Annotated in this window: 50 protein-coding genes (2 of these 50 cut by a window edge); 29 read left to right on the forward strand and 21 right to left on the reverse strand. The window is 57.9% G+C overall.

The window, feature by feature from the left end:
• Both FO268_RS07715 and FO268_RS07720 read left to right on the forward strand, forming a co-directional pair.
• A protein-coding gene (locus FO268_RS07715; protein ID WP_150991343.1) for an ATP-grasp domain-containing protein crosses the window boundary here: on the forward strand, positions 1 to 447 show its 3' portion. Its footprint begins 372 nt before the window's first position; 447 of the gene's 819 nt are visible here — the last part of the coding sequence; its start codon lies off the left edge, out of view; the stop codon is at positions 445 to 447.
• Positions 448 to 613: 166 nt separating this feature from the next.
• Positions 614 to 1,789, forward strand: a complete 1,176-nt coding sequence (locus FO268_RS07720) for a type III PLP-dependent enzyme (RefSeq protein WP_150991346.1) — start codon at positions 614 to 616, stop codon at positions 1,787 to 1,789.
• Positions 1,790 to 1,924: 135 nt separating this feature from the next.
• Here the strand turns inward: FO268_RS07720 and FO268_RS07725 are convergent, their stop codons facing one another.
• Genes FO268_RS07725 through FO268_RS07740 form a run of 4 tightly spaced genes read right to left on the reverse strand, consistent with a single transcriptional unit; the run spans position 1,925 to position 6,421 of the window.
• Complete coding sequence (locus tag FO268_RS07725; protein ID WP_150991349.1) at positions 1,925 to 3,127, reverse strand: MFS transporter; 1,203 nt, start codon at positions 3,125 to 3,127, stop codon at positions 1,925 to 1,927.
• An 11-nt stretch (positions 3,128 to 3,138) separates the two neighbouring features.
• Entirely contained in the window at positions 3,139 to 3,534 is a 396-nt protein-coding gene (locus tag FO268_RS07730) for an ectoine synthase (RefSeq protein WP_150991352.1), read from the reverse strand.
• A gap of 50 nt (positions 3,535 to 3,584) precedes the next feature.
• Complete coding sequence (locus FO268_RS07735) at positions 3,585 to 5,015, reverse strand: GTPase/DUF3482 domain-containing protein (protein WP_150991355.1); 1,431 nt, start codon at positions 5,013 to 5,015, stop codon at positions 3,585 to 3,587.
• Positions 5,012 to 6,421, reverse strand: coding sequence for a DUF2868 domain-containing protein (locus tag FO268_RS07740; RefSeq protein ID WP_150991359.1), 1,410 nt, complete (start codon positions 6,419 to 6,421; stop codon positions 5,012 to 5,014). Before FO268_RS07740 ends, FO268_RS07735 begins: the two co-directional genes overlap by 4 nt.
• Before the next feature lie 83 nt (positions 6,422 to 6,504).
• Between FO268_RS07740 and FO268_RS07745 the strand changes: the two genes are divergently transcribed.
• Positions 6,505 to 6,864 (forward strand): DUF6164 family protein, encoded by a 360-nt coding sequence (locus FO268_RS07745; protein WP_150991362.1) that lies wholly within the window; start codon positions 6,505 to 6,507, stop codon positions 6,862 to 6,864.
• Between the two features lie 12 nt (positions 6,865 to 6,876).
• On the opposite strand, the gene FO268_RS07750 is transcribed toward FO268_RS07745, so the two are convergent.
• A complete protein-coding gene (locus FO268_RS07750; protein ID WP_150991364.1) occupies positions 6,877 to 7,782 on the reverse strand; it encodes an alpha/beta hydrolase in 906 nt (301 codons plus the stop codon).
• Between the two features lie 357 nt (positions 7,783 to 8,139).
• Here FO268_RS07750 and FO268_RS07755 point away from each other — a divergent pair, with 357 nt between their 5' ends.
• The 8 genes from FO268_RS07755 to FO268_RS07790 all read left to right on the forward strand — a co-directional run bounded on the left by FO268_RS07755 (position 8,140) and on the right by FO268_RS07790 (position 20,795).
• Positions 8,140 to 10,248 carry a 3-hydroxybutyrate oligomer hydrolase family protein gene (locus FO268_RS07755; protein WP_150991367.1) on the forward strand — a complete coding sequence of 703 codons (2,109 nt, stop codon included), beginning with the start codon at positions 8,140 to 8,142 and terminating at the stop codon, positions 10,246 to 10,248.
• A gap of 147 nt (positions 10,249 to 10,395) precedes the next feature.
• A complete protein-coding gene (locus tag FO268_RS07760) occupies positions 10,396 to 11,808 on the forward strand; it encodes a sigma-54 interaction domain-containing protein (protein ID WP_150991790.1) in 1,413 nt (470 codons plus the stop codon).
• A 328-nt stretch (positions 11,809 to 12,136) separates the two neighbouring features.
• On the forward strand, positions 12,137 to 13,189 hold the full coding sequence (locus FO268_RS07765; RefSeq protein WP_150991370.1) for a TRAP transporter substrate-binding protein: 1,053 nt from the start codon (positions 12,137 to 12,139) through the stop codon (positions 13,187 to 13,189).
• Between the two features lie 117 nt (positions 13,190 to 13,306).
• Positions 13,307 to 13,945, forward strand: coding sequence for a TRAP transporter small permease subunit (locus FO268_RS07770; protein ID WP_150991373.1), 639 nt, complete (start codon positions 13,307 to 13,309; stop codon positions 13,943 to 13,945).
• Entirely contained in the window at positions 13,945 to 15,309 is a 1,365-nt protein-coding gene (locus FO268_RS07775; protein WP_150991376.1) for a TRAP transporter large permease, read from the forward strand. The genes FO268_RS07770 and FO268_RS07775 overlap by 1 nt, the downstream gene beginning before the upstream one ends.
• A 13-nt stretch (positions 15,310 to 15,322) precedes the next feature.
• A complete protein-coding gene (locus FO268_RS07780) occupies positions 15,323 to 16,102 on the forward strand; it encodes a 3-hydroxybutyrate dehydrogenase (RefSeq protein WP_150991379.1) in 780 nt (259 codons plus the stop codon).
• A 16-nt stretch (positions 16,103 to 16,118) separates the two neighbouring features.
• Positions 16,119 to 18,110, forward strand: coding sequence for an acetoacetate--CoA ligase (locus tag FO268_RS07785; RefSeq protein ID WP_150991382.1), 1,992 nt, complete (start codon positions 16,119 to 16,121; stop codon positions 18,108 to 18,110).
• Between the two features lie 441 nt (positions 18,111 to 18,551).
• Positions 18,552 to 20,795 (forward strand): NADP-dependent isocitrate dehydrogenase, encoded by a 2,244-nt coding sequence (locus FO268_RS07790; protein WP_150991384.1) that lies wholly within the window; start codon positions 18,552 to 18,554, stop codon positions 20,793 to 20,795.
• A 99-nt stretch (positions 20,796 to 20,894) separates the two neighbouring features.
• Here the strand turns inward: FO268_RS07790 and FO268_RS07795 are convergent, their stop codons facing one another.
• On the reverse strand, positions 20,895 to 22,961 hold the full coding sequence (locus FO268_RS07795) for a putative bifunctional diguanylate cyclase/phosphodiesterase (protein ID WP_150991387.1): 2,067 nt from the start codon (positions 22,959 to 22,961) through the stop codon (positions 20,895 to 20,897).
• 242 nt (positions 22,962 to 23,203) lie between these two features.
• Here FO268_RS07795 and FO268_RS07800 point away from each other — a divergent pair, with 242 nt between their 5' ends.
• Both FO268_RS07800 and FO268_RS07805 read left to right on the forward strand, forming a co-directional pair.
• Entirely contained in the window at positions 23,204 to 24,778 is a 1,575-nt protein-coding gene (locus tag FO268_RS07800) for a sensor domain-containing diguanylate cyclase (protein ID WP_150991390.1), read from the forward strand.
• A 27-nt stretch (positions 24,779 to 24,805) separates the two neighbouring features.
• The gene (locus FO268_RS07805) at positions 24,806 to 26,092 is read left to right on the forward strand and encodes a serine hydrolase domain-containing protein (RefSeq protein WP_150991393.1); all 1,287 of its coding nucleotides are present in this window, start codon (positions 24,806 to 24,808) and stop codon (positions 26,090 to 26,092) included.
• A 6-nt stretch (positions 26,093 to 26,098) separates the two neighbouring features.
• On the opposite strand, the gene FO268_RS07810 is transcribed toward FO268_RS07805, so the two are convergent.
• Positions 26,099 to 26,443: a hypothetical protein gene (locus FO268_RS07810; RefSeq protein WP_150991395.1), complete on the reverse strand. Its 345-nt coding sequence runs from the start codon at positions 26,441 to 26,443 to the stop codon at positions 26,099 to 26,101.
• A 335-nt stretch (positions 26,444 to 26,778) separates the two neighbouring features.
• Here FO268_RS07810 and FO268_RS07815 point away from each other — a divergent pair, with 335 nt between their 5' ends.
• The gene (locus tag FO268_RS07815) at positions 26,779 to 27,033 is read left to right on the forward strand and encodes a hypothetical protein (protein WP_150991398.1); all 255 of its coding nucleotides are present in this window, start codon (positions 26,779 to 26,781) and stop codon (positions 27,031 to 27,033) included.
• Here FO268_RS07815 and FO268_RS07820 read toward each other — a convergent pair.
• Positions 27,027 to 28,037 (reverse strand): hypothetical protein, encoded by a 1,011-nt coding sequence (locus FO268_RS07820; RefSeq protein ID WP_150991401.1) that lies wholly within the window; start codon positions 28,035 to 28,037, stop codon positions 27,027 to 27,029. The genes FO268_RS07815 and FO268_RS07820 overlap by 7 nt on opposite strands.
• Before the next feature lie 185 nt (positions 28,038 to 28,222).
• Here FO268_RS07820 and FO268_RS07825 point away from each other — a divergent pair, with 185 nt between their 5' ends.
• Genes FO268_RS07825 through FO268_RS07835 form a run of 3 tightly spaced genes read left to right on the forward strand, consistent with a single transcriptional unit; the run spans position 28,223 to position 32,746 of the window.
• Positions 28,223 to 31,696 (forward strand): response regulator, encoded by a 3,474-nt coding sequence (locus FO268_RS07825; RefSeq protein ID WP_404802901.1) that lies wholly within the window; start codon positions 28,223 to 28,225, stop codon positions 31,694 to 31,696.
• Between the two features lie 40 nt (positions 31,697 to 31,736).
• Positions 31,737 to 32,285 carry a hypothetical protein gene (locus FO268_RS07830; protein WP_150991407.1) on the forward strand — a complete coding sequence of 183 codons (549 nt, stop codon included), beginning with the start codon at positions 31,737 to 31,739 and terminating at the stop codon, positions 32,283 to 32,285.
• A gap of 47 nt (positions 32,286 to 32,332) precedes the next feature.
• Positions 32,333 to 32,746, forward strand: coding sequence for a response regulator (locus tag FO268_RS07835; RefSeq protein WP_150991410.1), 414 nt, complete (start codon positions 32,333 to 32,335; stop codon positions 32,744 to 32,746).
• 23 nt (positions 32,747 to 32,769) lie between these two features.
• Here the strand turns inward: FO268_RS07835 and FO268_RS07840 are convergent, their stop codons facing one another.
• The gene (locus tag FO268_RS07840) at positions 32,770 to 33,039 is read right to left on the reverse strand and encodes a hypothetical protein (RefSeq protein WP_150991413.1); all 270 of its coding nucleotides are present in this window, start codon (positions 33,037 to 33,039) and stop codon (positions 32,770 to 32,772) included.
• Between the two features lie 621 nt (positions 33,040 to 33,660).
• On the opposite strand from FO268_RS07840, the gene FO268_RS07845 reads away from it, so the two are divergent.
• On the forward strand, positions 33,661 to 33,900 hold the full coding sequence (locus FO268_RS07845; RefSeq protein WP_150991416.1) for a hypothetical protein: 240 nt from the start codon (positions 33,661 to 33,663) through the stop codon (positions 33,898 to 33,900).
• Here the strand turns inward: FO268_RS07845 and FO268_RS07850 are convergent.
• On the reverse strand, positions 33,889 to 34,401 hold the full coding sequence (locus tag FO268_RS07850) for a 3'-5' exonuclease (RefSeq protein WP_150991793.1): 513 nt from the start codon (positions 34,399 to 34,401) through the stop codon (positions 33,889 to 33,891). The two genes, FO268_RS07845 and FO268_RS07850, sit on opposite strands and share 12 nt — an antisense overlap.
• 171 nt (positions 34,402 to 34,572) lie before the next feature.
• On the opposite strand from FO268_RS07850, the gene queC reads away from it, so the two are divergent.
• Together queC and queE are read left to right on the forward strand one after the other, a co-directional pair.
• Complete coding sequence (gene queC, locus FO268_RS07855; RefSeq protein ID WP_150991419.1) at positions 34,573 to 35,238, forward strand: 7-cyano-7-deazaguanine synthase QueC; 666 nt, start codon at positions 34,573 to 34,575, stop codon at positions 35,236 to 35,238.
• The gene (gene queE / locus FO268_RS07860; RefSeq protein WP_150991422.1) at positions 35,238 to 35,894 is read left to right on the forward strand and encodes a 7-carboxy-7-deazaguanine synthase; all 657 of its coding nucleotides are present in this window, start codon (positions 35,238 to 35,240) and stop codon (positions 35,892 to 35,894) included. The genes queC and queE overlap by 1 nt, the downstream gene beginning before the upstream one ends.
• Before the next feature lie 5 nt (positions 35,895 to 35,899).
• Here queE and FO268_RS07865 read toward each other — a convergent pair whose 3' ends face one another.
• The 4 genes from FO268_RS07865 to FO268_RS07880 form a co-directional block, all read right to left on the reverse strand.
• Positions 35,900 to 36,973 (reverse strand): AraC family transcriptional regulator, encoded by a 1,074-nt coding sequence (locus FO268_RS07865; protein WP_150991425.1) that lies wholly within the window; start codon positions 36,971 to 36,973, stop codon positions 35,900 to 35,902.
• 139 nt (positions 36,974 to 37,112) lie between these two features.
• Complete coding sequence (locus FO268_RS07870) at positions 37,113 to 38,009, reverse strand: alpha/beta fold hydrolase (RefSeq protein WP_265103231.1); 897 nt, start codon at positions 38,007 to 38,009, stop codon at positions 37,113 to 37,115.
• Positions 38,010 to 38,128: 119 nt separating this feature from the next.
• A complete protein-coding gene (locus FO268_RS07875; RefSeq protein WP_225316527.1) occupies positions 38,129 to 39,898 on the reverse strand; it encodes an ExeM/NucH family extracellular endonuclease in 1,770 nt (589 codons plus the stop codon).
• Positions 39,899 to 39,907: 9 nt separating this feature from the next.
• Positions 39,908 to 40,813: a WYL domain-containing protein gene (locus FO268_RS07880; protein WP_150991431.1), complete on the reverse strand. Its 906-nt coding sequence runs from the start codon at positions 40,811 to 40,813 to the stop codon at positions 39,908 to 39,910.
• A 307-nt stretch (positions 40,814 to 41,120) separates the two neighbouring features.
• Between FO268_RS07880 and FO268_RS07885 the strand changes: the two genes are divergently transcribed.
• The 8 genes from FO268_RS07885 to FO268_RS07920 all read left to right on the forward strand — a co-directional run bounded on the left by FO268_RS07885 (position 41,121) and on the right by FO268_RS07920 (position 49,412).
• A complete protein-coding gene (locus tag FO268_RS07885; RefSeq protein ID WP_150991436.1) occupies positions 41,121 to 42,407 on the forward strand; it encodes an MFS transporter in 1,287 nt (428 codons plus the stop codon).
• Positions 42,408 to 42,571: 164 nt separating this feature from the next.
• Positions 42,572 to 42,997 carry a MarR family transcriptional regulator gene (locus FO268_RS07890; RefSeq protein WP_150991439.1) on the forward strand — a complete coding sequence of 142 codons (426 nt, stop codon included), beginning with the start codon at positions 42,572 to 42,574 and terminating at the stop codon, positions 42,995 to 42,997.
• Positions 42,998 to 43,027: 30 nt separating this feature from the next.
• Positions 43,028 to 44,419: an MDR family MFS transporter gene (locus FO268_RS07895; RefSeq protein ID WP_150991442.1), complete on the forward strand. Its 1,392-nt coding sequence runs from the start codon at positions 43,028 to 43,030 to the stop codon at positions 44,417 to 44,419.
• 231 nt (positions 44,420 to 44,650) lie between these two features.
• The gene (locus FO268_RS07900) at positions 44,651 to 45,220 is read left to right on the forward strand and encodes a TMEM165/GDT1 family protein (protein ID WP_150991445.1); all 570 of its coding nucleotides are present in this window, start codon (positions 44,651 to 44,653) and stop codon (positions 45,218 to 45,220) included.
• 47 nt (positions 45,221 to 45,267) lie between these two features.
• The gene (locus FO268_RS07905; RefSeq protein WP_150991447.1) at positions 45,268 to 46,335 is read left to right on the forward strand and encodes a L,D-transpeptidase family protein; all 1,068 of its coding nucleotides are present in this window, start codon (positions 45,268 to 45,270) and stop codon (positions 46,333 to 46,335) included.
• Between the two features lie 28 nt (positions 46,336 to 46,363).
• Positions 46,364 to 47,116, forward strand: coding sequence for an SDR family oxidoreductase (locus FO268_RS07910; protein WP_150991450.1), 753 nt, complete (start codon positions 46,364 to 46,366; stop codon positions 47,114 to 47,116).
• Between the two features lie 26 nt (positions 47,117 to 47,142).
• Positions 47,143 to 48,624, forward strand: coding sequence for an NfeD family protein (locus FO268_RS07915; RefSeq protein WP_150991453.1), 1,482 nt, complete (start codon positions 47,143 to 47,145; stop codon positions 48,622 to 48,624).
• Positions 48,621 to 49,412 (forward strand): slipin family protein, encoded by a 792-nt coding sequence (locus FO268_RS07920; RefSeq protein ID WP_150991456.1) that lies wholly within the window; start codon positions 48,621 to 48,623, stop codon positions 49,410 to 49,412. The genes FO268_RS07915 and FO268_RS07920 overlap by 4 nt, the downstream gene beginning before the upstream one ends.
• 60 nt (positions 49,413 to 49,472) lie before the next feature.
• On the opposite strand, the gene FO268_RS07925 is transcribed toward FO268_RS07920, so the two are convergent.
• From FO268_RS07925 to FO268_RS07945, 5 genes are all read right to left on the reverse strand, one after another.
• Entirely contained in the window at positions 49,473 to 49,754 is a 282-nt protein-coding gene (locus FO268_RS07925) for an Lpp/OprI family alanine-zipper lipoprotein (RefSeq protein WP_150991459.1), read from the reverse strand.
• A 230-nt stretch (positions 49,755 to 49,984) separates the two neighbouring features.
• Complete coding sequence (locus tag FO268_RS07930; protein ID WP_225316528.1) at positions 49,985 to 50,572, reverse strand: L,D-transpeptidase family protein; 588 nt, start codon at positions 50,570 to 50,572, stop codon at positions 49,985 to 49,987.
• A gap of 75 nt (positions 50,573 to 50,647) precedes the next feature.
• Positions 50,648 to 52,363 (reverse strand): potassium/proton antiporter, encoded by a 1,716-nt coding sequence (locus tag FO268_RS07935; RefSeq protein WP_150991462.1) that lies wholly within the window; start codon positions 52,361 to 52,363, stop codon positions 50,648 to 50,650.
• A 51-nt stretch (positions 52,364 to 52,414) separates the two neighbouring features.
• On the reverse strand, positions 52,415 to 53,725 hold the full coding sequence (locus FO268_RS07940; RefSeq protein ID WP_150991465.1) for an NAD(P)/FAD-dependent oxidoreductase: 1,311 nt from the start codon (positions 53,723 to 53,725) through the stop codon (positions 52,415 to 52,417).
• A gap of 29 nt (positions 53,726 to 53,754) precedes the next feature.
• Positions 53,755 to 54,360 carry a TetR/AcrR family transcriptional regulator gene (locus FO268_RS07945; RefSeq protein WP_150991468.1) on the reverse strand — a complete coding sequence of 202 codons (606 nt, stop codon included), beginning with the start codon at positions 54,358 to 54,360 and terminating at the stop codon, positions 53,755 to 53,757.
• A gap of 123 nt (positions 54,361 to 54,483) precedes the next feature.
• Here FO268_RS07945 and FO268_RS07950 point away from each other — a divergent pair, with 123 nt between their 5' ends.
• Positions 54,484 to 55,038, forward strand: coding sequence for a carboxymuconolactone decarboxylase family protein (locus FO268_RS07950; protein ID WP_150991471.1), 555 nt, complete (start codon positions 54,484 to 54,486; stop codon positions 55,036 to 55,038).
• 39 nt (positions 55,039 to 55,077) lie between these two features.
• Here FO268_RS07950 and FO268_RS07955 read toward each other — a convergent pair whose 3' ends face one another.
• Together FO268_RS07955 and FO268_RS07960 are read right to left on the reverse strand one after the other, a co-directional pair.
• Positions 55,078 to 57,180 (reverse strand): NosR/NirI family protein, encoded by a 2,103-nt coding sequence (locus FO268_RS07955; protein ID WP_150991474.1) that lies wholly within the window; start codon positions 57,178 to 57,180, stop codon positions 55,078 to 55,080.
• A gap of 138 nt (positions 57,181 to 57,318) precedes the next feature.
• On the reverse strand, positions 57,319 to 57,671 hold the 3' end of the coding sequence (locus FO268_RS07960; protein WP_150991477.1) for a spermidine synthase. The gene runs 385 nt beyond the window's last position; 353 of the gene's 738 nt are visible here — the last part of the coding sequence; the start codon falls outside the window, past its right edge; it ends in the stop codon at positions 57,319 to 57,321.

Below are 57,671 nucleotides of genomic sequence, written 5' to 3' on the forward strand. Positions count from 1 at the left end.
ATCGAAAACCGGGAAGATTGGCAGCGTTACTGTGCGCGGACCAGTGTGCTGTATGCCCAGGAATACCTGCCGATTGATCGGGACGTGCGGGTGGTCATTGTTGGGGACCGGGTGGTCTCTGCCTACTGGCGGACCCAGGCGGACCAGGGGTTCTACAATAACGTATCACAGGGTGGGCGTATTGATCGTGGCCCGGTGCCGTCCGTGGTAACGGATCTGGCGATGCGGCTGGCAAGGGAGTTGGGCGTGGACCATGCCGGTTTCGACATTGCCCTGGTGGAAGGGTATCCCTACGTCCTGGAGTTCAACCGGTTATTCGGAAATCAGGGGCTGGGGAACGCAAACGAACTGAAGACCGCGATACTGGAATATCTGCAGCAGCACGCCGAACCAGAAGACCCTGATGGCCCCGCAGGGCCCACGCCACTCTGGCCTGTTGCTGTCTGACTCCGAAACGGACATTCGTGTTTGTCGGCAGGCAGACGCCTATGGGTAGATATGCTCATATCCGGGCCTCTGAAAAAGCCCGATGATCGCGCCATTAACGGGTGCTGCAGCGTTGCTGTGGTGCCTTTTTTTATGCCTGTTTGCCCCGTGGAGGGAAACACTATCCATGACCGACTCTGCCAACGCCGTTATCGCTGATTACTACGACGCCGAGACTTTCGCCCGTATCAAGGCATTTGCCGATACAAAGGAAACTCCGTGCGTTGTGATCGACACCGCCACCATCGACCGTCAGTACGATGAACTGGTGGAAGGCTTTCCCTATGCCAACGTCTACTACGCGGTTAAGGCCAACCCGGCCCCACAGGTTCTGACCATGCTGCGTGACAAGGGTGCCAGCTTTGATATTGCGTCTGTGTATGAACTCGAAAAAGTCATGGGCCTGGGTGTAACCGGTGAACGCATCAGTTACGGCAACACCATCAAGAAAGCGAAAGACATTCGCACGTTCTATGAAAAGGGCGTGCGCCTGTTCGCCACTGACTCCGAAGCCGACCTGCGTAACATTGCCAAGGCGGCGCCAGGCTCCAAAGTATATGTGCGGATTCTCACTGAAGGCACCCTGACTGCTGACTGGCCCCTGTCCCGCAAGTTTGGCTGCCAGACTGACATGGCCATGGATCTGCTGATCCTGGCTCGTGACCTGGGCCTGGTGCCTTATGGTGTTTCTTTCCACGTGGGTTCCCAGCAACGGGAAATCGGCGCGTGGGATGCGGCCCTGGGCAAGGTAAAGGTGATTTTCGAGCGCCTGAAGGAAGAAGACGGCATCGAACTGAATATGATCAACATGGGCGGTGGCTTCCCGGCCAACTACATTACCCGCACTAACGATCTGAAAACCTATGCAGAGGAGATCAAGCGTTTCCTTAATGAGGATTTCGGGGATGATTTGCCGGAGATTATTATCGAGCCGGGCCGCTCGTTGATTTCCAACGCTGGTATTCTGGTCAGCGAAGTGGTGTTGATTTCAAGGAAGTCCCGCACTGCCCTGCATCGCTGGGTATTCACCGATGTGGGTAAATTTGGTGGTCTGATCGAAACGCTTGATGAATCCATCAAGTTTCCGATCTACACCGAGAAATCCGGTGAAGGCGAAGACTGCGTGATTGCAGGCCCAACCTGCGACAGCGCCGATATCATGTACGAGCACCACAAGTACCCGCTGCCGCTGAATCTGGCCATTGGCGACCGCATGTACTGGCTGTCTACCGGTGCCTACACTACGACATACAGTGCAATAGAATTTAACGGGTTTCCTCCGCTTAAGGATTACTACATCTGACATTGGGGCGGCCGCGGGGCGGGGGTACTGTTTTCCTTGGAAATGGAACTCGCTTCGCTCAGACACCCATTTCTGGCGGAAAACAGTACCCCCACCCCACGGCTAGCAAGTTGGGAGTGGCGTTCCTTTTGAGGGTCAGCTTTGGGGCTGGCCCTTTTGTCGTTTCAGGTCCAGGGTAAATGTGAGGGGTAGGACCAGAACGCAGTAGGCGATGATGAAACCGACCGCGTATCGGGCGTCGTTGCTCCAATCGGCCAATAAGCCGCCGATCATTGGGACCGAAAACGCCAGGGTATAACCGACCAGGAAGTTTCCCGCTGACAGTCTTCCGGTTTCTTTGGATTCCACGAGTACGGGGGGTAAAGCCACCAGCAGGATCAGCAGAATACCCGCCGTAAAGCTCATGAACGTTGCGCTCGCGATCGACCACCAGCCGGTAAACAATATCGTGCCGATTGTGCCAACAACGCTACAGATTGCTGTCACGATAACCGGAAATTTCCGGCCCACCCAGTATCTGGCCATTTTCAGCATTACCAGTGATGCGATCACCTGAGCGAAGTTGTACCAGAATAACGCATCAGCCAGCATTTCGAAGTTGCCCTGCTGCTCCAGCAGGTTGCCCATGTAGGCGTTGAGGCCGAAGAACAGGGAGCCCGAGAGGCCTAACAGGAGGCCGATTCTCAGGGTAAGCGGGTTTTTCCAGTCAGGTAGCCAGGCGGGTTTTTTTACCGGCCGCGACAATTCTCTTTTGGGCAGGAACAGCGCTGCGGCCACGAGTAAAGCAGGCAGTGACCAGGCTAGCAAGGTGGCTCGCCAGCTGTCGTCCATCAGCGGCATCAATACTGGCAGGGTGATGCCGGCGCCGATGAACTCTCCCATCAGCATGCCGTTCATATAGATGGCGGAACCCATTGCCAGGTGGCGGGGTTCCAGCCATCGGGGCAGCAGTGCGGGCAAAGACGGCTGCATCATGGCGATCCCCAGGCCCATGACGGCGCTGGTGAGTAACAGGGTGACGGTGTCCGGGGAGAGGCCGCGGCCGGCGGAGCCGATAATCATGATCACCATGGCCAGGGCCAGGGTGTTGCGTGGGCCTAACCGTGCGATCGCAAGGGAGCCCGGCATGGAGCCTACGGCCAGCATTAAAATGGGTAGTGTGGTGAGTGCCCCGGTCAGCGCCTGGGAGAGGCCCAGTTCATCACTGATGAAGGGGGCCAGTGGTGGCGCAACCAGTATCGGTATGCGCAGGTATATACCGGCCAGCCAAAGCAACACCGCCACCGGGAGCAGCTTTGCTGCCGGTGGCGGTGTTGGGGTCGTGGAAGCATCAGCCACCGGGGCCGGGCTTAAATGTCGCTGGTGTCCAGAGTGTAAGCGCCGTCCTCGTCGTGAACTTCACGGCCAGTGACTGGCGGGTTGAAGGCACATATCAGGCGCATGTCTTCTGTACCACCGCGGAGGGTATGGGGGTCGTTCTTGTCCAGCGCGTACAGGGTGCCGTCAGAAATTTCGTGGGTTTCGCCAGTCTCCTTGTCGAGAATGGTACCGTTACCCGCGACGCAGTACACCGCCTCCAGGTGGTTTTTGTACCAGAGGTTCAGCTCGGCCCCGGCAGGGATAATGGTCTCGTGAAACGAAAAGCCCATGCCGTCTTTTTTGAGCAGCATGCGTCGGCTGGTCCAGCCCGGTCCTGTTACTTCGCGCTCGGTGCCAATAATGTCCTCAACTCGTACAATTTTCATACTTATCCCTCATGTTTTGGTGGAGCAGCCCTACAGTATACACATCCCGGTCAGGTTCGGTTCAACCGCCAATTGTCGTAGGCGCCCATGGCCTGCTCGATGGCAGAGGCCAATGTCATCCGGGTTTTGTCGTCCAGGGCCCGTTGTTTACGGCAGCGCTCCAGAGCCCGGTGTATGACCTGGCGGTTGGCCCGGTCCAGGTGCTCCAGCCAGTGGTTGTCCGCCGGTGCCAGGTCCAGCAGGTCACGACCGGCGTGATTGCGGTGGCTGATATGCCACCAGTGATTTATTGCCCTTCCCAATACAACATAGCCGAATTGACTGTCCTGTACAGGGCCAAAAGTGGCGGTTCTGAGACCGTTTGTCAGCACCCCGGTATTCAATACCGGTAGCGTGAGGCGGTCGCCGTAGAAATAGCTGCCCGCAGCACCAATCAATCCTCCGACCAGCGCGCCGGCTCCCAATGAGTGCCCAAGGGTCAGCGCATCCACGCCTGCGCCGCCCACGGCACCGGCTCCGAACCCGGCTGTTGCCAGATAACGCCGGTTCACGCCCCAGGCCTTGCGGCTGTCCTCGCTGAACAGGTCGTGCTCACTGTGCCACTCCAGCTCGGCTTCCTGGCGTTCCACGCGGTGATGTTCGTAGAGCTTTTCGATGGCAATTCGCAGGTGCTGTTCCCGTTTCCGTTGGTTGTCATACCAACTGGTTCGCAACTGCCTGGCCAGTTCGTCGTCCGACAGTTCACTGGTCTGGAGGGTGGTCAAAGTGCGCTTCTCACGAAACGACATCATCTCCTCCAGGGTGCGCGCAATCATTGCAGCCGCTTCTGTCCGGCGTTGACGGCGCTGAGCCAGGAGAAAGGCGGTTGCCTGCTCGAGAGGCTGCTCCCAGGCCGGCTCAAGCTGGCCGAATGCCCGTAAAAGGCTGATATGTTGCTCGAACGGTGCGGAAACTGCATCGAACTTGCGGACAACCTGGAAGAACTGGCCCAGCGCTCGAGCCCAGGTGTCGCTGTAATCATCCTCGCCAATGCTGTTGATCAGCGCCAGGCTTGGTCGTCCGGTCCAGCGCAGGATGGTCATCTCGGCTTCGTGCTGGGCGCTGTAGGGCACGGAGCCGTCAACCACGTAAATGATGCCTGCGCCCTCGGTCAGCGGCGCCAGCAACTCACACTCATCGGTGAAACCGCCGTCGTCGCGGTGCTGGATAATAAAGGCATTCACAGTTTCCGCCCGATCCGAGGCGGAGATGCTATGGGCTTCCAGCCATTCCAGTACCCGCCGGGGCCGCTGGAAACCCGGCGTGTCCACCAGGGTGTAGAGGGTCTTGCCATCCACCGTCAGCGGGTATTCCTGACGCTGGCGGGTAGTGCCCGGTTCCAGGGCGATGGCGATGGCATCGTTCTGGGACAAGGTGGCCACGATGCTGGACTTTCCCTTATTGGGGTGGCCAACCACGGCAAATACGGGGGCAGCCATTATTCGTGCTCGTCCTGAAGTGCGCGGTTAATGCGGGCCTCCGGTGACGCCAGGTCCGGGGCGCAGACAACAAGCTGGCTGTCTCCCGACCTGTCAGCAAAGCGTAACCACTGGCTCAGTTGATGGACCGGGGGTGGTTGATCCGGCTCCGCTGCCATGGGCACCAGGGCTATAAGTGTGGTTGCCGGCCAGGATTTGCGGGCCTGGCTCAGAAAGTCGGCCAGTTCACCGGTAGGCGGTTCCCAGCTGCGGGTAACCACCAGGGCGGCAGGGGGGGAGGGAGTGCCGGCAAGCACTTTTCCGGCCGTTTCGAGGACGCCATTATCATGTTCAAGGGATGCATTGCCGCCCGCTGCAAGAATGTCCTGATAACCGCTCGTCAGGGAGTCCGGGAGTTCAGGTTCGCCAGCACCGGCCCAGCGGATGAGGACTTGCCCGCCAGGCAGGGGATGCAGTTGCACCGGGGTGTTGGTATCAGGCTGGTCTGCGGCGTCATTGTGACGATTGCCGGTCTCCAGTGCAGGGGTTTCCATGCGGTATTGCAAGGCGATCATGCCCGGATGCCTGGCCAGTTCCCTGCGGGCCCGGAGGCCCGGGTGGATGGCTGCCAGGGCCAGCAGTACCAGCCGTGGCAGGATGACATAGGTGAGCCAGACCATGGCCACAAAGGGCCACCAGCGCCCCCATAGCGCCGGGTCGGCGGCACCCTGGCTGCCACTGCGGAAGAAGCGCGTAGCGTCCACCAGCTCCCTGTCGGGCACGGCTGCGGGCCAGAGGTTGTGCCAGGGAGTGGCGACGAATGCCAGCAGGTTGTAATAGCTGTCGGCGCCGGTGTCGAGAGTGGTACTCCAGCCAAAAGCAAGATCCTGTATAACCACAAGCACCAGCAGGGTGATCAATCCCGCTATGCCGAACATGAGCCCGCCGGTATGGGCGGCGCGCGCCATCAGCATAGGTTGCAGGGGCTGCAGCGCAGCCAACGGGGGTGCGGTAGAAAACTTGCGTAACAGCCAGCGCCAGGGCTGCCAGCCGGCAAAGGCCTGGACGGTGGTGATCGCAGCCAGCAGGCACTGGAGCAGCACAAATGCCAGAATAACCGTGAGGTTGATTCTCTGGCCTCCGTCATAGAACAACAGTCCCAGCATGGCCATGATACCGGCGATCAGGCCCACCAGTGCAAAGCCGGTGGTCAGGTGTCGCCAACGGCGCAAGGGGTCGGCGGCGGGCAGCGGCGGCCGCAGTTTACGGACATGCTGGAGCCACTGGTCCGGGCCTGGCACCAGGCCCTTGTCGCGACAATCGAGGGCAAAACGGCGATCCCGCCGGTGCAGGAAAGCCGGGCTCTGGTCGCGGTCTCGCTGGACCTGGTCATCGAACTCCAATAATCGTCGAATAGCGCTGTCTGGCATTGATTATCCTGGTGAACTGGGCGGTGAGAACCTTCCCGTGATGCTAGGATAAGGGTATCCCATAACCCGGTGCCAGACATACCATGACCAACCACCTCATGAATCTGCGTCACGTTCCCGAAGACGAGGCCGACGAAATCCGTGAGCTGTTTGAAGCCCACAATGTGCCGTATTACGAAACCCCGCCCAGCCGCTGGGGCATAAGCATGGGTGGTTTCTGGGTCCATGATAACGAGGAGGCCCAACGTGCCAGGGAACTGCTGGAGAATTATCAGAGGGAGCGCTTGCAACATCAGCGCGAGGCCTATGAGCGGGATCTGGTGGAAGGGCGGACCGGCGGGTTCTGGTATCGGTTGCGCCATAAGCCGGTTACCACGGTTGCGGCTTGCATCGCCATCGTGGTTATTCTGGCGCTGACCGTGGCTCCCTTTGTGGCACTCTGACTCCTGGTTCGTTCAGTCTTTCTTCTGACTGACCGACGAAGCCTTACCCGTATGTCGGATCAGAAATTCCGTCGCCTTTTCAACAGCATTACCAGCGGTCAGGAAACTGGTTACATGGCCTCGCAGATACATCAGGTACAGCTCGTTCTCGACGCCATGGTCTGTCAGGCGGGCCCGGAACTCCTTGGCCTGGCTGGCAGGTACCAGCATGTCCTGCGCCCCATGGAACAGAAAGAACGGTGGTGCGCCCGCGGTGATGTGGGTGATGGGTGAAGCAGCCTGGTAGACGCCGGGCATGTTTTCCTGCTCGCCACCCAGGAACTGGCGGAGCAGTTTCCCGGAGCCAAAGGTCCGGAGGTCGCCCGGCAGACCGCCGGCAACAACGGCCACCGGTCTGGCATGCTTGCCTCCGTAAGGCTGGTTTAACGGGTGTCGGGATTCGGCGACCAGTGCCATCAGGCTGACCAGGTGGGCCCCGGAGGAAAATCCGAACGCACTGATGGCGTCACGGTCCAGGTGGTAGTTGTCGGCCTCCTTGTCAAGCCAGTTCATGGCGACCTGCAGGTCATAAAGCTGGGCGGGGAAGGTATGGTCCGGGGCAAAGCGGTAGTCAATGTTCATTACTGCAAAACCCCGGCTGGCTAGGCTCTCGGCAATCCACGCCATATCCGCGCGCGAGCGCCGCTCCCAGCCTCCGCCATGTACCAGCAGCACCGTCGGCAGGGGTTGGCTGCTTTCCGGCAGGTAGAGGTCCGCCTGCAGTGCGTGGGGCCATCCCGCCGGCGAGAAGGTAACGTCTGTCTCGATGGTGAAGCCGGTTTCCGGCACTGATACTGCCTGCTCCGGTTTATTCTGGTGAGACGCGCAAGCGCTCAGTAGCACACTGGCAAGCAGGGGCAGCAGGCGTGAAAGGCGCATCAGTTTTCCGTCCCTTTTTGAGTATCTGGAACTGGTACGGGGGAATCACGCTGGTGGATGTCCTTCCATATTAAGGTTTGGGAAGTGTCCGGAAAACAAGACGGCGTCCGGATTTCGCTACACCCTCCGCAATGTCGCACTGAGCATAGCCAGAACACTCTTTCTCGCCTTTACGCAGACTGTCAACCGTCCGGTTATCCGGAAACGCCTGCCACGGATAGTCGAGATATTTTGAGAATATTCTAAATATCAAAGACTTGGTTTATTGGCACAGGATACGCATGGCCCCACCGGTGGTGCCTGGCCTCTCTCTTGTGCGCCCGGCCCCGGTGTCTAACAAAAACAACAGGGAAAATTATGAAAACACTACTGCAATGCACGTTAATCGGTGCGGTCGCGTTAACCGTGTCTGCCTGCAAAGAAGGTGACTCCCCTTTCAACCAGCTTCCTGATTTCATTCAGGGTGATATTCAGTCGAGCCAGTACGATGGCACCACCAATGACCTGCTGACCGGTGGGCTTGGTGCCAGTGGTCTTGCCAGCGGAACGGCGCCGGCATTTGATGATCCGCTCAATCCCACTTCGGAGGAGCTGAGAACGCTGGCGATCTACAACAATTATCGCGCTCTCGTGGATACGGTGCCCGGCGGTGGTTATGGAGAGTTTTTCGGGCCCCAGGTAGGCAATGCAGGTGAAGGCCTGATTGCGGGAGAAGAGCACCTGGCCTACATGTCGGTGGAGGGTAGTGATGGGCCTGTTACCGTCATGGTCCAGGTGCCAGACAGTTTCAACCCTGATCAGGCCTGCATGATTACCGCGCCATCGTCCGGTTCCAGGGGTATCTACGGTGCCATTGGTACAGCCGGGGAATGGGGGCTGAAGAAAGGTTGTGCGGTGGTCTACACCGACAAGGGTACCGGTACCGGTTCCCACAACCTGACCACCAATGCGGCCCAGCGTATTGATGGCACCCTGACCCGGGCTGATGAACCGGTGCAGTTCCGGGCTGACCTGAGCGACCAGGAACAGGCTGATTTTAATGCGGCATGGCCGGACCGGTTTGCCTATAAGCATGCCCATTCACGGGTTAATCCCGAAGCGGATTGGGGCCGTCATGTTCTCCAGTCCATCGAATTCGGCTTTTATGTACTTAACGAGAAGTTCGGACAGGAAACCGGTAATGATCGTAAGGTGAAAAAGGTGTGGCCGAAGAACACCCTGGTGATCGCCTCCAGTGTGTCCAACGGCGGCGGCGCCTCCGTCCGGGCCGCAGAGCTGGATGACCGCGGTCTGATCGATGGCGTTGCGGTCTCGGAGCCCAACGTCAACCCCCAGGTGGACACCAGTTTCACCATTCGCCAGGGCAGCGGCCCCGAGATTGCTGAACACAGTCGCAGCCTGCTGGATTACACCACGGCGCTGGCGGTGTATCAGGGCTGTGCCAATATCGCGCCGGAAGTCCGTGATGTGGCGCCCCTGAACGCAACGTTCAACAACTTCACTGTTGCAGAGAACATCTGTAACTCCCTTGCCAACAAGGGCCTGGTGACCGGCGCTACTACGGATGAACGGGCAGCCGAGGCGCTGCGAATCCTGGAAGAAGACCTGGGCATTCAGCCTGAGCAGAACCTGCTGGCACCCGTGCACTTCGGACTGGCGGTAGCCCAGAGTATTTCCATGACCTACGCCAACGCTTATGCAAAAGCGGGTGTGGAAGACAGGCTTTGTGACATCAGCCTCGCCGCCACCGACGCCGGGGGAGCAGTCACGCCGCTCAGTGGTGCCCAGGAGGCAGCTCTGTTCTCGGCGAGCAACGGGATTCCGCCGAGCGCCGGGGTAAACCTGGTGTACGACAACGCCGAAGGCCAGCCCACCAACCTTGCGGCCAGTGCCTCGCCCAGTTCCAGCCAACTGGATTATGGTCTGGATGCGTTGCTATGCCTGAGAAGCCTTGCTGTGGGAATCGATGTTACCTCCGGTGCAGCGCTTTCAGGCCCTGCAGCGGAGATGGCAGAGCGTATTGCTGAGGGCATAGAACAGGTTCGTGCCTCCGGGAACCTGCAAGGCAAGCCCGCAGTTTTCGTCACTGGCCGTGCCGATGCCATCCTGCCAATCAATCACACCTCGCGGCCGTATTTCGGTCTCAACCAGCGGGTGGAAGGCAGTGACAGCAGGTTGCGGTACTACGAGATTCTCAACGCCCATCATCTGGATGTGCTTAACGGATTTCCCGGAATTGCGGATCGATATGTGCCCCTGCACCACTACTACTTCCAGGCGCTTGATCTGGTGTGGGCAAGCCTCGCCGACAAGCAGGCATTGCCTCCCAGCCAGGTGGTCAGAACAGTCCCGCGAGGCGATATTGCGACACCGCTGTCCGCTGCCAATCTGACGCCGATTGCAGCCAATCCGGATGCAGACGATCTCATCCTGTTCAGCAATGACCAGGTGCAGATCCCGGACTGATGCAACGTTTGGCCGGCCCCTTCGGATTCGGGGACGGCATTGTTTGCCCCCGTTCGGGGGGCGCCATATACTTCCGTCACTGCACCCGGTTCGCCGGGTGCCATGGGTATTACCATGAATATTATCCAACCCGGTGGTACAGGGTACATGACTGAGCTGTTTTCAGATAACAACAAGAGCGGGCTCACAAGGGACCTGATCGAGGCCCTGTTTCCCATGTTCGAGGAAGCCAGTGCGGGCGCCATTGCCGTTGACCACGAAAGCCGTATAACGTGGATCAACAGCAGTTACTCGCACCTGCTTGGACTGGGGGACCCGACGATGGTCATCGGCAAACTGGTCCGCCAGGTGATTCCGCATACCCGGATGCCAGAGGTGGTGGAAACGGGCAAACCCCTGCTGCTCGACATCATGGAGCATAACCAGCAACAGCTGGTGGTTACCCGCTTGCCTTTTTACGACGACGAGGGCCGGATCATGGGGGCCGTGGCGTTTGTTCTGTATGACGACCTGCAGCCGCTGACGCCGCTGGTAGCCAAGTATCGTCGCCTGCATCAGGACCTGGCGGCTGCCCGCAAGGCCCTGGCCAAAAAGACCCGTGGCACCCGCTACAATCTTGCCGATTTTGTGGGTGCCAGCCCGGCCGCGCTCGAGGTCAAACGACGGGCCCGCCTGGCAGCCGGCCGTGACATGCCGGTACTGCTTCTGGGTGAGACAGGTACCGGCAAGGAAGTGCTGGCTCAGGCGATTCATTCCGTTTCCGCGCGTGCCGAAAAACCGTTTGTGGGCGTGAACGTTGCTGCCATTCCGGACAACCTCCTTGAGGCCGAATTTTTCGGGGTAGCACCTGGTGCCTACACGGGCGCCGATCGCCGTACCCGTGACGGCAAGTTTCAGCTGGCCAACGGCGGCACACTGTTCCTGGACGAAGTCGGTGATATGCCGTTGCCGCTGCAGGCGAAGCTGCTGCGGGCATTGCAGGAAGGTGAAATAGAGCCGCTGGGTTCGAACAAGGTGGCGTCGGTGGATGTGCGTGTCATCGCTGCAACCAGCCGTAATCTGGAGTCAATGATCGCTGAGGGTGAATTTCGGTCGGACCTGTATTACCGGCTGAATGTACTGGAGATCCCCATACCCCCCCTGCGGGACCGCCTGGCGGATCTGGGGGTGTTGTGTGAGGCCCTGCTGGGAGAAATCTGCGATGGTCTTGAAATACGGGGTGAAATTACGGATGCGGGGGTGGCCGCCCTGGGTGGTTATGACTGGCCGGGCAATATACGTGAGCTGCGGAACGTACTGGAACGGGCACTGACGATGGGGGAGGATGGCGGTCTGCTGGATGCGGATGCCATTTTCAAGGTCCTTCCCCGCAGTGGCAACCGGCCGGCTTCTTCGTTGTTGCCGCAGCCGGTCCGCCCCCTTGCCAAAACCCTCGCCGATGCCGAGGCGCAGGCGATTGAAGAAGCCCTGGTAGCAAGCCGTGGCAACCGTACCCGTGCGGCCAAGCTGCTGGGTATCTCCCGCTCAGTGCTGTATGAAAAACTGGCTAAAATGTCCTGAAGTCAGGACAGTTGTCCTGCCATCCGTACAAACCCCTACGACTGATGGCTATATCTGTCCGGAAGTCCGGACTATTTGCAGTCTATTGTCTCCACATAAAATTCTATCTTGCTGATAAATATCATAAAAAAATGATTGGCATAGTGTCTGCTATATCCTGTCTGCAGGACGTCAGAACAACGCAGAAAACAAGACTGGCGCTTTCGTTGGACCCGAAAATATTTACTTGTCTGTCTCGTTTCCTGCGATGTCTGACTACACTTGGATAAGGCCTGTCGGGAAACGTCCTGTTTGGCCGAATACAACAACAATGCTAGGAGACTTGCCAATGAAACTCTTCAAGGCCCTTACCGGTATCGCCGGTGCGATCGCCCTGACCACGGGATCGGCTTTCGCTGATGACCTGCGCTGGAAAATGCCGGTTGCCTTTGCGACCAATCTCCCCGGCCTGGGCTCCCCTGGCGCCTGGGTTGCCGAAAACCTCACCACCGCTTCTGATGGCAGCATCCAGGTTCGCGTCTATGAGCCCGGCAAGCTGGTACCGCCGTTCGATATCCTGCAGTCGGTTTCCGATGGCAAGGTCGAAGCAGGTTACACCTGGATCGGTTATGATCAGGGCAAGGTACCTGCTATTCCCCTCTTTGCGGCTGTTCCCTTCGGCATGAAGCCATGGGCCTATACGGCCTGGTATTACTATGGTGGTGGCCATGAAATGCTGCAGGAAGTCTATGCCAACAAGGGCTTCGATGTGCACGCTCAGCTGTGCGGTATTATCGGGCCTGAAACAGCCGGTTGGTATTCAGATCCCATCGAAACCCTGGAAGACTACAAGGGCCTGAAGATTCGCTTTGCCGGCCTTGGTGGCAAGGTTCTGGAAGAGCTGGGAGCCTCTGTCACCATGATGCCCGGTGGCGAGCTCTACCAGGCCCTGGAGAAAGGCACCATTGATGCAACTGAATTCTCCATGCCTGCCATTGACCAGCTTCTCGGCTTTGACCAGGTGGTCAAGTACAACCTGTTCCCGGGCTGGCACCAGCAGTTTACCGCCCAGTACATGCTGATCAACAAGGACCAGTGGAACAAGACCACTGACGCACAGAAAGCACTGGTTGAGGCTTCCTGTACTGCCGCAACCACCCTTGGCCTGGCCGAAGGCGAGTACAAGAACGGCGCTGTACTGGCGGGTTTCCAGGATAAGGGTGTCCAGGCTGACCAGATCCCCCGCGAAGTTCTGAAAGAGCTGAAAGCGGTTACCGACAAGGTAATGAAGCAGGAAGCTGACAAAGATGCTGACTTCAAACGCGTCTACGAAAGCCAGAATGAGTTCCTTGAAAGCTACAAGGTCTGGGACGAGCGGGCCTATGTTCCGTCCGATCTCTAGGATCCGGGGCCGGTCCTGAGGCACCGGGCAGAGCTCCGGTGTTCTCCCACCAAGTCTGGATGGCCCTTCGGGGCCATCCTTTTTTCGCCATCGGCTTTTTGAGCGAGGAACCGTTGTATGACGGTGTCAGATAAAGGCTCACCGCAGAGTGAGCGGGCATCGGTTTCCGACGCCCAGGAATTTCTTCATCATCACACGGAGTTGCCTACCACCCGGATCAGCCGGGGTGTGGATCTTGTGATTTCCGCGATTGGCAAAACCGCCTCCTGGATGTGGCTGATTGTCACGGGTGTGATCATTTACGCCGTAGTGGGCCGCTATGCTTTTGGCCTCGGGTCGGTAACGCTGGAAGAAGTCCAGTGGCACCTGGCCGGTGCGGGCTGGCTGCTGGGTCTGGGCTATACGCTGGTGACTGATGGTCATGTAAGAGTGGACGTGATCCATGAACGCCTCTCCCTCAGGAGCCAGGCCTGGATCGAGCTTTTCGGCCTGTTGCTTTTGCTGCTGCCCTTTCTGGGGCTGGCGGTCTATGAAATGGTTCCTTATGCCTACAGCTCCTGGCAACAGGGAGAAACCAGCCAGGCACCGGCAGGCCTTTCACATCGCTGGGTTCTCAAGGCAGTGCTGGCATTGTCGTTCGTCCTTCTTATTCTGGCTGCACTATCCCGCCTGCTGAAAGTGACCGCACTGCTTTTCGGTTTTCCGAGGCCAATCCGGGTCGAGTCCGGCAATAACAAGAAAGAGGATGCGTCCTGATGGAGCTTGAAACCCTGTTTGTAATCGGCATGTTCCTGACGTTTGGGGTGCTGCTGATGACCGGCTATCCCGTTGCCTGGGTGCTGGGTGGTACCGCCGTCATCTGGACGGTGATTGGTGTAATCGCCGTCGATAATTTTGGCGCTAATCTCTGGTTCGATTACCCGTCTTCCATGGGGCTTGTTCCTGAGCGGATTTGGGACGTGGTAAACAGCGAGACCCTTGTTGCTCTGCCCATGTTCATATTCATGGGCATCATGCTTGATCAGTCCGGTGTAGCCGAACGACTGATGAACGCCATGGTAAAACTCTTTGGTGCCGTTCGCGGTGGTTATGCGGTCACCGTGATTGTCATTGGTGTCCTGCTGGCAGCCACCACCGGTATCATCGGGGCGTCCGTGGTGCTCCTGGGCATGCTGTCCTTGCCCGTGATGATGCAGCACAAATACGACAAGGGATTTGCCGTAGGCACCGCCTGTGCCACCGGTACCCTGGGTATCCTGATCCCGCCGTCCATCATGCTGGTGCTGATGGCGGACCGGCTGGCAGTTCCGGAAGCGTCGGTGGGTGATCTGTTTATGGGCGCGTTCTTTCCGGGTCTGATGCTGGGCGCCATGTACGTTGCTTACGCCATCATACGTCCCATGCTGCAGCCGCATATTGCGCCGGTGCCTGAGGGTACCGTGAAAGTGACCTGGAGCATTGTGTGGGAGGTGGCCAAGGCAGTGGTGCCTACAGCTGCGCTGATTCTGGGTGTACTGGGCTCCATCTTTGCCGGCATAGCAACACCCACGGAGGCTTCCGGTGTTGGTGCCCTTGGCGCGCTGCTGCTGGCCCTGATGGCGCGGCGTCTGAACCTGAAGGTGCTGAACTCCTCAATGCAGCAGACCACCCGCACGGCGGCTTTCATTTTTGCCATATTCCTCGGCGCAACGGCGTTCTCCGTGGTGCTGCGAGGTCTGGGTGGCGATCAGGTAATCGAGGATGCGCTGCTGGGGCTGCCGTTCGGGCCTTATGGTGTGGTATTGACCATTCTGTTCGCGGTATTCCTGCTGGGCTTCTTCCTGGATTGGGTGGAGATCACCCTGATCATCCTTCCACTGGTGGCACCGGTGGTTCAGACCCTGGGATTTGACCTGGTCTGGTTCACCATTCTGTTTGCCATGTGCCTGCAGACGTCATTCCTGACGCCGCCGGTGGGTTTTGCTCTGTTCTATATCAAGGGTGTTGCGCCGCCGGAAATCACGGTGATGGACATCTACAAGGGCGTCATACCCTTCATCATCATTCAGCTGATCGCCCTGGCGATCGTGTTCCTGGTGCCAGCAATTGCTACATGGCTGCCCAGCGTGGCTTACGTGTAAGGAGATAACACTGATGCGTCTAGAAAACAGGATAGCCCTGATTACCGGGGCGGGGCGGGGTATCGGCCGTGCCATCGCGGAGCATTACGGCCGTGAAGGCGCCCGGGTCGCGGTCGCCGATCTTACGCTGGAGAGCGCCGGAGATACCGTCGAGGCTATCGAACGCGCGGGTGGAACCGCAATGGCCCTGGCTATGGATGTCACGGATGAGAACGCAGTCGATCGTGGCGTAGCCGCTGTCGTGGAAAAATGGGGTGGGCTTGATATTGCTTTGGCCAACGCCGGTGTCCAGCATATCGACCCTGTGCACAAACTGGCTTTTTCCGACTGGAGCAAGGTCATGAGCGTGCACCTGGACGGCGCCTTTCTGGTTACCCGTGCCGCGCTGAAGCAGATGTATGCCAGCGGCGGCGGCACCATGCTCTACATGGGATCGGTCCACTCCTTGGAAGCCTCCCCGCTGAAGGCGCCGTACGTGGCAGCGAAGCATGGCATGCTGGGCCTGTGTCGGGCGGTGGCCAAAGAGGGGGCAGAGCACGGTGTTCGCAGTAACATCATCTGCCCGGGATTTGTCCGCACCCCGCTGGTGGACAAACAGATTCCCGAACAGGCAAAAGAGCTGGGTATTTCCGAGGAGGAAGTGATCAGTAAGGTCATGTTGAAAAACACTGTGGACGGGCAATTCACCACTCTGGAAGATGTATCCGAGCTGGCAGTGCATCTGGCGGCCTTCCCGTCGGCAGCCATGACTGGCCAATCCATCGTGGTCAGCCACGGCTGGCATATGCAGTGAGTAACAGGAGAGACGGATGAGCAATACAGAACAATCACCGGTGGTCTGGTCTCCCTCGGAAGACACACTGAACAATTGCCAGATGGGCCGGTTCAAGGGGTGGCTGGAGCAACAGGGCTTCGGCCCTTTTGCGGATTACCATGCTCTGCATGAGTGGTCGATCGATAACCTGGAGACTTTCTGGCAGAAGGTCTGGGACTACTGCGGCCTGGTATGTGAGACCCCCGCCGAGAAAGTGCTGGGTAAGCGGGAAATGCCAGGAGCGGAATGGTTCCCGGGCATGAAACTCAACTTTGCCGCCAATCTGCTGCGGCTGGCGGATGGTGACCAGGCAGACAGAGAAGCCGTGGTGGCCTACTGCGAAACCCGCCCGGTACTGCGCCGTACATACTCCCAGTTGAAGGCTGATACCGGTGCTCTGGAAGCCTTTCTGCGCAACAAAGGTATTCAGCAGGGTGACCGTGTTGCCGGTGTGGTCACCAATGGCTACGAGGCCCTGGTAGGTATGCTGGCGACCACCAGCCTGGGCGCTATCTGGAGTTCGGCGTCCCCGGATTTCGGCGTTGGCGCCATTCTCGACCGCTTTGGCCAGATCGAGCCGGCGGCACTGATTGTGGTGAACGGTTATGGTTACGGCGGCAAGGTGTTCAACCGCCAGCAGGATTTCGCAGGATTGATCGATGGCCTGCCAAGCCTGAAGTGCGTGGTCAGCATCGAACAACTGCCGGGCGAGCCCGCCATCGCCGGCGACAAGGTCACCCACTGGGACGCTGCGCTTGCTGAAGGACAGGGCCAGGCGCCCTCCTTCACGCCCCTGCCACCGGAGCACCCGGTGTATATCCTTTATTCCTCCGGCACCACCGGCAAACCCAAGTGTATTGTGCACGGCAACGCCGGCCTGTTGGTCAACCACGCCAAGGAACTGATGCTTCATGGCGATGTGGGCCAGGGCGACCGCTTCCTCTACTTCACCACTTGTGGCTGGATGATGTGGAACTGGCAGGCCTCTGCCCTGCTCACCGGCGCAGCCGTGATCACCGTTGACGGTTCCCCTGGCTACCCGGACCTGAACTACCTGTGGCAGGTAGTCGCAGATGAGAAAGTCACCCACTACGGCACCAGCGCCCGCTTTATTGCTGGCTGCCGCAAGGCAGAACTGGCACCGTCGAAAACGTTGGATCTGGATGCCCTGCGGGTGGTTTTCTCCACGGGTTCACCGCTGCTACCGGAAGACTATGACTGGGTCTACAGCGACGGTGCCCCGAACGTACTGCTCGGCTCCATTGCCGGCGGCACCGACATCTGCGGCTGTTTCGTGGGCTCCACCCCCCTGCTGCCAGTGCGCCGGGGCGAAATCCAGTGTCGCTTCCTGGGTGTTGATGCTGTTGCCTATGGCGACGATGGCAAACCTGTCAGTTCCGGCCGTGGCGAACTCGTCTGCCGCCAGCCGTTGCCGTCCATGCCCGTCAGCTTCTGGGACGACCCCGACGACGAGCGCTACAAAGACGCCTACTTCAACACTTTCCCGGGTGTCTGGGCTCATGGTGACTTCATCGAATTCACCGAACACGGAGGCGCCATCATCTACGGCCGCTCCGACGCCACCCTCAACCCTGGCGGCGTCAGAATCGGCACTGCCGAAATCTACCGCCAGGTGGAAACCATCGCTGAGGTGAAAGACAGCCTGGTTGTCGGCCGCCAGATCGACGGTGACGTGGAAGTGGTCCTGCTGGTCGTACCGGCCGAAGGCGAAGCCCTCACCGACGACCTGCAAAAAACTCTCAAAACCCGCATCCGCCAGGGGGCGAGCCCACGCCATGTGCCAAAGCACATTATCGAGGTGCCGGATATTCCGTATACGCGCAGCGGAAAGAAGGTTGAGCTGGCGGTGGCGCGTTTGATCAACGGCTCGTCCAAGGCCGATAACCGGGATGCATTGGCGAATCCGGAGGCGTTGGACCGGATTGGGGATTGTCTGGAAGAGGCGCAATTATTGCCGAAGGGGTGAGTTCGCCGTTGGAGTGGTTGTCGGATTACGCCTGCGGCTAATTCGACCTACGTGCGGGCAGGCCCGCAGAGGGTTTGCTGAGCGCTGGAGGTGGGGGCAGCCAAAACTGTGCGGAGCCATGGATGGCGGAGCTCAAGCGCCACAGGGATGTGCTTGAGCGTGTTTTGGCTGGCCCCACCTCCAGCGCGATACTCCCAATGGCGCCAAACCCGAAATGTCCGAAAGTTTCGTAAAATCCTGCCTTTTCATCGTCCTGTAACGGGTTTTAGCGCATTTTTAGTCGGTTCTTATACTAAGATCGTAACCAGAATTGTCAAAAAAATGCTATCTTAGTAGGCCTATCAAAAGTTCCCGAATCAGTCATTGCTCAGGTCGGGCGTTCACAAGACACCTGACCCTGCCATGACCGTCCTGAACTCACCCATTAGCCTGAGGACGAAAATGACATCATCCAAAGCCAAGATTATCTACACACTGACCGACGAGGCACCCGCCCTCGCCACACGGTCCCTGCTTCCTATCCTGGAAACCTACGCCAAGCCGGCCGGCATCGAATTTGAAACCAGCGATATTTCACTGGCGGCGCGTATTCTGGCGTTGTTTCCCGATTACCTCGAGGAAGACCAGCGGGTCCCTGACGACCTGAAAGAGCTGGGTGATTACACCAAGGACCCGGAAGCCAACATTATCAAGCTTCCCAATATCAGCGCCTCCATTCCCCAGCTGAGGGCCGCCATCAAAGAGCTTAACGAGCAGGGCTACAAGCTTCCCGAGTACAAGGAACATCCCGAAACTGACGAAGAAAAGGAAATTCACGCCCGCTACTCGAAAGTACTGGGCAGCGCCGTTAACCCGGTACTGCGGGAAGGCAACTCCGACCGCCGCGCCCCGACCGCGGTGAAAGCCTTTGCCCGCAAGCATCCCCACACCATGGGCGAGTGGAGCCCGGCATCGCGCACCCACGTGGCCCACATGCGCGGTGGTGACTTCTACTCCAACGAGCAGTCACTGACCCTGGACAAGGCCACCAACGCCCGCATCGTCTTTGAAAACGCCAAGGGTGAGCAGACGGTACTGAAGGGTGAACTGCCGCTGCAGGAAGGCGAAGTGCTGGACGGCATGTTCATGAGCTGCAAAGCCCTGCGCAAGTTCTTCGAAGAGTGCATCGAAGACTGCGAAAAGACTGGCGTGATGTTCTCACTGCACGTCAAGGCCACCATGATGAAAATCTCCCACCCGATCGTGTTCGGTCACGCGGTGAAGATTTTCTACAAGGAATTGTTCGACAAGTACGGCGAGCTGTTCGATGAACTGGGCGTGAACCCCAACAACGGTCTGTCCAGCGTTACCGAGAAGATCAAGCAACTGCCGGAATCCAAGCAGGAACAGATCCTTGAAGACCTGCACGCCTGTTACGAGCACCGCCCGGAAATTGCCATGGTGGATTCGGTAAAGGGTATCACTAACCTGCACGTGCCCAGTGACGTCATCGTTGACGCCTCCATGCCGGCCATGATCCGTAACTCAGGCAAGATGTGGGCGCGGGACAACAAGCTCAAGGACACCAAGGCGGTGATGCCGGAGAGCACCTACGCCACCATCTACCAGGAAGTGATCAACTTCTGTAAGACCCATGGCGCCTTTGACCCCACCACCATGGGTACCGTGCCGAACGTTGGCCTGATGGCGCAGAAGGCCGAAGAATACGGCTCCCACGACAAGACCTTTGAAATCAAGGAAGACGGTATCGTTCGGGTGGTTGCCGAGGACGGCACCGTGCTGACCGAGCACAAGGTCGAGAAGGGTGATATCTGGCGTGCGTGCCAGACCAAGGACCTGCCGATCCGCGACTGGGTCAAGCTGGCGGTAAACCGTGCCCGTGCCACTGGTATGCCGGCCCTGTTCTGGTTGGACGACGAGCGTCCACACGATGCCGAGCTGATCAAGAAAGTGAACATGTACCTGAAGGAGCACGATACCGAAGGTCTGGAAATTCTGATCAAGTCTCCGGTACGCGCCATCCGATGGACCATGGAGCGCCTGATTCGTGGCCTGGACACCATCTCCGTCACCGGCAACGTACTGCGGGACTACCTCACTGATCTGTTCCCCATTCTGGAGCTGGGCACCAGTGCCAAGATGCTCTCCATCGTCCCGCTGCTGAATGGCGGTGGTCTGTATGAGACGGGTGCTGGCGGTTCCGCACCCAAGCACGTTCAGCAGGTACTGCAGGAAAACCACCTGCGCTGGGACTCGCTGGGTGAGTTCCTGGCAACCGCGGTTTCCCTGGAAGAGCTGGGTGAAAAGCAGAGCAACGAGCGTGCCCGTCTGCTGGGCCTGACCCTGGACAAAGCCACCGAGCGACTGCTGGAGAACAACCAGTCACCCTCCCGTAACACCGGTGAGTTGGACAACCGTGGCAGCCACTTCCACCTGGCTCGTTACTGGGCGGAAGAGCTGTCAAAGCAGGACGATGACAAGGACCTGAAAGTCTTCTTCGAGAAACTGTCAAAGCAGCTTGAAGAGAACAAGGACAAGATCCTGGAAGAAATGAGCGTGATCCAGGGCCATCCGGCGGATATCGGGGGTTACTACCACCCGCCGGCGGAAAAAGTCTGCAAGATCATGCAGCCAAGCGAGACCTTCAACAAGATCCTGGCTGACGCCCGGGCATCTGTGAAGTGATCCAGTGCCAGGTCAGCCGGGGGATGAGCCCGGTTGCCTGAGCTAAAAAACCGGACAGCCTGTGAGGGCTCTCCGGTTTTTTTGGTTCTGGTGCCAGCGCTATTTCTCCGGGGCGGTTACCGGCGCGGCGGAAAAGGTTCGAAGCTCTGCCAGCGGCAGCGCCCGCGAATACCAGAAGCCCTGGTAACCGGTGCACCCGAACTGTTGTAGTAACCTGAACTGCTCTTCGGTTTCCACCCCCTCGGCCACCACACTCATTCCCAGTTCCCTGGCCATGGACAGGGTGCCGCGTGTGATCGCCGCATCACTGTTATTGGAGGTGATGCCACTAACAAACGAACGGTCGATCTTGATCCTGTTAACCGGCATGTCACGCATGTAGCTGAGGCTTGAGAATCCGGTGCCGAAGTCGTCGATCGCAACTTCGATACCCATGCTCCGGATTTCCCGCAGCTGCCTGATGACGTCCTTGGGGTCAGTCAGAAAAACGTTCTCGGTAATTTCAACACAGAGCTGTCCCGGCGCCAGCTGGTATTGATCATTCAGGCGAGCCAGGCGTTCCACCAGGTTGTGGCGATGAAACTGCAGCGGTGAAAGGTTGATGGAGATGCCTGGCACACCGATTTCAGCCAGTTCTGCTGCCCTGGCGAAGGCCTCCTCCATGACCCACTCACTGATGGGAAGGATCTGCCCCGTGCGCTCTGACAAGGGGATGTATTCTGCGGGCGAGATATAGCCGCGGTCAGGGTGATTCCAGCGAATCAGTGCTTCAGCACCGACAATGGCGAGCTCGTTATTGAACAGAGGCTGATAGAACAGCTCGAACTGGTTCGTGGCCAGTGCCTGCTGAAGTTGCTGGCGCAACGCGACTTCGTGTTGCACACGACGATCGAGGGTCTTGTTGAACCATTGCCAGTTGTTACCACCGAGCTTTTTGGCCTCGTACATCGCCATGTCGGACTGCTGTATCAACAGCATGGATTTATCCAGCGTACCATTGGCTGTCGCGATGCCGATGGCTGCCGAGAGGGTGATCTCCACGTCCTCATTGAGAAAAGGCCTGGAGAACTGCTCGAGGATCACGTCTGCCACCCGGTTAATAGCCTGGCGTTCCTCCAGGGCGGGTATGAGAGCGACAAACTCATCACCACCAAACCGCACCAGAGTAGCATCATCCGGAAGGACGGCCTCCAGCCGCCGGGCAGTCTGAGCCAGTATTTCATCACCAAAGGCATGGCCAAGGCTGTCGTTGATGGGTTTGAAGCCATCCAGGTCGATGAACAGGGCATGGATGGCCAGTTGCCGGGCGTGAGCCCGGCGACAGATGCCTTGCAGATGGGATTCCAGGTAGATGCGGTTGGGAAGTCCGGTCAGGGAATCATGGCTGGCCTGAAAGGTCAGAACCTCCTCCTGCCGGACACGGTCGCTGATGTCCGTCTGTATACCGATGAAGTGAGTGACTTCCTCATCGCCATTGCGGACCGGAGCAATGTAGAGGTCGTTCCAGAAGCTGCTGCCGTCCTGGCGATAATTCAGCAACGAGGTATGGACCTCGCGCATCGCGGCAAGGCCCGAGCGAATGCTCGCGATAGCCGCTCGACTGGTCTCGGGCCCCTGGAGTATGCGGCAATTTGCGCCAACCATGTCCTCGGCGCGGTAGCCTGTCATCCGTTCAAAGGCCGGGTTTACATAGATGAGAGGGAACCCGGGGGCCCTGGCGTCGGCAATGGTGATACCACTTGATGATGCTTCTACACTTCGTTCCAGTATGCGCAGGCGAGCCTCGGTCTGGCGCTCGCGGGTCCGGTCCCGGGCCTGCCCGTGTACACCGGTGATCTGACCATTCACGATAATGGGTATATTGAGGATATCCAGTTGCAGGATTTCACCCCGCCTGTTTGCGATGCGTATCTCGTAGCGTTGGTGGTTCCCGGCCAGAGTTTCCTCGAAATGGCGGCTTGTGCGCTCCCTGTCCTCTGCCACCACCAGCATTTCATAATGCAGGCCCAGGATTTCCTCTTCTTTCGCATCAATAAGATCACAACCCGCCTGGTTGATCTGCACGAACTCCCCTGCCGGATTCAATGTGAAAACCGCATCGGGGTTATAGGTGAACAACGAACGGTAATGCTGTTCGTTGTATTCGTGCGAATTCGGGTCTGGCACCGTTTACCTCTCGGGTTGGTGTCGGCTGAACCTGACGGGATGTCTCTTTTTCATACACTAGGCCAGATAACCATAAATAGCATCTCCTCAGTGTTCCGCTTCGTTGCTTGATCGTAATCAATTGCAACCAACTCTCGACGCCCCGGCGCTCAGTGACTAACTTCAAAGCATGCCTACATATTTCCGGTTCCCTCGATGGGTGCACTATCGGGGCACTTTTGGCCTACGGAGACAGGGTCTGAATGGACAAACTTAAAGGCCGCCATGCGCCGCTGCGCCGATCCCTGTGGGTAGTGAGTCTCTACCTGCTGGCGGGAGGGCTGTGGATAACCTTTTCTGATTACCTTGCCGAACAATGGTTTCCGGACCCCGAAGCGCTGAGCCGTGTGCAGACCTACAAGGGCATCCTGTTCGTTCTGGTGACGGCGCTGGTGTTGTTTCTTGCCTTGATGCGGCAGTTCAGCAGTGACCGGACCATGTTGTCCCTGCACCATCACCAGCGCGAGGAAATACAGAACCTGAACCAGTTTCGTGAAAGCGTGATTGAGCGGGCGAACGTCTGGATTAACGTGCTCGACCCGATGGGGCGGGTGGTGCTCTGGAACAAGGCTGCCGAAGATATCAGCGGTTATCGGCGGGCGGAGGTTTTAGGGTCCGACGAAATCTGGCCATGGCTGTACCCTGACGACGAAGAGCGCGCAAGAATTCGTGCCCGCGCTGAGGAAATTCTGCGGGATGAAGGCGAAGTCGTCGGTTACGAGACCCGCATCACCACCCGGGAGGGCAGCCAGAGACTGATCTCCTGGAATTCCCGCAGCCTCCGCAACGATGCGGGCGACATCGTCGGTTCTATTGCTATTGGCCAGGACATTACTGATATACGGGAGGCGGAAATCACCATTCGCCAGCGCGAACGCCAGTTGTCGACACTTATGGATAACCTGCCTGGTATGGCTTACCGCTGTCGATACGACGAATACTGGACCATGCTGTTCGTATCCAGCGGATGTCGTGAACTGACCGGCTACGAGCCGGATGAGCTGTTAAATAACAAACGGATCAGTTTTGCCGAGCTGATCGCTGATGACGCCGAAGAAGATAACCTTAGGGCGGTCGAGTCTGCCATTGGCAATGCCGAACCCTATTCCCTCGAGTACCCCCTTGTTCGCAACGACGGTCAGCGTATCTGGGTCTGGGAGCGGGGCAGAGCCGTTGAGAACAACGGGGGTCTGGTGCTGGAAGGCATAATTCTTGACATATCCGACCGCAAGGCACTGGAGGATGAGCTGGCTGAACTTGCAACCCTGGACCCCCTGACCGGCTTGTTAAACCGTCGTGAGACAACCCGTTTACTGGAGGAGGAAATCACCCGCGCCAAGCGCTATGGTCGTGCCCTGTCGCTGTTGTGGATTGATTTTGACCATTTCAAGGACATCAACGATGAGTACGGCCACGCCGCCGGGGACTCGGTGCTCAAGGCAACCAGCCACCTGTTGGCAGACAGTATGCGCAGGGTGGATGTGATTGGCCGCTTTGGGGGTGAAGAATTTGTCGTTGTCCTGCCGGAGATGGATCGCTACGAGGCAAACGAAACCGCCGAGCGCCTGCGCAATCTGATCAGTGAAACGCCTCAACCTCTGGGGGACGGCAAAACGGTGCGGCTGACCATCAGCATAGGTGTTTCGGTGTTCCCGGACAACGGCCCCGACTTCCGCGCGCTCTGTGCAGCGGCCGACAAAGCGATGTATCAGGCCAAATCGAATGGTCGCAACCAGGTGGTTATGGCGCCACTGACCGAAGAAGCCCATAATTCGTGAACAAACACTGACAACAAAGGTAAAGCGATGAACCGAATTGCCCGCCGTGCCCTTCATACCTGTGCCGTTCCCGATGACCTGGCAAACGTTACCTGCCGGGATGCGGAGGGAGAGCAGCCAGAACGGGCTGGTGTGAATCCGGAGGTCGTCGAGGACATCTGGCGCAGTGTCGAGAAACTCTACCGTACCGGTGTGCATCCCGGGCTGCAGCTGTCAGTGAGACATCGGGGCGAGCAGATTCTGCATCGTGCTATCGGCCATGCCACGGGCAATGGCCCCGGCGACGGCCCCAACGCCATAAAAGTTCCCCTGACCACCGACACCCCCATTTGCTACTTTTCCGCCTCCAAAGCCGTCACCGCCCTGCTGATGCATATCCTGGCGGAACAGGGGCTGGTCAACCTTATGGACCCGGTGTCCTATTACTGCCCGGAATTTGCGGGTGGTGGCAAACGCACCATTACCGTTCACCAGATTCTTTCCCATCGTGGCGGTATTCCGGCGATTCCCCGGGAAACGCCCATCGATGTGCTCTGGGACAGGGACGAAATCTGGAGATTGTTGTGTGACGCCAAACCGGTGGAGGTGGATGGCGCCAAGGTGGCCTATCATGCCATCACTGGTGGCTTCGTGTTGCAGCGGGTGCTGGAGAAAGTCACTGGCGACACGATTGAAGCGTTTATCGACCGTTTCATTCGCAAACCCATGGGCATGCGCTGGTTTACTTACGGCATTGCGCCGGAGCATGTCACGGAACTGGCCAGCAATTACGCCACCGGGCCGACGCCGCGCTTCCCGGTGTCGTGGATTGTTAACCGTGCCCTCGGAGGCGACATTCGTACCGTGGAGCGGGTGGTGAACGACCCGCGTTTCCAGGAGGCAGTGATTCCGGCGGGCAACCTGTGCGGAACGGCAGAAGAAATGGGTCGATTTTTCCAGATGATGCTCAATGGCGGCGTCTGGAATGGCAAGCGGATCTGCAGCGAAATGACCGTCAGGCGCTCTATCCAACAGTTTGGTTCGCTGCAGGTTGATCGCACCATGATGATTCCCATGCGCTTCAGCGCAGGTATGATGCTCGGCGGCAATCCCCTGGGGTTATGGGGCCAGAACAGCCGTTATGCCTTCGGCCATGTGGGTCTGATCAACAAACTGTGCTGGGCAGATGCGGGCCGTGATATCTCGGTCAGTCTGCTCAACACGGGCATACCGATTGTCGGCCACCATATTCCCGCGCTTGCGCGTTTCATCTACACGGTGTGCGACCGCTTCCCGTTGATCCCCGAGAGCCAGCGGCCACTGGTGGCGGCCTGAGGGGCGTCACATGGTGGCCAGTTGCGCCTCGAGAATGCCCTGCACTGACGACAGAATATCCCGGAAGTCAGTCAGTGTCTGGGTTCTCTGGATGACCTCTTCCCGGCTTTCGTCCAGCCGTTCCAGCTTCGGAACCACCCGCCGTATCCCTTCTGTGATCACTTCATAGGGGTAGTGATGGTCCATGATACTGAGCTTGTTCATCTCCGCCACTTCCTGGCTGAAAATGCTGATAATGTCGTACAGCATGTCCTTGTGATGAATGGAGCTTGCTTCCCAGTAGGCATCATCAAGCAGTTCCAGCAGGGAAAGGTATTCCCGCAATGTGTCGGCGACGGATGTCTGGCTCATAAGAAATCTTCCCGGTCCTGAATGGCTACATACACTGAATGGAACTATAGCAGGGGTTTCTGCGTGTGTTTTCAGAGGTGGCTTTGCCGCACAGACAAAATATATGAAACTCTATTCATTTTTATTGAAGTTTGTCTGACAGTTGTGCAGTATTGCATCAGATCACATACAGTGGCGAACGCCTGCTACAGTGACTGAAAGAGCTGCCAAAAAGCTCGGCGAAACAAAAGGATGAATAGTTATTTTGCCACGGCCCCAGAGCCACACCATACAACAATGGGCGAAATGACAGGTTTCGGCGTATTGATCAGAATACTCAGCGGAAGAGGAAGATCATGAATAAACCAACGCAGTCTCAGGCACGGCAAGACCAGCCACGACCGGTCAAGCTTGATCATCACGACAGTGTCCGTTCCCACGTGCGCCAGCAGATCAGTACGGAAGTGGAGCGTCTGGAGCGCCGCATCGAAACCCTGCGGCTGACCAAAGCCCCCCATGCAGCCATCATGATTTCCACCTATGAGCGGATGATTGACCGCAAGAAGGGCTTTCTGCGGAACTGGAACATGCAGGGTGGCGCCAACTACTGACGCTCCTCGATAACCACAGACTGGTAGGCGACGGCTTCCTCGCCATTCTGCTGGTTGCCGCAATGGGCCGGATTGGGAGTGCTTGTACCGGTGTCCTCGTTCTCGTTGCTGGGCGGCTCCCCAGTCGATGTAAACACCAGGACCTTCGCGTCTACGTAGTCGATGTCCACCCGGATGCAATCGGGGGTCTCCTCATTGATCGTAATGCCCGATGTCTGCGTCAGCGACAGCGTGTCACTTTTGTTGCCGATAAACTCCTGTCTTAATTCCGCATTTCCGAATTCACGCCCAGTCAGGCTGGTGGAGGAGAATTCCACCTCGTTGTACCCACTGATACCAAAATCGGGGCCGTCAAAATGTCCGCTCCATAGGGCGCTGCTGACTTCCGAGGGACTGCTCTCATCGGCATCCGGTTCCCTGGCTATGAACTGGGCCGCACGGAAAACCTTGTTCATTTGCGGGTTGCTGGTCCAGTCCAGCAGCGAATAGACCCAGCGTTCATCCGCAGCGGGCTCTTCACCATTATTATTCCCGGTTTCCGTAAAGCGGATCAGCGCGTCCTTGTCGGGTGTGTTATATCTTGCTCCTTCGCCCTCGGTAATACTGTCCCGCATCAGCTGACGGCCCTGGTTGAAATTGTCCACCTGGTTGGAGGCAATCACATGGTGCAGGAAGTCCAGGGGGTTACGTGCACTGGTGTAACTGGAGCCGTCATCAGTGGGCGTCAGACCCATGAGCAGGTCCAGCCGTTCACGTAACTGTGTGGCTACACCCTGATCGTCCGCGCCCTCAGCCGGTTCGAGCCCGCGGTAGAAGTCATAGAAAATCGTTTTTGACAGGATTTCGGGCAACCCTTCTTCATTCCTGAGCTCAAAGCTCTCGAACGACAGGGAAACGCTCTCAGCCGGGTTGCGGAAATTGCTGCCGGAAGAGGAATCAGGCCCGCAGCCGGACAGCAACACGGCAAGCGACGAAACGGCGGCGAAAAAGCAGGAATGTCTCATTTCGTGTGACCCCGAGATGCGTAATCGCAAGTAAAACGCTAAAGTGTTGGGCGTTGGTGCCGCTGAAACCAGCGGCCCGTGCATGACAGCGAACAATAAATCAAAAAACAGGCATCTGCCCTCGCGGAGATCACATTTTGCAGCAATGGGAATGTCACGTCCGATGGCTCAGGAGTCTGGTTCTTGTGGTCCTGGCTGTTGTCATTCCGGCTTCAGCCGTGGCGCAGGAACGTTGCCAGGACGGTGAAATCCGACTCAACGACGCCACTTCCAGCGTGCGGGACCTGGGTAGTTGTGTCTGGTATCTGGAAGACCCTGAGCACACCCTGGGCTTTAATGACATTCTGTCCGGCAGTGCCGGATCTTTTACCCGTCACGAAGGTGGCGTGTTGAACTTCGGTTATACCGAGTCGGCCTACTGGGCCCGGTTTGACCTGCAGGTCGGTGCCGGTGCGGCTCTGACGGACTGGATACTGGAGCTGGCACTGCCACTGGTGGATGAGGTGGTGCTCTACGTGGTGCAGGATGGGGAACTGGTTGAGCAGCGCCGGGCGGGCTACGAAGGCGACTGGTCCGGACGTGACCTGGCAGTTCCCAACCCCACATTCAGGCTGACCCTCGAGCCGGGCACGTCAACACGCATCTATCTGCGTATCACCAACACTAACACTTTCCGTTTGCCGATCACCCTCTGGCATCCCGACGCCTACATCGAAAAAGTGTCCGTGGACGAAGCTGTGCGCGGCATCCTGCTGGGCAGCATTCTGGCCATTCTGGCCTATAACCTGTTCGTGGCGGTCGCTGTACGTGAGCGCAGCAACATCTATTATGTGCTCTACCTGGTGTCGGCCACGGTGTTTATTGCTACCGAGCAGGTGCATGGCATTCAACTGCTTGAAGAGCGTCCCGCCTTACTGAACAAAGAGTACCTGCATTTCCAGATCATCATGACCTGGTTCTGGGGTCTGCTGATGGCCCGCTCCCTGTTGGAAACACGGGAGCGGTCGGCCGACCTGGACAAGGTTATCCAGCTTTGCCTCTACTCCATCGTGGCCACCTTTGTGTTGTCTCTGTTCCTGCCCTATCACACGGCGATGGAGTGGATCGTACTGGCTTCGATTCTGCTCAGCACTATCCTGATTGTGGTCAGTTACCTGTCATGGCGTTACTACAACCCGGCGGCACGCTCCTATTTCTTTGCCTGGACACTGGCGCTGGTGGGTTTCGGGATTTACGCCTTTACCGTAATGGGCTATCTACCGCTCAACATGTTTACAACCTACGCCCCACAATTCGGGCTGACCGCCCAGATTATCCTGTTTTCTTTCGCCCTGGCCGACCGCATCAAGCAGGTCCAGGGTGAGGCCCTGGGCTGGAGCCAGCGCGCCCTGGCCAACCTTCGCCGCTACCAGTCGTTGTTTGATAACGCCATTGAGGGGGTCTTCCAGATGTCCCTCGACCGGCGTTTTGTCACTGCAAACCCTGCTATGGCGCGGCTGATGGGGTACAGCAGCAGCCGTGAACTGCTTGACCGAAACCCGGACGCGCTGGAGACCTGTTTTGCCGATGAGCGTGTCCGCCGCTGGGTGATCGGGCAGCTGGAGTCACGGGGGACCGTGAAGGGCATTGAGGCGCGTTACTACACCTGCTACGGAGAGGAACGCTGGGCGACTATTTCCCTGCACACGGTGTATGACAACGACGGCGAGCCCGCGCATCTGGAAGGTACCTGTATTGATGCCACCGAAAGGCATCAGCGACAGCGCATCGAACGCGAACGTGAACAGGAGCGCCTGGAGAAAGAGCTGGCCCGTAACTCGGCAGAGGCCAAAAGCCAGTTCCTGGCGAACATGAGCCATGAGATCCGCACGCCGCTGGCGGCCATCATCGGCTATGGTGAAACCCTGCTTGACCCGGACCTTACCGAGAAGGAAAAGCACAGCAGCGCGGAAACCGTCGTCCGCAGCGGCCGGCACCTGTTGGACCTGATCAACGACATTCTGGACCACTCGAAAATCGACGCCAACAAGCTGGATGTGGACATTGTGTCGGTAAACCTGCCGGAGCTGCTGGATGAAATTCGCGCCTTCTTCGGCCCTCGGGCGCGGGAAAAAGGTCTGGAATTCCATGTTGTCTGCGAGTTTCCGTTACCTGAGCAGATCGCCACAGACCCCACCCGCTTCCGCCAGATCATTATCAATCTGTGCGGAAATGCGCTCAAATTCACGGAGAAAGGCTCTATATCCCTGAATATTCGTTGTGATCGACCGCAGCAGAGGTTGGTTGCCAGGGTTGTGGATACGGGTATAGGAATGAAACCGGAGCAACTGGGCCGGCTGTTTGACCCGTTTGCCCAGGGCAGCGCGGCCATTGCCCGGCAATACGGTGGTACCGGGCTGGGGCTGAGCATTTCCCGCCGGCTGGCCGAATTGCTGGGCGGCAACATCTCGGTGACCAGCACGTACGGCGAAGGCAGCGAGTTTGAGCTTTCCATTGATACCGGGTCGCTGGAGGGTGTGCATTTCCTGCGGGATGGTTCAGAGCTGTCGCAACGTCGCCGCAGTATTCCGATGGTGGTGGCACCCCGGTTGTCCGGGCGAATTCTGTTGGCGGAAGACAATGAGGTAAACCGCCGCCTGGTGTCTCTGTTGGTAGGGCGGACCGGTGCAGAGCTGGTGAATGTCAATAATGGAGCAGAAGCGCTGGACCAGGCATTACGTGAATCGTTCGACCTGATCCTGATGGACATTCAGATGCCGGTGATGAACGGCCGCGACGCCACGGCAGCCATCCGGGAGGCGGGCCTGAACACTCCGGTGATCGCCCTAACCGCCAATGTCATGGCCGAGGATATTGCCGACTATCGCCTGGCTGGCTGTAACGATCACCTGGCCAAGCCGATCGACAAGCAGCGATTCTACGAAGTGTTGGCGCGTTATCTGGTGGTAAGGCCGGAAAGTGAGCAGCGCGGTGTCCGACGCTACTCCGGCACTGTACTGGTGGCCGAGGATAACGAAGATAATTGTCGACTGGTGGAGCGAATGCTGCGCGCCCAGGGGTTGGAGGTTATCACTGTGGCCAGTGGCGACCAGGCTGTTCGCAGGGCACTTTCAGAATCCGTACAACTGGTACTGATGGATCGTCATATGCCGGAACTGGATGGTGTGGAAGCTACCCGCCTGTTACGCCAGACCGGCTTCCGCCGCCCGGTTATTGCCTTTACCGCCGGTGACCAGTCCGAGAACGAAGCCCTGCTGGCGGCAGGGTGTGATGGTGTGCTGAACAAGCCTATCGACCGGGAGCACTTGCTGGCCACCCTGAACCGTTACCTTACCGATGCGGATAAGGGCGAGAACGCCGCTGTCAGTGATGCGGATATTGCTCATCTGGTTGAGCGTTTTCTGGACGGGCTTGGCGCCAGGAAAGACGTGATGTCCGAGGCCGCCAGCAGTCATTATCGTGAGCGCCTGCAGACAGAGGCTCACCAGATCAAGGGCACCGCCGGGGCCATGGGCTACCCCGAGATGACCCGCCAGGCAGGTATACTGGAAGCCTGTATGAAGTCTGAACAGCCGGATTGGGACCGGGTTCACAGTGAACTGCAAACACTGAATGACATGATCGACAGGGCATTACAGGCCCGGGAGACACAAGCATGAAAACTGGCGCCGTTACCGCCAACAACAGGAAGTCCGAGCAATGAGCCAAAACCAGCTGCCAAATGAACAGTATTCACTGAGCATGATGTACGGAACCTATGCCGATATCCTGTTCGTCCTGTTTCCGTTTCTGGTCATCAGTATGCAACGGCTATGGGATGGTCAGCTCTACGAAACGCTGCTGCGGCCGGACCTGAGCATCGCCGCCGCGATACTGGCGGGCCTGGCCATCGGCAAGTTCGTGCTGGGGTTGGTCACTAACCGCGATCTTGGCCGCTACAAGGAGCGCATCGTCTTCTTCATTGCCCTTACGCTGTTTCTGGTGCTGGGGCCGGCTATCATCCTGATGCTCAGTATTACCGGGAACCGGGAAGTGCCTGGCTTTGTGGCTTTTGTTCAGCCCATTCTGCTGATCATTGCCATCTCCCTCTACACGACGGCCGTGAGTATCAGTAATATCCTTACCCGGTCTGCACCGGAGGTCGCAGGTTCTGACGGCATGCACCCGGGCAATGGTCAGGAGTCTGAGCCGCCGCCAAAGCATGAGCCACTGGCGATTCCAAGACGCACCGGTAATGACCCCCTTTGAGGCACAGGGCAGTGCCCGGTATTAAACAGAATCAGGAGGCAGGGTATATGAGTGATCTCAGAATACTGGTAGTGGAAGACGAACCAGTCATAAGGGAGAGGCTGGTGGAGATGCTGTACAAAGCCGGCGCAACCGCTGTGGCTGAGAAGGAAAACGTAGCCGGTGCCCGGGAAGCTTTCAATGAGGGTGAGTTTCACATCGTGCTGCTGGACCTGGGACTTCCCGATGGTAACGGTCATGAACTGATGAAAGAGTTCAAGGCGGCCAGGAAGAACCAGCATATTGTTCTGGTTACGGCGGATGACTCCATTGACAGTATTCAGAAAGCTATCAGTGCCGGTGCCAATGGCTACGTGGTTAAGCCTTACTCCCAGGCAAAGATCTACGACGTGGTCAATAACTATGCAATGGTGCATGGCGGCGATGCCGCCATGATTCAGGGCCTGAACCGCCAGCACTGACGGTTCCGCCCGCAGATGTTCCGTTACGCGACCTGCCGTGCAATCCAGGAGTTGTAACGGGTGGCAAGTGCCCTGATGTAACGGGCTTCAGCCTCATTGGTGTTGCCCAGTACGCCCTTGAAGATCCAGCCCCGTTCATAGACTCCCAGTACCCGCTGTTCGTCGTCCAGATTGACCCGCTGGTTCAGCTTCTTGCAGATCGCATCCAGCAGCGGCAGCTTTTCGGGGCGTCTGATCGGCCCGATGCGGCTGCTTGCCGGCTGGTTTGCTGCTTTTGTTGGATGTTTCTTCATGATCTTCTCCTTGTCGTTTTGCGGCTGCAAAAACAAAACCCCGGCGCCTTGGGCAACCGGGGTCTTGCGGAGAAGCTTGCCCGGTCGCGCCAATGGCTCCCGGGACTGGACCGAAAGCCGTCAGATAGTTTTCACCATGGTGTGAGTACACATCCCGTTATTATTACGGCGTGCGATGGTTTCAATCACTGAATATTCCTGATTCTTCGACATATCTTCTGGCTCTTTGCCGGTGTTAACGCCCGGACATTTCTACTTCGGCACTGATACCAGTGTATCGCTTACCCCATGCTTTGCAATAGTCAAAGCGCTTCGGCAAACCCCTACAGACGCGGCCCGGGAAACTGCTCATAATTTGTCCTGTCACGTGTTTTACGTTGTGCAATCCCTCGGTGCCCACCTTTATCTGTGACGCACTGAATGGATCTCTCCTTTATACGCAGCCCAATGGGCTGCGTTTTTTTATGCCTCCCTTCCTGAACTGCTTCTGATGTTCAGTCGCTTGCCGTGGCTGTTGTGGAAACTCCGTAGCCACTAGTTCGTACAGACGTTGCGGTACCAGTCGGGCGATAATTTGCACACTAACTAATACGCGCAATTCAGAGGTTGAAACCGAAGCAGATGTCCGAAGAAAACGGATCAGCAAAAGCCAGATTCCAGATCCATGCCATTGTAGAAGTCGTCCTGCTGCTGGTATTGGTGGCCTACATGGCCCTTGCCCAGAGCAGGATGGTGGGAGATGATTTCTCTTTCACCGTCGTTGGAGCCGCACTGATGGTGCTGGTCACCTACTGGACGCTGAATACACTGCGGGACGGGCTGGAAGTGATTGCGGTGAGAATCGCTCGCTCAAAGCACTGAGCCAGAAGCGAGCAACTGAATATCTTTCCAGGTTTTGTGCAGTATCAGAGCATCATTGGCGGCCCGGTGCACGGGTAACCCCAGTTGGGTGATGACCTGTTGCCGTGAAGAAGCCCAGAGCCTTACCTGGTCCGCATCCAGCAACGTGGAAATGGACTCCAGCTGGAAATCCGCGCGGGTGTTGGCGGCCCGGAACAGCCGATGCAGCCAGAAGCTGTCGAAGGTCCAGGCGTCGCAGAAGACCTGTCCCACAAGCAGCCTGTTAAGGTTGGCTGCCACCTCGGATACTGGCGTGCCTTCCTGTTCCAGGGTGTGGCGGGTAATGCCATGAATATTTTCCGCACTCTCTGACCAGTCCTGCCAAAGTACATGGGGTTGAATGAGCCAGCTGTGCAGCGCGCCATCGGGTAAGCAGATGCCGACCTCAATGGGGTAACTTGCAATCAGGTCAAGACTGGAGGCCTCAAAGTCAATAAACGCTGGACTGGGTTCGGTTGTCATTCCGTCAGTTTTTTTGTTGGTGAGCCATTTTGTGAGTTTACCCGCCCACTCCCGCAGACGCGAACCCATGATGGCATTCCACTGTTACAATATGTCCACGGATGTTATCCCACTCATATTCAGAAGCCCCTGACGGCCCGACTGGCCGCGGGGACAGGACCGGATGCCCTGATGACAGAGACCGTTGTTGTGATTTACTCGGGGGGAATGGACTCATTCACCCTGCTCCATCTTGCCCGTGCCCGCGGGTATAACGTTCATGCCCTGTCGTTTGACTATGGTCAGCGCCATGTTCGCGAACTCGAATGCGCGCGGCGTGTATGCGCCGAATTGTCGATTCCCCACAAGGTGATCGACATCCGTGCTCTTGCCGAGGTCATGGCTGGGTCAGCGTTGACCGAAGATATGGCGGTGCCGGAAGGGCACTACGAAGAAGAGAGCATGAAAGCCACCGTGGTACCCAATCGCAATATGATCCTGCTCTCGTTGGCCACCGGCTACGCGGTGACCGTCGGGGCGGCAGCCGTCTGGTATGGTGCCCACGGCGGCGACCACGCCATCTATCCTGACTGCCGGCCTGAGTTCGTGGAAAAAATGGACGCCGTCTGCCGGGTGGCCAACTATGAGCCGGTAGGGGTCGAAGCGCCCTTTATGGGGTCTGACAAAGGCGACATCCTCGCCGAAGGAGTGAAACTGGGGCTCGACTACAGCAACACCTGGACCTGTTATAACGGCCGGGAAAAGGCCTGTGGCCGTTGTGGCTCCTGTGTCGAACGGCTGGAAGCCTTTGCTGTAAATGGCTTGTCAGATCCCTTGCCTTATGAGGCGGCTCGCTGATGTACCGGGTAAAAGAAGCCTTTTACACCCTGCAGGGGGAAGGGGCCCAGGCCGGCAGGGCGGCGGTGTTCTGTCGCTTCAGTAAGTGTAATCTCTGGACCGGCCGGGAAAAGGACCGGGCCAGTGCTGTGTGTAATTTCTGCGATACGGATTTTGTCGGAACAGACGGCCAGAACGGTGGCCGGTTCGAGACAGCCGATGCGCTGGCTGCGCACATTCGTAGCCTCTGGCCCGATGCCCCTGGGCGGCCTTATGTGGTCTGTACCGGCGGCGAACCCCTGTTGCAGCTGGATAGCAAACTGATCGACGCTTTCCATCGCGCCGGCTTTGAAGTGGGGGTTGAAACCAACGGCACGTTACCGGCTCCGCCGGGAATCGACTGGCTGTGTGTCAGCCCCAAGGCAGACGCACCGGTGGTGTTGCGCCAGTGTGATGAGCTGAAAGTGGTCTACCCCCAGCCGCTGGCACTGCCCGAACGTTTTGCCGATATCCGGGCCAGTCACTATTTCCTCTCTCCCATGGCGTCGCCAACGCTTTCGTCAGGCGAGCCGGACGTCGTCAAGCAGAGTAATACCCGTAAGGCGACCGACTATTGCCTGGCCCATCCACAATGGCGGCTTACCCTGCAAATGCACAAGATAATCGGCATCGATTGACCGGATCAGGCCATTGCCCGCACAGTACCCCGGCCTATGGGCGCGACCTGTGGAGACGACTCTCGATGACGGTACTGGCTGGGGCTCTGCCCGGTCCAGCGCTTGAAGGCGCGGGTGAAATTGGCGGCGTCGGCGTAACCCAGAGCATCAGCAATCTGGCTCAGATTCATCGAGGTTTTTTCCAGAAGCTCGCCGGCCCGTTCCAGCCTTACCTGGTCAACCAGGTTCTGGAAGCTTGCCTCTTCCGCCTGCAACCGCCGCTTTAGAGTTCGCTCGGAGACAAACAGAGTGGCAGCAACACGCGCCAGTTTGGGCGGAAAAGGGTGGCTGGTTTCAATCACCCGCCGTACCCGGCAGGCGAAGCCCGCATCTTCGGTGAGCAGCCGCAGCGCCTCCTCGCATTGCGCTTTTGAAGACGCCGCCAGCTGGTCGTCGGTAAAACGAATGGGCAGAGCCAATTGCTGGTGCGGGATCACAATGGCGTCTTCGGCGGCACCGTAGACCACCGGTACCGGAATCTGCTGGCGGAAGCGATAGAAATACGCCGGTTCCGGACCACGACGGTGAATGGCAGACCCGGCCACAGGGGCTCCCGTCAATTGGGCGCCCATCGACGCGCACCCGAACAGCATGGCGTCCATGATAAAGCCCTGGAGGGGGCCAAGGTCGATGTCGCAGGAAATGCTGAATACCGCCTGATCCTCCCGTTGACGGCGGCTGACCTGGAGGTGTGGTGCCCGTAGGGTCAGGTAACGGGTCATCAGTTCAAGGGCCTCTTCGAGGGTCCGGCTACTCATTACAGCCGTTCCCAGGGCTCCATGCAGTGGCAGCCGCAGTTCCCGAGCCAGCATTATTCCGAGGCCGGGCTCGCCACTTTCTATGATGGCCCGGGTCACGAATTCGCTGGCCTGGGACTGGCTTACCCGCAGATCCGTGGATTTCAACCGCACCGGGTCAAGGCCGACACGTTTGAGCAGCGCTTTCTCGTCAACGCCGATGGTTCGTAACAACTCTGCCAGCAAATGCAGGTAGATGGCCGGCATGCCCAGATCCTGAGTTGTCGATACTGAGGCGCGCATGGGGTTTCCTCACGTTTCCTGTTGTTGTTATGTCAGGGATGAAACTTCTTGCCCGATTATGAACCGATCCGCCCCCGCACCCCATGACTCCGCTGACGGGTCAACGGGATATGTAGGCCAATTAGTGGCCAGTGTCGGTTCAGGGGTGCCCGGAATGACGCTCTACAAAACCGGCCAGTGCGCGGGCGGAGAGTCCGGGGCTTTCCAGCATCGGAAGGTGGCCCACATTCCGGAACAGCCGGATATCTGCTTCGGGGGTCGCGTAACCGAACCAGTCAAGGCAGCGTGGTGGCGTAATCACGTCGCGATCGCCCCATTGCACCTGCAACGGGGGCGTCTCCGACCCCAGATACCGTGCCGGCGCCAGGGCGTCAGCCAGCATGTCAGCGAAAATGTGTCGCAGGGCATCGGTACGGTTAAGCAGGTCTGGGCCCAGGAGGCCGGTCATGGCCATGCCCATGGCTGTGGGTCTGCCGTTACCCACGCTGTTGAACATGCGGTAGATGCCGCCCCAATCCCGGGGAATCAACAGTTGGTCCCGGTCGGATTCGAAAGGCGCGTTGATATCCACATCCGGATGTTCAGGGATGCCGGCGCTATTGAGCAAGGTCAGGGATGCCGGCGCCATTTTATGGGCCAGCACAGCGGCGATAGCGCCGCCCATGGAGCTACCCGCAATGTGAACCTCACCGGCAGAGAGGGAGGCCAGCCAGTCTTTCAGTCGCAGAGCCTGGTCTTCGTAGCGGTAGCGGGCCGTAGGGTGATAATCACTCTCCCCGAATCCCGGCAGGTCCGGCACCAGGATGTGCCAGTGGCCGGGAAGCCGTTGCAGCCAGAGTGCCCAGTTTTCCTTCATCGCCGCAAAGCCATGGAGCAACAGCACGGTGGGGCGACCGGGAGCCGGTGTTCCTTTTTCCAGGTACACCATCCGGTGCCCATCGATAACAGTTTCTCGTCGTTTTGCCTGAACCAGCCAGCGCTGGCCGGTTCTGGCGGCTGGCCATAAATTGGGAGTGGGTATTTTCACAGTAGACATCCGCTCTGGTTCGATCTGTCCAGTGTACCGGTTCTCCGGTGCCGGGCTTTGGCCTGTCCGCCCCTGACCTACGGCAGTCGGGCAACGTCGGGTCCAGGTGAAGACTCAGATGAGAGCGGTCAGAAGGAAAAGTCGGTAATGACGGGATCATGGTCTGATGAACGCCAGGGCAGGTTTTCATCGACCGGGATCGGGCCCTGGTAACCCAGAGCCTGGGGTTCGTCGGCATTGACTGCCCAGGTGGTGGCGCCGACCAGATGCCCTGCCAGCCCTTTCGACACCAGGCTGTAATCAAGGGTGCCGCTACGGCCCCGGTAGCGATAGCTGGTGCGATTGCAGGTGATGTCGTTGCACTCGTGAAACTTGCGCACGGCGTTGGTGTAGCCCGCCTCTGCCATTGCCTGCAGTGGCGCTTCCCGGCCATAGCTGTTCATATCGCCGGTAATCAGCGTGCCCGCCAGGTTCTCGGCTTGTGGCAGTGCATCAATCCAGTGGAGGATGGCGCGGGTGGCTTGTTCACGGCTGTGGCTGTAGCAGCCCTGACCATCGTGCTGGTCGCGGTCAGGGCCTGTGGCGCCACGACAGGCTTTGGATTTCAGGTGGGTCACGACAACTCTCAGGGCGAAGTCACTGCCCATGGGCCGGAACACCTGCGCAACCGGAGGCCTGCCTCTGTGCCGGAAAGGACCCGATGCCAGTCGGCTGGCGCTACCGAGAGCGGTTACCCGATCGGTGCGGTACACCAGGTCGGTACGGATGGCATCGTTGCCGGTTTCACTGTGGGCTTTGATGTATTGCCAGTGCTCGCCCAGAGCGCGGGTAAGCTCTGCAATTGCGCTGTGGCGCCCATAGCCGTCGTTTTCCACCTCTGTCACTGCGATGATGTCAGGGTCCGGAGCGCTCAGCGTGGTTACCAGCCTGGCCAGTTGCCGTTCGAACTGGCTGGCGGATTCTGCGCCCCGTGGCGCTGGAAAACTGCCCCCTTGGCCATCGCCATTAAAAAGGTTCTCCAGGTTAAGAGTCACGACCCTGAGCGACGAGGAATCCGGGCGTGCTGGTGGAGCAGGCCGGGAATTTGCACCCTGAAAGGTCGGCGGGGACAATGGCTGCACCCGCCAGGCGTTGAATCGGTAGTCCAGGATTCCTGTGAGCCCGGTTATGCGATCACCCGCCCTGACCGTGTTGCCGGCCGCGAGTTTTCCGATCGGCCAGGGAACCGGCCGGGGATTCCGCACTGCTTTGGCGTCATCAAGTAGCAGTCGGTTTTCCTGCTGGGTCCGGAACAGCGCCTTGGCAGACGGCCCGGGCTCCATGAATTCCGTCGGGATGATCTGATTACGGGCAGCCAGCGTCAGTTCACCGTAGCGGGCAAGATTGTAGTGATCAATCACGGTCAGGGGCTCCGCTATGGTCACCAACATGTTCTCAAGGTGTTCTGGCTGCTGGTTGTCTGGCCAAGGCAGTGTTACCGGGATCGGTGCTGGCAGGCGCCCGGTGCCGCAGACCGTGAGGGTGTCAACATCAGTGAGTTCGGTCAGGTGGTGGAATTCCTTGACCCGTCCGGATACCCGAACCCTCTCCCCCTTGCTGCCCGCAGAGCGGTCGGTGTAAACAAACAGAGCTTCGGAGGTTTTCGGGTTGGCGTCGGTTTCGTCATCGGTCTGCTGCAGGTAAAACCCCCGGAAACCGCCCTTGTGGCGGGCATCCATGGTAATTACACCTTCAACAGTAACAATCTGGCCGGCGAGCGGAGAGCGGGCATTCTCGCCCTGAATCCGGGAGATTTCCGTAGCTGAAGCACCGCATGCCCCCGCTGTGGCAGCAGTGGGCAGCCAAAGCAGCAGGGCAGCGGTAAGGAGCTTTTGGGTGGAAGCGCGGAGTGTAATCACCCGCGCAGTCTAGCAGAGCCCGGCCACCGCTTTAATAGCACGCTCACGGGCAGATTCCGCAATGCCAAGCTGTTCCTCATTGGCCAGCTCCAGCTGTTGCACCATGGGGTCCGGATGGCGGCTGTCGGCACTCAGCCCGAAGCGTGACAGCATATAGGGAGCCAGAGCGGCCCGGGTGGTCAGCTCCAGATAGTTATCACTCATGCCATAATCGGCAGCAATGATTTCCTGCTGGGTCTTGTTCAGGCGGCTGTCCGGTACCATCACCAGGGAAATCCGGCGGTTCCAGTCCTCATCCTGATGGCTGGTATGGCGGCTGCGCTGGCGAATGGTTTCCGGCTTGCCACGGAAGCGGCTGAGAGCAAAATCACGGAACTCCCGATTGGAGTCGCACCAGGCGCGAAGGTGCCAGCTATGGCCAACGCAGACCAGTGTGTGGGGCTCTAGCGTGCGCTGCGAAACGCCTGCGGGGCTCAGAGAAGCATACTCTGCCTTCATTACCCTGCCGTGACGTGTGGCGGCCACCGCAGCCCGCATGACTTCTGGTTTAACAACGCGTTGGGGGCCGCGCACGATGGTGCTGTCCGGAAAGCTGATGTTCAGCGATTCGAACGTGTCACTGAGGCTGTCCTGTCGTGCCAGCAGATCCTGATATTCGCTGGCATCGCCGGTAGTGACAACGGGGCGGAAGTTTGACGAAGGAACATAGCCCTTCAGGTGGCGATCGTAAACCAGATTATCCGGCGCCAGTTCCCGCAGGTAGGTGTTGATATCCTTGGAAGCCTGCTGACGCCCTATGCCGAAACTATGGCAGATGTGGTTGGTGGTGAGCCGTCCTTCCCACAGGGCAATGATTTCAATCAGCCGGTAGCGAAGCAACAGATCCCACCGAATGGGCCAGTCCGTTTTTTTCATAACCAGGCGCTCATGGTTAGTGTGGATTGCATGAGTTGCGAGACTCGTGGTTTAAATTGGCCAGTAACAATACATGACTCATGTTAACCCCTCGGACCGCTTGCGTGTGTTACGTCACCTTAATGTAAAACAATGTTAAATACCGTAAATACGGCGCTACACGCGGTATCACAATTTCGGCAAATGCCTAGTGGAGACTTTCGCGGGGCCCTGTTCTAATTCGTGACCTGCAATGTTCCGGCGTTGCTGCTATTTTTTTACACGCCTTTTGGTTTCCACCTTTATCCAATACGCCGGAGCCCGTCTGATGACCCGCATGGTCACCTCACTTTCAGCCCTTATTCTCAGTATAGTCCTGCTGGTCAGCGGCAATGCGTTTTTAATGACCCTGCTGGGTGTCCGTCTGAGCATCGAGGCGGTATCCCCTGACATCATCGGCTGGATTCTGGTGTGTTATTCCATTGGGTTTGTGCTGGGCACCCTTTACGTTCACCACATTATTGGGCGGGTCGGCCATATTCGTGCGTTTGCGGTGTTCGCCGCGATGGCGGCGGTCTGTGCGTTGATGTACCCCATGGCGGTGTCGGAATTGTTCTGGGCCCTGCTGCGTGCGATTTCCGGTTTCAGTGTGGCCGGCGTCCTGGTGGTCATTGAAAGCTGGTTCAGCAGCCGGGCAACCAATGCCAACCGTGGCGCCCTGTTCTCGATTTACCAGATTGTTTTCTATCTTTCGGCGGCCGGTGGTCAATTGCTGATCAACGTAGGGGAGCCGGCCTCATTCATACCGTTTTCGCTGGCGGCCGTACTGCTGACACTGGCATTGATACCCTTGTCTCTGACACGCATGGACGCGCCGGTCATTGAGCAGCACGAGCGACTGTCTTTCTTCACCCTTGCGCGGGAGTCCTTTACCGGTGTTTCCGGGGCACTTATCTGTGGTGTGATGATTGGTTCGTTTTACACGCTGGGCCCGATGTACGCCACACTGATTGGCCTTGAGGTCAGCCGGGTGTCCACCTTCATGGCCAGTGCGATTGTCGCCGCGATGATTCTGGCCTGGCCGCTGGGGCTGGTGTGCGACCGCTTTGACCGTCGCCGTGTAATGTTCTGCGTGGCCGTGGCGGCAGGCCTGTCGGCGGTCACCGTCGGGGTGTTCGGTGCTGAGACGATGTGGCTGTTCACCCTCTCGGTGGGGTTATTCACTGGCCTGTCGGGCGCGCTTTACCCCATTGCAGTGGCTATTACCAATGACCGTATGGAAAGCAACCGTATTGTTTCTGCCAGCGCAACGCTGCTGCTCAGCTACGGCGTGGGCAGTGTTATCGGCCCCGTGGTCATGGGGGAACTGGTTACGGTATTCGGTCCCCAGGGCCTGTTCTTCGGCAATGCCGGATTCCTGGCGGTGCTGGCTGTGATTACCAGTTATCGCATCACCCATACCGACGATGTCTCGGTGGCAGACCAGGAGCACTTTATCCCTGCCATGCCGGAGACCTCTGCAGTGCTGACGGAAATGGATCCGCGGAATGAGGACTTCCAGGAGTCACCGGAAGTGGCGGAAATGCAAGAAGATGAACTGCGCAATACCGGGTGATCATCGGAACCTCTCGGTTTTCCCCAATTCTGTTTTGTCATGCGTATCTGTTTTTATGTCAATGGTTAGCTTACTATTGGTGACGCTATTCATCACTGCATTGTTCAGCAGTTGCATTCTTTACCATCGTAAGCTGTTGATACCCTCTACCGGAGTTCCAGACCATGAGAGATCAGTTTCCCTTTGCCGTTGCCAGGGTGACCCGGCGCTGGCGCAAGCTACTGGACGAGCGCCTTAAAGATCTGGGTGTAACCCAGGCCCGCTGGACCACTATGGTCTATTTGCAGAAAGGTGGCGAAGGCCTGACCCAGCGTGAGCTCGCTCGCCTGATGGCCATCGAGAATCCGACTCTGGTACGGCTGCTCGACAGCCTGGAACAGCAGGGTCTGATTGAGCGCCGCCCGTGCCCGAATGACCGCCGTGCCCGCCGCCTCCACCTGACCCCGGACGGCACAGAGTTCATGAATGTGCTCACCGAACGCGCCGCCAAACTTCGTGAGGAAATGCTGGAGGGAATCAGCGATGAGGAAATTGAAGGCGCAGTGGGGGTGTTTCACAAGATCATGGAGAACGCTGAACGCCAGAGATAACTGCGTTCTTTCTCCGGGAGGGTTGTTGCTCTGAGTGATAACACGGTAGAGGGTCTGAGAACCCGGTACGGAGAGCGCTGGCGTTGGTTCGCGTTGTCCACGGTGGTGCTGGGTACCATGGCTACTGTACTCAGCGCCACGGTGGTAAATGTTGCCCTTCACGACATCATGCTGGAATTCGGTATTCGCCAGGGCCAGGTTCACTGGCTGGCTACCGGATTCATCGCCGCCATGACCACCACCATGCTTGCCTCGTCGTGGTTACTGGATCACTTTGGTGTACGCAAGACCCTGGCTACGGCCATGCTGCTGTTCACGGTGATTTCCCTGCTCGGCGGTTTTGCCACCTCTCCGGAACAGTTGATCGCTGCCCGTATCGGCCAGGGCGCCATGGCCGGACTGATGCAGCCTATGGGCATGTATCTGGTGTTCCGGATCTTCCCCCGTAACCGGCGTGGCCAGGCCATGGGGATCTACGGTATGGGGGTGATCCTTGCGCCTGCCCTGGGGCCAGTGCTGGGCGGTTTTCTGGTGGATCAGCTGGACTGGCGGTTTGTTATGTTTGCGCCGGTACCTGTGACCCTGGCCGGCGTTTTCATGGCCTGGCGCTTCCTGCCGGTGCCGGTCTCCCGCCCGGAACCTTACCGGTTTGATCTGACCGGTTTGCTGCTGCTTGGTGGCACTATCGGGTTGTCCCTGGATACCCTCAACCGGGTGCAGCAGCTAAGCGGGCAAGAGGGGCGAATACTGGTTGAAGGCATTCTGGCCACCATACTTCTGGCGCTGTTTGTGGTGCGTGAACGGAAGGCCCGCCATCCCCTGGTCAATATTGGTCTTTTGCGTAACCCGAGCTTTGTCTATGCCAACCTGGGGGCCATGGCTCTGGGGCTTGCGCTGTTTGGGTCCACCTACCTGGTGCCGCTGTTCGTGCAGACCTCTCTCGGTTTCTCCGCTACCCAGGCAGGCCTCTTGATGCTGCCAGCGGGCATTGTGCTGGGTATGACTTTCCCCCTGGCCGGCCGCCTGGCGGACCGGTTGAGCGCACGCAAGCTGGTCATTTTCGGGATTACCCTGTTTGCTGCCTCTGCCGTGCTGTTTGCACTTTCCGATCTGGAACTGGCCTTTGGCTGGCTGGCCCTGTGGACGGTGCTGGGGCGTATCGGTATCGGCTTCATGCTGCCAGCATTGTCGACGGGGGCGCTGAACCCGCTGGCGCCGGAACAGCTTGGCGCCGGCTCCAGCACGATCAACTTCACGCGTCAGCTCGGCGGCGCCTTTGGCGTTAACATTGTGGCGCTGACCATTGAGTTTGGTGAGCACAGCGATGGTATACCCACGATCGGCGCCTTTCATTCTGCGTGGTGGCTGGTGGCTGTCTTCGTGACGGTAGCTGCGATTCCGGTATGGAAAATGCGGGTCTAGTTGTTATTGGCTTACCAATTGATTAAAATTCCGGCTCTCTTCAGGGGAGTAGCCTCCACGCCGCAGCGGTTGTCACGGCGTGGATGGTAGTCAACATACTTGGAGCTCAATCTCCGTGGCTATCATGTTTCACCCGACCACTGGTGAAACTGGCAAGACCTGAGGCAGTGTCACCTCCATAGGGCGGACGGTGGGCTGTCTCATGTCTGAATGTCCGCCCCGGAGTTGTTCATGGATGCTTTTCTCGCCTCAACCGTCGCGGTCGCCATTGCTGAAATCGGCGACAAGACCCAGTTACTCTCGCTTTTCCTGGTTGCCCGTTACGCCAGCCGTCTTCCGATTATCCTGGGCATTTTTGTTGCGACCATACTGAACCATGCCCTTTCAGCCCTTATGGGGGCGTGGATAGCCCAGTGGATACCGGCAGCATGGTTGCCCTGGATTCTGGCCGTCAGCTTTGTGGCCATCGCCCTGTGGTTATTGATTCCGGACAAGGATGACAGTGACGACTCCGCCTTTCTGGGTATGGGCGCATTCATGGCGACCACCGTTATGTTTTTCCTCGCCGAGATTGGCGATAAAACCCAGATAGCGACCGTGGTTCTGGCCGCACGTTATACCGAGACCTTCTGGGTAATCATGGGAACCACCGTTGGTATGCTTTTGGCCAATATACCGGTTATCATGGCGGGTAAATGGCTTATGGACCGGCTGCCACTGGCCACAGCCCGAATCGGAGCGAGCATACTGTTCCTTGTTCTGGCGGGTGTTACCCTGTGGGCAGCTCTGATGCCGGTTTAAACCGGTATGTCAGCAACCTGAAGTGCCGGATACCGGATTTGAAACTTATGCATCGAAAACAGCTCACTGGTTTTTTTGTCTTCTGGCTTGCTTTGGCGCTGGCCGCTCCACTGCTGGCGGAACCCGAGCGACAGGCTACTGGTAAGAAACTCAAACCCGAACAGGCCAGTGATGAGGCCTCCAGCAAGCCCCGTGTTCCGACGTTCGAGATAGAAGGTGACCTGGCCGGGGAGCTGTCGGTTATCGCAACCCGGTATGAAGATACCTTCGCAGCAATTGGTAATCGCGACAGCCTGGGCTATCTGGAACTGGTGAAAGCCAACCCCGGGGTGGATCCCTGGCTTCCCGGTGAGGGCACCCGAATCACCGTACCCCGTCGTTATGTGTTACCTGATGTGAAACGTGAGGGAATTGTCATTAACCTGGCTGAGTACCGGTTGTATTACTTTACCGAGAAAGGCGTTCAGGTATATCCGGTAGGGGTGGGAACGGAGGACAATCCCTCGCCACTGACTGACGCGGAAGTGACCATGCCATTGGAGTCGCCTGCCTGGTACCCCCCTGCGAGCATTCGTGCTGAATACGAAGCGTCCGGAGACTATCTGCCGCGAATGATTCCTCCCGGCCCGGATAACCCCCTTGGAACCCATGCCTTGATGCTGAGCGAGAAAGGCTATCTGATTCACGGCACCAACAAGCTGTTCGGTGTCGGTATGCAGGTCAGCCACGGGTGCTTCCGCATGTATAACGAAGACATATCCCGGTTCGTTTACCAGGTCAACAAAGGCACGCCGGTGCGGGTGATCAGGGAGCCGGTAAAGATCGGCCTGAAAGGCAATGAGGTCTGGATGGAAGTACATCGTCCCCACGAAGAATACAGTGAGGAAGACCGGGCCAAGCTCTGGCGTGCGGTCTCAAGTGCGGTTGAAGACTTCCGCACCAAGATGCCCGGTGTGGAAGTGCAGCGTATGGCCATTGAACTGGCTGTTGACCAGGCCGATGGACTTCCGCGAATGATTGGCGAGCGGGTTGCCCAGGTGGCCAATGAAGGCGCAGAGCCACAGCCAAATACCGCTGACGGTGAGGATGGTACGGAGCAGCGGTTGTGGTTCTGAACACGACCTCCGCTGAAAAGGAGATCCGATGATCCGCACTATATTGATTACCGGCGCCAGTTCCGGCCTGGGCGAAGGTATGGCCAGGGAGTTTGCCGCCGGGGGCTACAATCTGGCGTTGTGTGCCCGCCGTACAGAGCGGTTGGAGGAACTACGGGCGGAATTGCTGCAAAAGCATCCGAAGCTGAAAATCGGTGTACGAGAGCTGGATGTAAACGATCACGAACAGGTGTTTGAGGTGTTCCGTGACTTTGCAGCGGAATTCGGTTCCCTGGACCGGATTATCGTCAACGCCGGTATCGGTAAAGGCCAGCCTCTCGGAACCGGTCACTTCGCCGCGAATAAACAGACCGCAGAAACCAACTTTGTTGCGGCCCTGGCACAAATGGAAGCAGCCATGGAAATCTTCCGGGCGCAGAACCACGGGCACCTCGTTGCCGTATCCTCAGTGTCGGCACTAAGGGGCATGCCGAAAAACGTGACCACCTACGCCGCTACCAAGGCCGGCCTGGCGTCATTGGCCGAAGGTCTGCGGGTGGAGTTGTACAAGGCCCGTTCACCAATACGTGTGTCTACCCTCTATCCCGGCTATATTCGTACTGAGATAAATGAGAAAGTAAGAAATGCGCCGTTTATTGTGGACGCATCGGCCGGCTGCAAAGCGATGGTGCGTGCCATAGAGTCCGGAAAAGCGGAATGCTTTGTCCCCTCATGGCCCTGGCGCCCGATCGGCTTTCTGATAAGGAGGTTGCCGGTCGCGGCACTGGCCCGCTTGTTCTGATCCGCTGAAAGGATCGGGGAGGAGTGATGAACGCGAACCGAGCCACCAGATCAATCCCGAACCGCCGCCTGCAATGGTGGCTGGCTCTGTTCCTGCTCGGCCTTGCACTCGCTCTGGGCTCCCTGACTCACACCGTCCTTGCGCAACAGGACGACGACTCTCCCACCGCCCTTGTACTGACTGTCGACGGTGCCATAGGCCCGGCCACCATGGACTATGTGGTGCGGGGTATTCGCCGCGCCGAATCCGAAGGGGCCGAGCTGCTGATTATCCAGATGGATACACCTGGCGGCCTGATGGATTCCATGCGAGGCATCATCAAAGAGATCCTGTCCGCACAGGTGCCTGTTGTCACCTGGGTATCGCCTGCCGGGGCCCGGGCCGCCAGTGCCGGTACGTATATACTTTATGGCAGCCACGTTGCCGCCATGGCACCGGCCACCCATCTGGGTTCTGCCACGCCGGTACAAATGGGTGGTCTGCCCGGCTCGGAAGAACCTGCCCGGCAAGAAAAAGATTCCGAATCAGACACTAACCAGAACCAGGAGGCTGAAGACACGTCGTCTGGCAGTGAGTCTGAGCCCGTAAAACGGCGTGGCGGCTCGGCAATGGAACGCAAGGTCCTTGAGGATGCGGTCAGCTATATTCGCGGGTTGGCGGAACGCCACGATCGTAACGCCGACTGGGCCGAAGAAGCGGTGCGAGAGGCGGTCAACCTGGGCGCCACGGAAGCCCTTGAAAAGAATGTGGTGGACGTGGTTGCGGATAACATGACCAGCCTGCTGGAGCAGCTGGACGGCCATACGGTAAAAATGGCCGATGGTGAAAGAACCCTCAACACCGCCAATATGACGCTCACCCGCGCTGATCCTGACTGGCGGACCCGGTTGCTGTCGGTGATCACCGATCCGAACGTTGCCTATTTCCTGATGATCATCGGGTTCTACGGCATTATCTTCGAGCTCTCCAATCCGGGCGCTGTCTTCCCCGGCGTGATTGGTGCCATCTGTCTGATTCTCGCCCTGTTTTCCTTCCAGGTACTGTCTGTCAATTATGCCGGCCTGGCACTGATTTTATTGGGGTTGGCCTTTATCGTGGGTGAGGCCTTCATGCCCAGCTTCGGCATACTGGGGGTGGGAGGCATAGTTGCGTTCGTCACTGGGTCGATCATTCTAATGGATGGCAGTCACCAGGATATTTCCCTGCCCACAATCGGGGGCACGGCACTGGTGGCCGCCGGTTTCACTCTCTGGACGGTTATCCGATTTATTGGCCTGCGCCGCAGACACCCTGTCAGCGGCACTGAACAGATCGTTCATGAACAGGGGACGGCGCTCGAGGATTTCCAGGCGCAGGATGAGCACTACAGGGGCCATGTCCGTCTGAGTGGCGAACGTTGGAATGCGGTAAGCCATGCGCCGGTCAAAGCGGGAGAGCGGCTGAATATAACAAGTATCGAGGGGCTGACGGTCCATGTTGAACCTGAGCCAACCAAGGAGGCGTTATGAATATTACCGACCTGATTCCCTATATTGCGCCTACGGTGGTGCTGCTGCTGATTCTTGGATCAGCAATCAAGATTCTGCCGGAATACGAGCGCGGCGTGGTGTTCTTCCTGGGGCGTTTCCAGGGCGTAAAAGGTCCGGGCCTGATCATTATCATTCCCGGCATCCAACAGATGACCCGGGTGGATTTGCGGGTGATTACCCTGGATGTGCCCAGCCAGGATGTGATCTCCAAGGACAACGTCACGGTACGGGTGAACGCCGTGCTGTATTTTCGGGTGGTTGATCCCGAACGGGCGATCATCCGGGTGGAAGATTATGGCTCGGCAACCAGCCAGTTGGCGCAGACCACGTTGCGCTCGGTACTGGGCAAACACGATCTGGATGAGATGCTGTCGGAACGCGACAAACTCAACTCCGACATTCAGGAGATCATTGACTCCCAGACTGAAGAATGGGGAATCAAGGTTGCCAATGTTGAAATCAAGCACGTTGACCTGAATGAGTCCATGATCCGCGCCATAGCGAGACAGGCTGAGGCCGAACGTGAGCGCCGGGCGAAGGTGATTCACGCCGAGGGTGAGTTGCAGGCGTCGAAAAAACTGGTGGAGGCCGCGGAAGTGATGTCGACCAATTCCGGTGCCATGCAGTTACGCTATATGCAGACCCTGGCAGATATGAGTACGAACAACAGCTCGACGATCGTGTTCCCGCTGCCGATGGAAATGATGTCGACGTTCATGAGTAAACCCGCTGCCAAGCCGCCGAAGAACGATAAAGACGATTCCTGACCCTGGATTTTCAGGCATAAAAAAAGGCCGGATATCCGGCCTTTTTATCACGCTACAGCCTTATTTCTGGCTGGCACGCTCGAGCATGCGCTTGGCGCGCTCGTTGGCTTCGTCAGCAGCTTTCTGAGCGGCTTTGGCAGCGGCCAGAGCTTCGTCAGCAGTGCTCTGAGCGGAACGTGCTGCACTGGAAGCGCTGTTAGCGGTGTTCAGTGCGTTTTCAGCAGTTTGCTCGGCGGAAGAAGCGTTTGCATTTGCTTCATCAATAGCGCCCTGGTCAGTAGTCGCACAACCTGCGGTCAGTACGGTGGCCAGTGCAAACCCTGCGATCGTCAATTTACGCATACTAAAAATCCCCTTATTGGTCGTTTTATTTCCTGCGTTCCAGAAGTCGTTGGTGCAGACATTCTGTCAAATCGGGGCCGATAGCATTAAGTACTAACGGCGTCGTCAAACAGTGTAAAACACTATAGAGAGAAATGTTAACTAAGGATACGTAAAAGTTCCTAGGTTATGACAACAACTTAATTTTGCAGTAACGGTATACGGCACAGAGGGATAGGCGGATCAATGCATTAGGGGACAATCCTGATGGGGGTTCCGTCGGCTACCAGTTGCCAGATTTCGTCCATCTCTTCATTACTGACTGCGATGCAGCCATCTGTCCAATCCAGGCCCAGAAACGCAAACGCCATGTCGCCGGCCTCGTTGGGCAGGCCATGAATCATGATGCTACCTCCGGGATCCAGGCCCCACGCTGAAGCCAGTTCCCGATCCTGCTCGTTCGGGTAAGAGATGTGGATAGACTTGTAGAAGTCGCTGTTGGGGTTCCGCCAGTCCAGCACGTATTCACCTTCGGGTGTGCGTTTGTCACCCTCGAAGAGTTTGTGACCAGATGGGTTGTCACCAAGCCCGATCCGATAGCTGCGTACTACCTGCTCACCTGAGAGCAGATAGAGCCGGCGCTCCTCTTTGCGAACCAGTACTTCGCTGACTTCCGGGTCCTCAACCATGGCCCCCATCGGTAACTCCGACGCTGCCACCGGGTTGCCCGCAAGGGTAAGCAGGCAGGCCAGGGCCATCATGCAGGTGGCTGACAGGTTTTTGATCGACGCGGCGATAGTCGGTAACAAGGTATTCAGTAGCATAGTCGAATCAATCATTACTGTTTGTACACTTTATAGCACAAGAATTTTGTTAGTCGAACCAATGTTTTGAGTTGGTTTTGTTAAAGAATTTTATTCGTTGTCCATTTTCAGGCCAACTTTTGTCACCCGGTCGGCCTCCGTTGCTCTGGCAACCAGCGTGACCGGCCCCAGTTTCACCTTGTCGCCCACGACCGGATGCCCCTTGGTGCGACGGGCAAAACATTCGGCCAGCGAGAGTTCCGGTGGCAGTTCGTCAAACTCGATGCCGTAGACCTGCTCGACATCCCCCAGCAGAGCATCGCCGTTGAGTACAAAGTCGCCGAAGAAGGCGCGCTCCGCGAGGTAACGCGGCGCTTGTCGACCGCTAAGAGCCTTGCCAAGCTCTGGTAACACGGCCGGAGTCGCGAACATGGCCAGCACATCGCCGGTGGAGACTTCCATATCCGGAGAGGGAGGATGGCAGATGCGTTTGCGGAATACGCCGGCAATAGCGGTATTGTCCGGAAGGCGCAACTGGCCCAGCGTCCTGGGCGTTTCCCAGACGCTTCCTTTCAGCGGAAAGAGCATCAGTTCATGGTCACCGGCGGCCGCCACGTCCAGGGGCAGTCGTCGATAAGGGTCTTCGCCGGCGGGGACCTCCAGCCGCAGCTTTCTTGCCAGGGGCGCCATGGTGGTGCCCTGGACCACCAGTGAAACCAGCACGATGAAGAAGGCGGCGTGGAAAATCTGCTGGGCCTGGGGAATGTCGGCAATGATTGGAAATAGCGCCAGCACAATGGGCACTGCCCCCCTCAATCCGACCCAACTGATAAACCCAAGTTCCCGGCGGTTAAACCCGAAAGGCCAGAGTGTGGCCAGAACCGCAATTGGCCGGATCAGGAAAATCAGCGCAAAGGCCAGAATCAGGCCGCCGCCGGCCAGGGGCAAGAGCTCGGAGGGAGTGACCAGCAAGCCGAGCATCAGGAACAGGCACAGCTGGGCGAGCCAGGCCAGGCCATCGTGAACCTGCAGTATCATCGGCATCATGCGTACGGGGCGGTTGCCGATGACCACACCGGTGAGGTAGATCGCCAGGAAGCCGCTGCCACCGAGGGCGTTGGTACCGGAAAACACCATGATGCCGGCGGCTACGACGAGTAGCGGGTAAAGTGAGGGTGTGAGCCTGATGCGGTTGGCCATCTCCACCACAATGAAGCCGCCGGCCACACCCACCACACTGCCAATGCCGAACTGTTTTACCAGCATCACCAGCGCCATCCAGCCTTCAGAGGCGCCACCGGCTTCGATCATGGTAACCAGCATCAGGGTAAGGAATATTGCCATCGGGTCGTTACTGCCCGACTCGATTTCCAGGGTGGCGCTGACGCGTTCATTCAGATGAAGGCCACGGCCCTGAAGCAGTGAAAAAACCGCTGCGGCGTCGGTCGAGGAAATGATGGCGCCAATCAGCAGTGCGGTGAGCCAGTGCAGGTCAAACACCCACCAGGCGACCAGTCCTGCGCCGGTGGCTGTCAGGAACACGCCCACGGTGGCCAGAACCAGGGCCGGCCGTAATCCCACCCGGAAGGTTTCAGCCCGGGTGCGCATGCCGCCGTCAAGCAGAATCACGCCCAGGGCCAGGTTCGCGATCAAAAAAGCCAGTTCGAAGTCGTCAAACAGCAGGCCACCGGGGCCGTCCTCTCCCATCATCATGCCGACAATGAGGAAAATAAGCAGCACCGGCATTCCCAGCCTGCTGGACAGAGGGCTGAGCATGATGCTGATAACCAGCATCAGTGCGCCGATCAGGGTGAGAATCGGATCCATTCATGCTCCGGTTCGGGAGTAGACTTCGATAATAACAGCTTGAGCGTTGTGTCAGTGCAGTTTCAGGCGCGGATGCATGGCGCGGGTGATCCGGTCCATCAGCCAGATAACTCCGGTGCGGAGGAAGCCGTGCAGGGCCACCTGGTGCATCCGGTAGAGGGAGACATAGAACAGACGCGCCACCTTGCCTTCAATGTACATGCTGCGCCCGGACAGATTACCCATCAGGTTGCCCACGGTGGTGTAGCGGCTGAAATTGATCAGAGAGCCGTGATCGTTGTAGACGAAGGGCACGGCTTCTCCGCCTTCCAGACGATGGCGCAGAGTCTTGAACAGCACATCCGCCTGTTGGTGAGCGGCTTGTGCGCGAGGGGGCACGGGGCGATCCGAATCCGGTTGGGGGCATTCTGCACAGTCCCCGAAGGCGAAAATATCCGGGTCCGTGGTGGATTCGAGGGTTTGTCTGACCTTTATCTGATTGCCGCGATTGGTTTCCAGCCCTTCCAGTTCTGACAGGAAAGCCGGTGCCTTGATACCCGCCGCCCATATTGTCATCTCTGAGGCAAGCTCGGTGCCATCCTTCATGATCAGTATACCGGCACGGATTTCACTGACCGGCTGGCCTGTCATTACCCTGACGTTCTGATGCTCCAGCTCCCGGGTTGCTGCGGCAGACAGCCGCGCCGGCAGCGCTGGCAGAATTCGCTCTGCCGCTTCAATCACGGTAATGGAGACATCTTCTGCCCGCAGATGGTTCATACCATAGACAGGCAGTTCCCGGGAGGCCAGGCGCAGTTCAGCGGCCAGTTCCACGCCGGTGGCGCCGGCACCGATAATAGTGATCGGCAATTCGTGGCCATTGCCGGAATGCGCTTCATGGTTCTTGCGCAAGAAGGCGTTGAGCATCAGGTTGTGAAAGCGTCGGGCCTGGTTGAGACTATCCAGGAACAGGCAATGCTCCTGGGCGCCGGGGGTCCCAAAATCATTGGCATTACTGCCAACCGCAATCACCAGTGTGTCATAACTGATACGGCGTTCCGGCACCACTTCCTTTCCTTCTTCATCGTGGAACGCCGCAATTACTACTTCCTTCGTGTTGCGGTCAAGGCCGTTCATCCGGCCCAGCTGGAACTCGTAGTGATGCTTGCGGGCGTGGGCCCGGTAATTGATTTCGTTGGTGCTTGCATCCAGGGAGCCGGAGGCTACCTCATGGAGCAATGGCTTCCAGACATGGGTCAGGCCAGCGTCCACCAGAGTAATACGGGCCTTTTGCTTTTTTCCGAGTTTGTTACCCAGGCGGGTGACCAGCTCGAGGCCGCCCGCGCCGCCGCCTACGACAACGATGTGATGCATGTTTTCCATAACAAAGGGTTCCTGAAGTGAAAAAAGCCTCAGTGGCGGGCGCGAAAGTTGTCCAGAATAGCCGCCATATCGTCCGCGAGCTCGGTGACCTTGTCAGTACTGATCTCCCGCTGTGCAAACGAGCGGAGACCGATAAGCTGCGCCTGGAGAAGCCGTGCCAGCCGGGCACAATCGGTATCTGAATTCAGTTCGCCCTGGGTTTTTGCCTGCTCCAGAAGCTCCGTCAACGAGTGTTCAATGGCGCCCAGAATCGCATTTGCCTGGTCTGAGATGGCTGCATTGGTATTGCTCGCTTCCAGCAGGGTTTTCACAACCATGCATGCCCGGGAAGGCGGTACACTTTCGGCGCTCGATTGGCGAGCAACAAGGTTAAGGTAACTCTGCAGCCCATCCAGTACCGATGAATACCCGGCGAGGTGTTCGCGGAGCTCAGCGCCCCCCTGCTGAGCATATGCAGCCAGGGCTTCGCCAAACAGACCGTCCTTGTTCCCGAAAGTGGCGTAGATACTGCCCGGGCGCATGTCCAGCGCCTGTTCGATCTGCTTCATGGAAGCGCCACTGTAACCACGTTCCCAAAACAGATTCATGGCTTTTTCCAGGGCGACCTGTCGATCATAGCGAGCGTTTCTGGCCATTTTGCCTACCAACATCCGATGGTTGAAATCATTCCCAATCATAACTTGAGTGATCGCTCAATAACAGCTAGGGTAGTGGTAGTTGAGTATTTGCTCAAAAACACAGATTCAGAGGAGAACCTTATGTCAGATTTCCCAACCCACGATGTTGAGTCCGCACCGGAAAAATCGAAGCCGCTTCTGGAAAAATCCCTCAAGGGGTTCGGCATGATCCCCGGGTTGCACGCGGTTATGGCCGAAGCGCCGGGGGTCCTTGAGGCCTACCAGAAACTGCATCAGCTTGTACTGGACAGCAGCTTCGACAACGACGAGAAAACGGTGGTCTGGCAGACCATCAACGTTGAGAATGCCTGTCATTATTGCGTGCCTGCCCACACGGGTATCGCCAAGATGATGGAAGTGTCCGACGACATCACCAATGCACTCCGGGATGAAGCGCCTCTGCCCAACGACAAGCTGGAAGCCCTGAGAACCTTCACCCTCGCGGTGATAAACAAGAACGGCAACGTCAGCAGGGAAGACCTGGAGGCGTTCTACAATGCCGGCTACAAGCACCGGCAGGTTCTGGAGGTTATCCTGGTGCTGTCCCAGAAGACCATGAGCAATTACATCAACCATATTGCAGAAACACCGGTGGATGAGCCGTTCAAAAAGTTTGCCTGGGAAAAGACCCGCTAACGGGACGGTATTGTATTGCCCTTGCCCCACGGATGCGGTTCAGCCTGCATCCGTGGCCAGTATATTGGCCTGCCGCTGACGTTTTTTCTGTAACAGCTTGTCCACGCACTGGTCCTCGTCTTTCAGAATCACCACACACTCAAGACACTGGATGCATTCGTCGTAGTCGATGCGGCCGTCCTTGTGGATGGCGTTGATGCCACAGCTGTTCTTGCAGTGCTGGCAAGGCTTGCCGCAAAGTTCTACACGGTCCAGCCAGCTGAATAGCCGCAGCTTGCCCAGAACCGCCAGACCTGCCCCTAGCGGGCACAGATAGCGGCAGTAGAACTTGTGAATGAACATGCCGATCACCAGCAGGCCCACGGCATAAACCACAAAGGGCCAGGAGCGCACAAAGAATAGTGTGATGCTGGTTTTGAACGGTTCCACCTCCACCAGCTTCTCTGCCAGTTCCAGTGAATAGAAGGCAGTGCCCACCAGTACCAGCAGTATCGGGTATTTGAGCAGAATCAGCCGCCGATGCCATTTCTCCGTTACCTTCACCTGCCGGAACTTCAGTTTCTCACCCAACCAGGCGGCCATCTCCTGCAGCGCTCCAAAGGGGCAAAGCCAGCCGCAAAACAATCCTCTCCCCCAGATGAACAGGGTCATGAACGTGTAGGTCCACAGGATAAACAGCACCGGGTCCATCAGGAAAACATTCAGGGAAAAGCCATCCCAGATTGCCAGGAACAGCGTGTAGATATTCACCACCGAAAGCTGCCCCTGGATGTAGAACCCGATGTAGACCAGCGTGAAGAACAGAAACCCCCAGCGGAAACGGCGCACCAACTTTGGATAACGGCTCAGGGTGCGCTGGCGGGCAAAAAAGACCGTCAGAATGGTCAGGCTGGCCACCAGTATCGAGATGGTCAGCCAGCGCTCTTTCCAGAGCCCGATCCACACCGGCTGGCGAGTATCTTCCGGCCGTGGGGCAACCTCGACGGTCTCGAACAGTTCGTCGGCAAAGGCTACCGGAATATCAAGTTCGGTGCTGTCTGCCACCAGATGATTCTTGCGCAGGGTAACACTCATTTTCAGGGTTGCCCCCGCCCCGGGGTTGAACCCGGCATTGCCGCCAACCCGGAACAGGGTTTTCATCTCCATATCTGGCATGCCGTCGGCGTTGAGGCGGATGTTCTGGTCAAACACGTTGATATCACGAATCTCGACCGCAAGGTTGTTCTGTTGTAACCCGAGACGGCCTGGTGAGCTGCCGGGGGTGAAGTCGTCGGACAGGTGCGGATAAAGCCCCCGGGACATGACGACCATAAGCTGTGCATCCGGCCCGATGCGTTCTTTCAGGTGTGAAAAGCCTTCATCCCCAAGCAGGTTGCGGCCAACCATGGGCGAATTGATGTAACCAAAAAACAGTTCCGTGAAAGGTTCGTCCGGCTCTGGTTGCGGCATCTCCGAATAATCGGAGAGTGGGCGTCCGGTCTTTTGTTCGAATTCGTCAGGGCTGAGACGAAAATGGCCGATGTACCCGCGGTCAACAAGTTCTGACCAGGACAGAGGCTGGTAAAAGTCTGACCGGGCCCGGGTGGGAGCCTCCTGAGAGAACCCCTCCAGTTTCTCCCGCGCTACCTTCAGGGCAGAGGACAGAATCGTGTCGTTGATGATCAGCACTGAGACTGTCGCTTTGCTAACCCCGTCAAAAACCACCACATTGCCTTCCGAATCCCTGGCGGAGCGGTTGCCGGAAGTACTTACAATAATCTGTTCCGTCAGCGAGCGGTCCTCGTACTGGCTGATGAAGTCGAACAGGGGTTCTTCACCAAGTCCATGCAGGAACACCGGCTCGTGATGATTGAGGATGCGCACACCGGTAAAGCGGCCGCGGGTATCCAGTCCGATCAGCATACTGATCGGCTTGCCGGCGAATCCCTGAAGCCGGCTCAGATCGAGGGATTCGTAGGCGTAGCCAAGCAGTTCCTGAAGCTGATAAACGGGATAGACCGGGTAATCCGGTAGCTTGTCCCGGATTTCAGTGGCCTTGGGGAACAGTTCCTGGATCAGCGTCCGCTTTTTATCGTCCAGCGCGCCATGGGCCGCTTGCAAAAAACTGACAGTAACCAAAAGCAGCAACAGCCGCCCCAGCATGGCAATTCTCCAGAGATTTCTTTTTGTTGGTTATGCCAATGCTAGAGGTTTGCCAACCTTGCACAATGCTACCTGAGAGCCGGGGGCGTGCTACTTTGTGAGGAGAAATGAAGGAAGGTTCCTGGCGTAGAGAGTTGCTCAGGTAAGACGTATCACCCTTGCCATCAACCGACGCCAGTCTATGGGCAGGCTCTTTTCCAGTGCCACCAGTACAGGGTCTTTGGCGTTCAGCGCCTCAAAAGGGCCTTTGCTGGCAAAAATCACCGTGTTGTTGGTTTTGCTTTTGAACAGCAGCAGCGCCGCAAACTCGCCCCTGAGCTGGCGGAAAAACGGCCCGTTGATGTCCGGTGTGCGGTGGTAGTTGATGGAAAGCCAGCCGCTGTCGGTCAGTACACGGCTGCATTGTCTGATAAACTCACGCTGTGCCTGTGTGGGGCTCATGCGGTCGGAACTGTACATGTCGGAAAGGATCAGGTCCGTGCTGCTGTCCG

The sequence above is a fragment of the Marinobacter denitrificans genome, assembly GCF_008795955.1.
In the GTDB taxonomy this organism is placed as follows: Bacteria; Pseudomonadota; Gammaproteobacteria; order Pseudomonadales; family Oleiphilaceae; genus Marinobacter; species Marinobacter denitrificans.

Excerpts from the sequence above, each read along its gene's own strand:
- FO268_RS07720 (WP_150991346.1), top strand. The coding sequence starts at position 614 with ATGACCGACTCTGCCAACGCCGTTATCGCTGATTACTACGACGCCGAG.
- FO268_RS07730 (WP_150991352.1), bottom strand. The coding sequence starts at position 3,534 with ATGAAAATTGTACGAGTTGAGGACATTATTGGCACCGAGCGCGAAGTA.
- FO268_RS07740 (WP_150991359.1), bottom strand. The coding sequence starts at position 6,421 with ATGCCAGACAGCGCTATTCGACGATTATTGGAGTTCGATGACCAGGTC.
- FO268_RS07745 (WP_150991362.1), top strand. The coding sequence starts at position 6,505 with ATGACCAACCACCTCATGAATCTGCGTCACGTTCCCGAAGACGAGGCC.
- FO268_RS07750 (WP_150991364.1), bottom strand. The coding sequence starts at position 7,782 with ATGCGCCTTTCACGCCTGCTGCCCCTGCTTGCCAGTGTGCTACTGAGC.
- FO268_RS07755 (WP_150991367.1), top strand. The coding sequence starts at position 8,140 with ATGAAAACACTACTGCAATGCACGTTAATCGGTGCGGTCGCGTTAACC.
- FO268_RS07760 (WP_150991790.1), top strand. The coding sequence starts at position 10,396 with ATGACTGAGCTGTTTTCAGATAACAACAAGAGCGGGCTCACAAGGGAC.
- FO268_RS07765 (WP_150991370.1), top strand. The coding sequence starts at position 12,137 with ATGAAACTCTTCAAGGCCCTTACCGGTATCGCCGGTGCGATCGCCCTG.
- FO268_RS07770 (WP_150991373.1), top strand. The coding sequence starts at position 13,307 with ATGACGGTGTCAGATAAAGGCTCACCGCAGAGTGAGCGGGCATCGGTT.
- FO268_RS07775 (WP_150991376.1), top strand. The coding sequence starts at position 13,945 with ATGGAGCTTGAAACCCTGTTTGTAATCGGCATGTTCCTGACGTTTGGG.
- FO268_RS07780 (WP_150991379.1), top strand. The coding sequence starts at position 15,323 with ATGCGTCTAGAAAACAGGATAGCCCTGATTACCGGGGCGGGGCGGGGT.
- FO268_RS07785 (WP_150991382.1), top strand. The coding sequence starts at position 16,119 with ATGAGCAATACAGAACAATCACCGGTGGTCTGGTCTCCCTCGGAAGAC.
- FO268_RS07790 (WP_150991384.1), top strand. The coding sequence starts at position 18,552 with ATGACATCATCCAAAGCCAAGATTATCTACACACTGACCGACGAGGCA.
- FO268_RS07800 (WP_150991390.1), top strand. The coding sequence starts at position 23,204 with ATGGACAAACTTAAAGGCCGCCATGCGCCGCTGCGCCGATCCCTGTGG.
- FO268_RS07805 (WP_150991393.1), top strand. The coding sequence starts at position 24,806 with ATGAACCGAATTGCCCGCCGTGCCCTTCATACCTGTGCCGTTCCCGAT.
- FO268_RS07810 (WP_150991395.1), bottom strand. The coding sequence starts at position 26,443 with ATGAGCCAGACATCCGTCGCCGACACATTGCGGGAATACCTTTCCCTG.
- FO268_RS07815 (WP_150991398.1), top strand. The coding sequence starts at position 26,779 with ATGAATAAACCAACGCAGTCTCAGGCACGGCAAGACCAGCCACGACCG.
- FO268_RS07820 (WP_150991401.1), bottom strand. The coding sequence starts at position 28,037 with ATGAGACATTCCTGCTTTTTCGCCGCCGTTTCGTCGCTTGCCGTGTTG.
- FO268_RS07830 (WP_150991407.1), top strand. The coding sequence starts at position 31,737 with ATGAGCCAAAACCAGCTGCCAAATGAACAGTATTCACTGAGCATGATG.
- FO268_RS07835 (WP_150991410.1), top strand. The coding sequence starts at position 32,333 with ATGAGTGATCTCAGAATACTGGTAGTGGAAGACGAACCAGTCATAAGG.
- FO268_RS07840 (WP_150991413.1), bottom strand. The coding sequence starts at position 33,039 with ATGAAGAAACATCCAACAAAAGCAGCAAACCAGCCGGCAAGCAGCCGC.
- FO268_RS07845 (WP_150991416.1), top strand. The coding sequence starts at position 33,661 with ATGTCCGAAGAAAACGGATCAGCAAAAGCCAGATTCCAGATCCATGCC.
- FO268_RS07850 (WP_150991793.1), bottom strand. The coding sequence starts at position 34,401 with ATGACAACCGAACCCAGTCCAGCGTTTATTGACTTTGAGGCCTCCAGT.
- queC (WP_150991419.1), top strand. The coding sequence starts at position 34,573 with ATGACAGAGACCGTTGTTGTGATTTACTCGGGGGGAATGGACTCATTC.
- queE (WP_150991422.1), top strand. The coding sequence starts at position 35,238 with ATGTACCGGGTAAAAGAAGCCTTTTACACCCTGCAGGGGGAAGGGGCC.
- FO268_RS07865 (WP_150991425.1), bottom strand. The coding sequence starts at position 36,973 with ATGCGCGCCTCAGTATCGACAACTCAGGATCTGGGCATGCCGGCCATC.
- FO268_RS07870 (WP_265103231.1), bottom strand. The coding sequence starts at position 38,009 with ATGTCTACTGTGAAAATACCCACTCCCAATTTATGGCCAGCCGCCAGA.
- FO268_RS07880 (WP_150991431.1), bottom strand. The coding sequence starts at position 40,813 with ATGAAAAAAACGGACTGGCCCATTCGGTGGGATCTGTTGCTTCGCTAC.
- FO268_RS07885 (WP_150991436.1), top strand. The coding sequence starts at position 41,121 with ATGACCCGCATGGTCACCTCACTTTCAGCCCTTATTCTCAGTATAGTC.
- FO268_RS07890 (WP_150991439.1), top strand. The coding sequence starts at position 42,572 with ATGAGAGATCAGTTTCCCTTTGCCGTTGCCAGGGTGACCCGGCGCTGG.
- FO268_RS07900 (WP_150991445.1), top strand. The coding sequence starts at position 44,651 with ATGGATGCTTTTCTCGCCTCAACCGTCGCGGTCGCCATTGCTGAAATC.
- FO268_RS07905 (WP_150991447.1), top strand. The coding sequence starts at position 45,268 with ATGCATCGAAAACAGCTCACTGGTTTTTTTGTCTTCTGGCTTGCTTTG.
- FO268_RS07910 (WP_150991450.1), top strand. The coding sequence starts at position 46,364 with ATGATCCGCACTATATTGATTACCGGCGCCAGTTCCGGCCTGGGCGAA.
- FO268_RS07915 (WP_150991453.1), top strand. The coding sequence starts at position 47,143 with ATGAACGCGAACCGAGCCACCAGATCAATCCCGAACCGCCGCCTGCAA.
- FO268_RS07920 (WP_150991456.1), top strand. The coding sequence starts at position 48,621 with ATGAATATTACCGACCTGATTCCCTATATTGCGCCTACGGTGGTGCTG.
- FO268_RS07925 (WP_150991459.1), bottom strand. The coding sequence starts at position 49,754 with ATGCGTAAATTGACGATCGCAGGGTTTGCACTGGCCACCGTACTGACC.
- FO268_RS07930 (WP_225316528.1), bottom strand. The coding sequence starts at position 50,572 with ATGATTGATTCGACTATGCTACTGAATACCTTGTTACCGACTATCGCC.
- FO268_RS07935 (WP_150991462.1), bottom strand. The coding sequence starts at position 52,363 with ATGGATCCGATTCTCACCCTGATCGGCGCACTGATGCTGGTTATCAGC.
- FO268_RS07940 (WP_150991465.1), bottom strand. The coding sequence starts at position 53,725 with ATGGAAAACATGCATCACATCGTTGTCGTAGGCGGCGGCGCGGGCGGC.
- FO268_RS07945 (WP_150991468.1), bottom strand. The coding sequence starts at position 54,360 with ATGGCCAGAAACGCTCGCTATGATCGACAGGTCGCCCTGGAAAAAGCC.
- FO268_RS07950 (WP_150991471.1), top strand. The coding sequence starts at position 54,484 with ATGTCAGATTTCCCAACCCACGATGTTGAGTCCGCACCGGAAAAATCG.
- FO268_RS07955 (WP_150991474.1), bottom strand. The coding sequence starts at position 57,180 with ATGCTGGGGCGGCTGTTGCTGCTTTTGGTTACTGTCAGTTTTTTGCAA.